At 43.0% G+C, this 57,091-nt stretch carries 65 protein-coding genes and 5 pseudogenes (1 of these 70 cut by a window edge); 42 read left to right on the plus strand and 28 right to left on the minus strand.

Annotated features, from left to right (window positions below):
* The 5 genes from rpsI to zapE all read right to left on the minus strand — a co-directional run.
* Positions 1-356, minus strand: the 5' portion of a protein-coding gene (gene rpsI, locus REG_RS01570) for a 30S ribosomal protein S9 (protein ID WP_039907078.1). Its footprint begins 37 nt before the window's first position; only the first 356 of its 393 coding nucleotides appear in the window; it begins with the start codon at positions 354-356; its stop codon lies beyond the left edge, outside the window.
* 17 nt (positions 357-373) lie between these two features.
* On the minus strand, positions 374-802 hold the full coding sequence (gene rplM / locus REG_RS01575; RefSeq protein ID WP_006707349.1) for a 50S ribosomal protein L13: 429 nt from the start codon (positions 800-802) through the stop codon (positions 374-376).
* Positions 803-893: 91 nt separating this feature from the next.
* Positions 894-1,037, minus strand: a complete 144-nt coding sequence (locus REG_RS12975; RefSeq protein ID WP_176603364.1) for a hypothetical protein — start codon at positions 1,035-1,037, stop codon at positions 894-896.
* Between the two features lie 74 nt (positions 1,038-1,111).
* Positions 1,112-1,246 carry a hypothetical protein gene (locus REG_RS13965; RefSeq protein WP_260200104.1) on the minus strand — a complete coding sequence of 45 codons (135 nt, stop codon included), beginning with the start codon at positions 1,244-1,246 and terminating at the stop codon, positions 1,112-1,114.
* A 74-nt stretch (positions 1,247-1,320) separates the two neighbouring features.
* Positions 1,321-2,463 carry a cell division protein ZapE gene (zapE, locus tag REG_RS01580; protein ID WP_039907080.1) on the minus strand — a complete coding sequence of 381 codons (1,143 nt, stop codon included), beginning with the start codon at positions 2,461-2,463 and terminating at the stop codon, positions 1,321-1,323.
* Between the two features lie 223 nt (positions 2,464-2,686).
* Between zapE and zapG the strand changes: the two genes are divergently transcribed.
* Together zapG and slyD are read left to right on the plus strand one after the other, a co-directional pair.
* A complete protein-coding gene (gene zapG, locus REG_RS01585) occupies positions 2,687-3,046 on the plus strand; it encodes a Z-ring associated protein ZapG (protein ID WP_006704204.1) in 360 nt (119 codons plus the stop codon).
* A 176-nt stretch (positions 3,047-3,222) separates the two neighbouring features.
* On the plus strand, positions 3,223-3,738 hold the full coding sequence (gene slyD / locus REG_RS01590) for a peptidylprolyl isomerase (protein WP_039906895.1): 516 nt from the start codon (positions 3,223-3,225) through the stop codon (positions 3,736-3,738).
* Between the two features lie 75 nt (positions 3,739-3,813).
* Here slyD and REG_RS11740 read toward each other — a convergent pair.
* Both REG_RS11740 and gshA read right to left on the minus strand, forming a co-directional pair.
* Positions 3,814-4,637 (minus strand): IS5-like element ISRein1 family transposase gene (locus tag REG_RS11740; protein ID WP_260200023.1). Its coding sequence is split into 2 segments (ribosomal slippage): positions 3,814-4,250 and positions 4,250-4,637, totalling 825 coding nucleotides; the frame shifts between segments, so codons are not numbered across the junction.
* A 183-nt stretch (positions 4,638-4,820) separates the two neighbouring features.
* Entirely contained in the window at positions 4,821-6,425 is a 1,605-nt protein-coding gene (gene gshA / locus REG_RS01605) for a glutamate--cysteine ligase (RefSeq protein ID WP_006704206.1), read from the minus strand.
* Between the two features lie 295 nt (positions 6,426-6,720).
* On the opposite strand from gshA, the gene REG_RS01610 reads away from it, so the two are divergent.
* Both REG_RS01610 and coaA read left to right on the plus strand, forming a co-directional pair.
* Complete coding sequence (locus REG_RS01610; protein ID WP_006704207.1) at positions 6,721-7,449, plus strand: hypothetical protein; 729 nt, start codon at positions 6,721-6,723, stop codon at positions 7,447-7,449.
* 146 nt (positions 7,450-7,595) lie between these two features.
* Positions 7,596-8,549, plus strand: a complete 954-nt coding sequence (coaA, locus tag REG_RS01615; protein WP_006704208.1) for a type I pantothenate kinase — start codon at positions 7,596-7,598, stop codon at positions 8,547-8,549.
* 29 nt (positions 8,550-8,578) lie between these two features.
* Here coaA and birA read toward each other — a convergent pair whose 3' ends face one another.
* Both birA and murB read right to left on the minus strand, forming a co-directional pair.
* Entirely contained in the window at positions 8,579-9,547 is a 969-nt protein-coding gene (gene birA / locus REG_RS01620; protein ID WP_006704209.1) for a bifunctional biotin--[acetyl-CoA-carboxylase] ligase/biotin operon repressor BirA, read from the minus strand.
* Positions 9,544-10,581, minus strand: a complete 1,038-nt coding sequence (gene murB, locus REG_RS01625; protein WP_006704210.1) for a UDP-N-acetylmuramate dehydrogenase — start codon at positions 10,579-10,581, stop codon at positions 9,544-9,546. Before murB ends, birA begins: the two co-directional genes overlap by 4 nt.
* Positions 10,582-11,325: 744 nt before the next feature.
* On the opposite strand from murB, the gene REG_RS01630 reads away from it, so the two are divergent.
* The 4 genes from REG_RS01630 to REG_RS10625 all read left to right on the plus strand — a co-directional run bounded on the left by REG_RS01630 (position 11,326) and on the right by REG_RS10625 (position 13,070).
* Positions 11,326-12,006: a DedA family protein gene (locus REG_RS01630; RefSeq protein WP_006704211.1), complete on the plus strand. Its 681-nt coding sequence runs from the start codon at positions 11,326-11,328 to the stop codon at positions 12,004-12,006.
* Complete coding sequence (locus REG_RS01635; RefSeq protein WP_006704212.1) at positions 12,003-12,299, plus strand: hypothetical protein; 297 nt, start codon at positions 12,003-12,005, stop codon at positions 12,297-12,299. Before REG_RS01630 ends, REG_RS01635 begins: the two co-directional genes overlap by 4 nt.
* A gap of 28 nt (positions 12,300-12,327) precedes the next feature.
* A complete protein-coding gene (locus REG_RS01640) occupies positions 12,328-12,621 on the plus strand; it encodes a hypothetical protein (protein WP_006704759.1) in 294 nt (97 codons plus the stop codon).
* Positions 12,622-12,824: 203 nt separating this feature from the next.
* Entirely contained in the window at positions 12,825-13,070 is a 246-nt protein-coding gene (locus REG_RS10625; protein ID WP_176603386.1) for a hypothetical protein, read from the plus strand.
* Between the two features lie 34 nt (positions 13,071-13,104).
* Here the strand turns inward: REG_RS10625 and REG_RS01650 are convergent, their stop codons facing one another.
* The 4 genes from REG_RS01650 to znuC form a co-directional block, all read right to left on the minus strand.
* The gene (locus REG_RS01650; protein WP_006704213.1) at positions 13,105-13,656 is read right to left on the minus strand and encodes a hypothetical protein; all 552 of its coding nucleotides are present in this window, start codon (positions 13,654-13,656) and stop codon (positions 13,105-13,107) included.
* Between the two features lie 279 nt (positions 13,657-13,935).
* Positions 13,936-15,150, minus strand: coding sequence for a C80 family cysteine peptidase (locus REG_RS01655; RefSeq protein ID WP_260200106.1), 1,215 nt, complete (start codon positions 15,148-15,150; stop codon positions 13,936-13,938).
* A gap of 11 nt (positions 15,151-15,161) precedes the next feature.
* Positions 15,162-15,947: a zinc ABC transporter permease subunit ZnuB gene (gene znuB, locus REG_RS01660; RefSeq protein ID WP_006704215.1), complete on the minus strand. Its 786-nt coding sequence runs from the start codon at positions 15,945-15,947 to the stop codon at positions 15,162-15,164.
* Positions 15,948-15,950: 3 nt separating this feature from the next.
* The gene (gene znuC / locus REG_RS01665; protein ID WP_039906900.1) at positions 15,951-16,667 is read right to left on the minus strand and encodes a zinc ABC transporter ATP-binding protein ZnuC; all 717 of its coding nucleotides are present in this window, start codon (positions 16,665-16,667) and stop codon (positions 15,951-15,953) included.
* Between the two features lie 77 nt (positions 16,668-16,744).
* Between znuC and znuA the strand changes: the two genes are divergently transcribed.
* The 6 genes from znuA (at position 16,745) to REG_RS01690 (ending at position 23,996) form a co-directional block, all read left to right on the plus strand.
* Positions 16,745-17,683: a zinc ABC transporter substrate-binding protein ZnuA gene (gene znuA / locus REG_RS01670; RefSeq protein ID WP_039907085.1), complete on the plus strand. Its 939-nt coding sequence runs from the start codon at positions 16,745-16,747 to the stop codon at positions 17,681-17,683.
* 237 nt (positions 17,684-17,920) lie between these two features.
* Entirely contained in the window at positions 17,921-19,240 is a 1,320-nt protein-coding gene (gene mepM, locus REG_RS01675) for a murein DD-endopeptidase MepM (protein ID WP_006704218.1), read from the plus strand.
* 15 nt (positions 19,241-19,255) lie between these two features.
* Positions 19,256-20,218 (plus strand): lauroyl-Kdo(2)-lipid IV(A) myristoyltransferase, encoded by a 963-nt coding sequence (gene lpxM / locus REG_RS01680; protein ID WP_006704219.1) that lies wholly within the window; start codon positions 19,256-19,258, stop codon positions 20,216-20,218.
* 126 nt (positions 20,219-20,344) lie between these two features.
* On the plus strand, positions 20,345-21,814 hold the full coding sequence (zwf, locus tag REG_RS01685; RefSeq protein ID WP_006704220.1) for a glucose-6-phosphate dehydrogenase: 1,470 nt from the start codon (positions 20,345-20,347) through the stop codon (positions 21,812-21,814).
* 22 nt (positions 21,815-21,836) lie between these two features.
* Positions 21,837-22,001, plus strand: coding sequence for a hypothetical protein (locus REG_RS12980; RefSeq protein ID WP_176603387.1), 165 nt, complete (start codon positions 21,837-21,839; stop codon positions 21,999-22,001).
* Between the two features lie 48 nt (positions 22,002-22,049).
* Positions 22,050-23,996: an ATP-dependent DNA helicase gene (locus tag REG_RS01690; protein WP_006704221.1), complete on the plus strand. Its 1,947-nt coding sequence runs from the start codon at positions 22,050-22,052 to the stop codon at positions 23,994-23,996.
* 466 nt (positions 23,997-24,462) lie between these two features.
* Here REG_RS01690 and REG_RS01695 read toward each other — a convergent pair.
* Positions 24,463-25,107, minus strand: a pseudogene (locus REG_RS01695) (type IV pilus twitching motility protein PilT); the annotation flags it as partial.
* Between the two features lie 66 nt (positions 25,108-25,173).
* On the opposite strand from REG_RS01695, the gene REG_RS11745 reads away from it, so the two are divergent.
* Positions 25,174-25,997 (plus strand): IS5-like element ISRein1 family transposase gene (locus REG_RS11745; protein WP_260200023.1). Its coding sequence is split into 2 segments (ribosomal slippage): positions 25,174-25,561 and positions 25,561-25,997, totalling 825 coding nucleotides; the frame shifts between segments, so codons are not numbered across the junction.
* Here REG_RS11745 and REG_RS01710 read toward each other — a convergent pair.
* Complete coding sequence (locus REG_RS01710; RefSeq protein ID WP_176603388.1) at positions 25,990-26,367, minus strand: hypothetical protein; 378 nt, start codon at positions 26,365-26,367, stop codon at positions 25,990-25,992. The genes REG_RS11745 and REG_RS01710 overlap by 8 nt on opposite strands.
* 368 nt (positions 26,368-26,735) lie before the next feature.
* Between REG_RS01710 and REG_RS01715 the strand changes: the two genes are divergently transcribed.
* The 9 genes from REG_RS01715 (at position 26,736) to REG_RS01750 (ending at position 33,004) form a co-directional block, all read left to right on the plus strand.
* On the plus strand, positions 26,736-27,428 hold the full coding sequence (locus REG_RS01715; RefSeq protein ID WP_006704222.1) for a YggS family pyridoxal phosphate-dependent enzyme: 693 nt from the start codon (positions 26,736-26,738) through the stop codon (positions 27,426-27,428).
* A gap of 22 nt (positions 27,429-27,450) precedes the next feature.
* Positions 27,451-28,272: a pyrroline-5-carboxylate reductase gene (gene proC, locus REG_RS01720; protein ID WP_006704223.1), complete on the plus strand. Its 822-nt coding sequence runs from the start codon at positions 27,451-27,453 to the stop codon at positions 28,270-28,272.
* A 10-nt stretch (positions 28,273-28,282) separates the two neighbouring features.
* The gene (locus REG_RS11020) at positions 28,283-28,477 is read left to right on the plus strand and encodes a hypothetical protein (protein ID WP_071985155.1); all 195 of its coding nucleotides are present in this window, start codon (positions 28,283-28,285) and stop codon (positions 28,475-28,477) included.
* 9 nt (positions 28,478-28,486) lie between these two features.
* On the plus strand, positions 28,487-29,041 hold the full coding sequence (locus tag REG_RS01725; protein ID WP_006704224.1) for a YggT family protein: 555 nt from the start codon (positions 28,487-28,489) through the stop codon (positions 29,039-29,041).
* A 255-nt stretch (positions 29,042-29,296) separates the two neighbouring features.
* Positions 29,297-29,539 carry a hypothetical protein gene (locus REG_RS01730; protein WP_006704225.1) on the plus strand — a complete coding sequence of 81 codons (243 nt, stop codon included), beginning with the start codon at positions 29,297-29,299 and terminating at the stop codon, positions 29,537-29,539.
* A 228-nt stretch (positions 29,540-29,767) separates the two neighbouring features.
* The gene (locus REG_RS01735) at positions 29,768-30,532 is read left to right on the plus strand and encodes a hypothetical protein (RefSeq protein ID WP_006704226.1); all 765 of its coding nucleotides are present in this window, start codon (positions 29,768-29,770) and stop codon (positions 30,530-30,532) included.
* A gap of 191 nt (positions 30,533-30,723) precedes the next feature.
* Positions 30,724-31,317, plus strand: a complete 594-nt coding sequence (locus REG_RS01740; protein ID WP_039906903.1) for an XTP/dITP diphosphatase — start codon at positions 30,724-30,726, stop codon at positions 31,315-31,317.
* Positions 31,310-32,440 (plus strand): radical SAM family heme chaperone HemW, encoded by a 1,131-nt coding sequence (hemW, locus tag REG_RS01745; protein ID WP_006704228.1) that lies wholly within the window; start codon positions 31,310-31,312, stop codon positions 32,438-32,440. Before REG_RS01740 ends, hemW begins: the two co-directional genes overlap by 8 nt.
* Positions 32,441-32,683: 243 nt before the next feature.
* Positions 32,684-33,004, plus strand: a complete 321-nt coding sequence (locus REG_RS01750) for a heavy metal-binding domain-containing protein (RefSeq protein ID WP_039907090.1) — start codon at positions 32,684-32,686, stop codon at positions 33,002-33,004.
* Here REG_RS01750 and REG_RS01755 read toward each other — a convergent pair.
* Positions 33,001-33,993, minus strand: a pseudogene (locus tag REG_RS01755) (lysozyme inhibitor LprI family protein). The gene REG_RS01750 and the pseudogene REG_RS01755 overlap by 4 nt on opposite strands.
* A 103-nt stretch (positions 33,994-34,096) precedes the next feature.
* Here REG_RS01755 and REG_RS13970 point away from each other — a divergent pair.
* Positions 34,097-34,231 (plus strand): hypothetical protein, encoded by a 135-nt coding sequence (locus REG_RS13970; protein ID WP_260200116.1) that lies wholly within the window; start codon positions 34,097-34,099, stop codon positions 34,229-34,231.
* 72 nt (positions 34,232-34,303) lie between these two features.
* Here the strand turns inward: REG_RS13970 and REG_RS01760 are convergent, their stop codons facing one another.
* The 3 genes from REG_RS01760 to REG_RS13980 are packed head-to-tail and all read right to left on the minus strand — an operon-like array spanning position 34,304 to position 35,624.
* Positions 34,304-34,825, minus strand: a complete 522-nt coding sequence (locus tag REG_RS01760; protein WP_039906905.1) for a CS1 type fimbrial major subunit — start codon at positions 34,823-34,825, stop codon at positions 34,304-34,306.
* 51 nt (positions 34,826-34,876) lie between these two features.
* Positions 34,877-35,311 (minus strand): hypothetical protein, encoded by a 435-nt coding sequence (locus REG_RS13975; protein ID WP_260200117.1) that lies wholly within the window; start codon positions 35,309-35,311, stop codon positions 34,877-34,879.
* Entirely contained in the window at positions 35,289-35,624 is a 336-nt protein-coding gene (locus REG_RS13980; protein ID WP_260200119.1) for a hypothetical protein, read from the minus strand. Before REG_RS13980 ends, REG_RS13975 begins: the two co-directional genes overlap by 23 nt.
* A gap of 263 nt (positions 35,625-35,887) precedes the next feature.
* Here REG_RS13980 and REG_RS11750 point away from each other — a divergent pair.
* Together REG_RS11750 and REG_RS11025 are read left to right on the plus strand one after the other, a co-directional pair.
* A protein-coding gene (locus REG_RS11750; protein WP_260200023.1) for an IS5-like element ISRein1 family transposase occupies positions 35,888-36,711 on the plus strand; the annotation gives its coding sequence in 2 pieces (ribosomal slippage) (positions 35,888-36,275 and positions 36,275-36,711; 825 coding nt in all).
* A 79-nt stretch (positions 36,712-36,790) separates the two neighbouring features.
* On the plus strand, positions 36,791-37,048 hold the full coding sequence (locus tag REG_RS11025; RefSeq protein WP_218015656.1) for a hypothetical protein: 258 nt from the start codon (positions 36,791-36,793) through the stop codon (positions 37,046-37,048).
* 16 nt (positions 37,049-37,064) lie between these two features.
* Here the strand turns inward: REG_RS11025 and REG_RS01790 are convergent, their stop codons facing one another.
* Positions 37,065-38,435, minus strand: coding sequence for a hypothetical protein (locus tag REG_RS01790; protein WP_006704232.1), 1,371 nt, complete (start codon positions 38,433-38,435; stop codon positions 37,065-37,067).
* 47 nt (positions 38,436-38,482) lie between these two features.
* Positions 38,483-39,259: a CS1-pili formation C-terminal domain-containing protein gene (locus REG_RS01795; RefSeq protein WP_006704233.1), complete on the minus strand. Its 777-nt coding sequence runs from the start codon at positions 39,257-39,259 to the stop codon at positions 38,483-38,485.
* Between the two features lie 115 nt (positions 39,260-39,374).
* Here REG_RS01795 and REG_RS11755 point away from each other — a divergent pair, with 115 nt between their 5' ends.
* The 4 genes and pseudogenes from REG_RS11755 to istA all read left to right on the plus strand — a co-directional run bounded on the left by REG_RS11755 (position 39,375) and on the right by istA (position 42,656).
* Positions 39,375-39,668 carry a hypothetical protein gene (locus REG_RS11755; RefSeq protein WP_006704759.1) on the plus strand — a complete coding sequence of 98 codons (294 nt, stop codon included), beginning with the start codon at positions 39,375-39,377 and terminating at the stop codon, positions 39,666-39,668.
* A complete protein-coding gene (locus tag REG_RS12500; protein ID WP_141553588.1) occupies positions 39,622-40,053 on the plus strand; it encodes a helix-turn-helix domain-containing protein in 432 nt (143 codons plus the stop codon). Before REG_RS11755 ends, REG_RS12500 begins: the two co-directional genes overlap by 47 nt.
* Before the next feature lie 14 nt (positions 40,054-40,067).
* Complete coding sequence (locus REG_RS12990) at positions 40,068-40,208, plus strand: hypothetical protein (protein ID WP_176603359.1); 141 nt, start codon at positions 40,068-40,070, stop codon at positions 40,206-40,208.
* 677 nt (positions 40,209-40,885) lie between these two features.
* Positions 40,886-42,656, plus strand: a pseudogene (gene istA / locus REG_RS13985) (IS21 family transposase).
* 47 nt (positions 42,657-42,703) lie between these two features.
* Here istA and REG_RS01815 read toward each other — a convergent pair.
* The 3 genes from REG_RS01815 to REG_RS01825 form a co-directional block, all read right to left on the minus strand.
* Positions 42,704-42,922: a transposase gene (locus REG_RS01815; protein WP_141553589.1), complete on the minus strand. Its 219-nt coding sequence runs from the start codon at positions 42,920-42,922 to the stop codon at positions 42,704-42,706.
* Between the two features lie 14 nt (positions 42,923-42,936).
* A complete protein-coding gene (locus REG_RS01820; protein WP_006704235.1) occupies positions 42,937-43,290 on the minus strand; it encodes an IS630 transposase-related protein in 354 nt (117 codons plus the stop codon).
* A 109-nt stretch (positions 43,291-43,399) separates the two neighbouring features.
* On the minus strand, positions 43,400-45,073 hold the full coding sequence (locus REG_RS01825) for a putative mucin/carbohydrate-binding domain-containing protein (protein ID WP_006704236.1): 1,674 nt from the start codon (positions 45,071-45,073) through the stop codon (positions 43,400-43,402).
* 386 nt (positions 45,074-45,459) lie between these two features.
* Between REG_RS01825 and ruvC the strand changes: the two genes are divergently transcribed.
* From ruvC to REG_RS01870, 9 genes are all read left to right on the plus strand, one after another.
* Positions 45,460-45,990 carry a crossover junction endodeoxyribonuclease RuvC gene (ruvC, locus tag REG_RS01830; protein WP_006704237.1) on the plus strand — a complete coding sequence of 177 codons (531 nt, stop codon included), beginning with the start codon at positions 45,460-45,462 and terminating at the stop codon, positions 45,988-45,990.
* Between the two features lies 1 nt (position 45,991).
* Positions 45,992-46,600, plus strand: a complete 609-nt coding sequence (gene ruvA, locus REG_RS01835) for a Holliday junction branch migration protein RuvA (RefSeq protein WP_006704238.1) — start codon at positions 45,992-45,994, stop codon at positions 46,598-46,600.
* A 23-nt stretch (positions 46,601-46,623) separates the two neighbouring features.
* On the plus strand, positions 46,624-47,628 hold the full coding sequence (ruvB, locus tag REG_RS01840) for a Holliday junction branch migration DNA helicase RuvB (protein WP_006704239.1): 1,005 nt from the start codon (positions 46,624-46,626) through the stop codon (positions 47,626-47,628).
* An 80-nt stretch (positions 47,629-47,708) separates the two neighbouring features.
* Entirely contained in the window at positions 47,709-48,443 is a 735-nt protein-coding gene (locus REG_RS01845; RefSeq protein WP_039906909.1) for a 1-acylglycerol-3-phosphate O-acyltransferase, read from the plus strand.
* 581 nt (positions 48,444-49,024) lie between these two features.
* Positions 49,025-50,653 carry a matrixin family metalloprotease gene (locus REG_RS10630; RefSeq protein ID WP_050749289.1) on the plus strand — a complete coding sequence of 543 codons (1,629 nt, stop codon included), beginning with the start codon at positions 49,025-49,027 and terminating at the stop codon, positions 50,651-50,653.
* Positions 50,610-51,878: a collagenase gene (locus REG_RS01855; protein ID WP_176603389.1), complete on the plus strand. Its 1,269-nt coding sequence runs from the start codon at positions 50,610-50,612 to the stop codon at positions 51,876-51,878. Before REG_RS10630 ends, REG_RS01855 begins: the two co-directional genes overlap by 44 nt.
* A gap of 301 nt (positions 51,879-52,179) precedes the next feature.
* Positions 52,180-52,719, plus strand: a complete 540-nt coding sequence (locus REG_RS01860; protein WP_006704241.1) for a CS1 type fimbrial major subunit — start codon at positions 52,180-52,182, stop codon at positions 52,717-52,719.
* 97 nt (positions 52,720-52,816) lie between these two features.
* Complete coding sequence (locus REG_RS01865; RefSeq protein ID WP_006704242.1) at positions 52,817-53,140, plus strand: hypothetical protein; 324 nt, start codon at positions 52,817-52,819, stop codon at positions 53,138-53,140.
* Complete coding sequence (locus tag REG_RS01870; protein ID WP_006704243.1) at positions 53,115-53,402, plus strand: hypothetical protein; 288 nt, start codon at positions 53,115-53,117, stop codon at positions 53,400-53,402. The genes REG_RS01865 and REG_RS01870 overlap by 26 nt, the downstream gene beginning before the upstream one ends.
* Here the strand turns inward: REG_RS01870 and REG_RS13660 are convergent.
* From REG_RS13660 to REG_RS11780, 4 genes and pseudogenes are all read right to left on the minus strand, one after another.
* Positions 53,399-53,644 (minus strand): hypothetical protein, encoded by a 246-nt coding sequence (locus REG_RS13660; RefSeq protein ID WP_176603386.1) that lies wholly within the window; start codon positions 53,642-53,644, stop codon positions 53,399-53,401. The genes REG_RS01870 and REG_RS13660 overlap by 4 nt on opposite strands.
* A gap of 6 nt (positions 53,645-53,650) precedes the next feature.
* Positions 53,651-53,758: pseudogene (locus REG_RS14540) on the minus strand (hypothetical protein); the annotation flags it as partial.
* A pseudogene (locus tag REG_RS11775) lies at positions 53,740-54,150 on the minus strand (transposase); the annotation flags it as partial. The pseudogenes REG_RS14540 and REG_RS11775, both read right to left, overlap by 19 nt.
* Positions 54,044-54,397, minus strand: coding sequence for a helix-turn-helix domain-containing protein (locus REG_RS11780; RefSeq protein WP_087943353.1), 354 nt, complete (start codon positions 54,395-54,397; stop codon positions 54,044-54,046). The pseudogene REG_RS11775 and the gene REG_RS11780, both read right to left, overlap by 107 nt.
* A gap of 180 nt (positions 54,398-54,577) precedes the next feature.
* Here REG_RS11780 and REG_RS01880 point away from each other — a divergent pair, with 180 nt between their 5' ends.
* Positions 54,578-55,705 carry a hypothetical protein gene (locus REG_RS01880; RefSeq protein ID WP_141553591.1) on the plus strand — a complete coding sequence of 376 codons (1,128 nt, stop codon included), beginning with the start codon at positions 54,578-54,580 and terminating at the stop codon, positions 55,703-55,705.
* A gap of 233 nt (positions 55,706-55,938) precedes the next feature.
* A complete protein-coding gene (gene rlmM, locus REG_RS01885; RefSeq protein ID WP_006704245.1) occupies positions 55,939-57,042 on the plus strand; it encodes a 23S rRNA (cytidine(2498)-2'-O)-methyltransferase RlmM in 1,104 nt (367 codons plus the stop codon).
* Positions 57,043-57,091 lie beyond the last annotated feature (49 nt).

The following is a 57,091-nucleotide window of genomic DNA, read 5'->3' on the forward strand; positions in this document are numbered from 1 at the left end:
CGTAAACCTACTTTCTTGCGTTCAACTTTGCGTGAATCACGTGTTACAAAGCCTGCTTTACGTAAGTTAGGACGTAGTGACTCGTCATATTGCATAAGTGCACGGGTCATACCGTGACGGATAGCACCGGCCTGACCCGAGATACCACCCCCTTTGACTGTAATGTATAAGTCAAATCTCTCGGTCATATCTAGTAGTTTTAACGGTTGCAGCACGACCATACGAGCCGTTTCGCGCCCGAAGTATTCTTCCAGACTGCGTTGATTAATTAATATTTTACCGCAGCCAGGCTTGATAAAGACGCGTGCGGCAGAGCTTTTGCGGCGCCCGGTGCCGTAGTATTGATTTTCAGCCATTGCCATAATAATCCCGATTAAATGTCAAGAACTTGCGGTTGCTGTGCCACATGGTTATGCTCATTGCCGGCGTAAACTTTAAGTTTACGGTACATTGCACGCCCCAAGGGACCCTTCGGCAGCATACCTTTAACCGCGTTTTCAATCACACGCTCAGGGTGGCGCGCAATCATTTCTTCAAAGGTGGTTTGTTTCAGTCCACCGATGTAGCCAGTGTAACGGTAATAAATTTTGTCTGTCCGCTTCTTACCTGTTACGGCAATTTTTTCTGCATTCAATACGATAATATAATCACCGGTATCAATATGCGGAGTATACTCCGCCTTATGCTTGCCGCGGAGGCGGTGAGCCAGTTCAGTTGCGAGACGCCCTAACGTTTTACCGCTTGCATCAACAACGTACCAGTCACGTTTTATAGATTCTGGTGTGGCTGTAAAAGTTTTCATTAAGCGCTTACCCAATTCAAAAGTTACATGTTAGTGAAGGCTCAAATTTACAAAAAATTTAAGATTCACAGGATCACTCAATCTAGCAAATCTATCCCTTCGAATAGCCCTGCCAGCATTTAATATACCCTTCGCCTTTGAAGCCGCCGCGTTGTTGGCTGCGGGTGTTCGCCGAATCACGTAGTATGTCTACGCTCATCGGTCTCACCCCCTGGCCGCCTAGCGGCAACTTCAAGGGCTGTGGGTATATATTATTTTTGGGAAAAATTTGCTGTAACCTGGGATGCGGTGATTATAGAGAAGTCTACCTTAAAGATCGAACTGTTTTTTAATATACCCTTCGCCTTTGAAGCCGCCGTGTTGTTGGCTGCGGGTGTTCGCCGAATCACTTAGTCTATCTACGCTCATCGGTCTCACGCCCTGGCCGCCTAGCTGCAACTTCAAAGGCGAAGGGTATATTGAGAACATAAATTAAACAGAGGCAAAAAATGGATAAATTTTGCTGGCATAGCGATTATTTAAGGTAAATGAAGTAATTGTAAATAGGTTTTACTTTGCATTTCTTGCAAACGTGATAAACAGCGTTGATATTCAAATTTAAGCTGTTCTCCTTGGTAAAGCTCGGCCATGGGTACTTGCGCGCTGATAATCAATTTGACTTTACGTTCATAAAATTCATCAATCAGTGCTAAAAAACGCCGTGCGGTGCTTTCATCGGCACCGGATGAATAATCAATGCCCATTGAGCGAACATTGTGTAACAGTACGGTATTATATTGTTTAGCAAGTACGATGTAATCTAAATGACTGCGGGCTTGTTCACATAAGACGTGAAAATCAACGGCCAGTATTTCTTTGGCTACTCGAATCGTGACTAGAGCTCGGCAATTGATTTTTAACACCGGTGCGATTTCCCCTTCTGTGCCTGCTAATTTGACAAACATCTGGGTTATGGTGTTTTCTGTTTGCTGATTGAGCGGTGTCAGATATAAGCCTGTTTGCGTTAGTGTACTCAGTCGATAATCAATACCCGCATCGATTTTTATTACATCACAATACTGTTTTATTAAGCTGATCGCAGGGAGAAAACGTGCTCTTTGCAAGCCATTATGATAGAGGTCATCGGGGGGGATATTGGATGTGGCAACCAAGGTGATCCCTCGTGTAAAGAGCGCTTCCAATGTGGTTGCGAGCAGCATAGCGTCAGTAATATCTGAAACAAAGAATTCATCAAAGCAAAGCACATCAGTTTGTATTTTAAATCTATCGGCGACGATCTCTAATGGATTTTCATTTCCTTGAAGTTCGGCAAGCTCTTGATGCACTCTTAACATAAAATGGTGAAAATGGAGCCGTAGCTTACGTTCACTCGGTAAGGCCTGAAAAAATAAGTCCAGCAGCCAGGTTTTTCCACGCCCGACACCGCCCCACATATATAGTCCTTTGACCGGGTTGGTCGGTAGCATCGGTTTTTTTTTACCCAAAAATTGGCGCCAATACTGACATAGAGTAATACTCTCTTGTGGTAAACTTCGAGGTTGACTCATTTCTTGATAAACCTCCTCCAGACGAGAGACAGCAGTGCGTTGTGCATCATCCGCTTGAAAGCCGTTTTCGTTCAAAGCACGTTGATAAAGTGATGTGAAGGTGTTCGGTTGTATTTTTCTCAAAGATCAGGATTCCTCTTAAGTAAGATTAGGAGTTATAGTAGTCGTTGTTTAATTAGACTCTTTGCAAAACTGTCGCGAGTGGGAGGCAGTCAAGGTGCACGTACATAATAAGTACATGAGGATTACGAGCACCGCGTAACACTGAATGTAACCCACGTAGTAGGTTATGCAAGAAGTCCATTGATGTTATACCGTTTTAACATAAGGAGTCACTATGGCTTGGGAATATGGGTTGATTGGATTAATTGTTGGTATGCTAATTGGTGCGCTAGCCATGCGTTTTGGTAACCGTGACTTACGTCAGCAACAAAAATTAAAAAATGAATTGGATAGAAAAAGCATAGATTTTGAAGAATATCGTCAAGAATTGGTTGGCCATTTTGTGCGTAATGCTGAATTGCTTGATAACATGGCGCGTGATTATCGTCAGCTGTATCAGCATATTGCGAAAAATTCGAATAATTTGTTACCAGATTTACCCTTGCAAGACAATTCATTGCATTCTCATAATCGTAATAATGAATCTGATGGCGATAAGCCTCAGGTAAAAGTGGCGCCCCTCGACTATTTTTAACAACATTTATTTATAAACACACGTATTTATAATCCCCCCGACTTTCTATTGTAAACGCCTGTTCTAAATCTTCTTGAGCTGCGCTTAATTGATGAAAAACGGGTGAAAAAGCGCAGTTGATTTTTTTATAGAAACGAACACAAGAGATTTCGAACAGGCTCTAAGGAAAAGTATTGATGAAAGTAGCAAAGCATAGGGTAGTTAGCTTGGTTTACCAAGTTCGTACAGAAGAAAATCGCTTGTTGGAGGAATACGATCTGGACTCGCCACTGCAGTATTTACATGGGCATGATACATTTATTCCTGCACTGGAAAAGGCATTAGAGAGCCGTGAGGTAGGGGAGCGTTTTGAGCTGCATCTTGACGCCGATGATGCTTATGGCTGTTGTCGTGATGAAAATCTGATTCAACGTGTCGAAAAAGCGCTCTTTGTCGATGATGATCCGACATTAGAAGTGGGCATGTGTTTTTTAGTGGACACCGATCAAGGCCAGATGCCAGTAACAATAACAGCAGTAGAAGATCAACATGTGGTGATCGATGGCAATCACCTATTATCGGGGCAAAATTTACACTTTAACATTGAGGTTGTCGCCATTCGCCAAGCAACCGAGCAGGAGTTACAGCACAGTGATGTTCATTGTGATCACCACCACCACCATCAACAGACTGATAATTGCTGCGTGCACTGAGTTAACATGAAACAAAAGAAAATTAATCACAAAATGTGTCTATTTTTTTCAATAGACCTCTTCGGAAACTATCATTTATCTAATTTCCATATTATAAATTGCAGCAATCAGATTAAATCTTAATCCAAAACGTTTTCGCCTGTTTCGATAACGGTCTGATACAATTTTAAATCTTTTAATCATACCAATGACATGTTCGTTTAATACACGCTGGCTTGATAACGCACGATTGTTGCGTTTATCTTCTTTTGTTAAGGGATTTTTCTTTGTCTTTTTCTTAGGCAACGCCGAGTTTGAATGAATCTTGCCAAGCCCTTGGTAACCTGTATCGGTAACTGTTTTGATGTCAGGATGTATTCGCACACCAGACTCCTTAAACAACCTAAAATCATGGCGCCTCCCATTCGTAAAGCTTGTACAGATGACTGCTTTACTTTTTTTATCAACGAGCACTTGTGTTTTTAAGGTGTGTCGTTTCTTTTTTCCTGAGTAAAACGGCTTTTGTTTTTTTGGGGACGTTCAATCGGCGTTTCTGTGGCATCAATAAGAACCAGCTCATACTCCCTATCCCTTTTTAATACAGCTTTGCGTCCAGGTAGGGCAAAATCAGGATGCTTTATTAGCGTATTCTCTATCCATTTAATCGTTTCATAGCATGTGCTCTCACTCACGCCATAGCTTTGGCTGACATGAAAATAAGTGCGATATTCTCGTATATACTCCAGTGCCATTAATAAGCGCTCTTCTAAACCCCGCTTGGGTTTCCGACCTCCTTTCCCTTGCTTACTCTTATCTGCTTCATTCAATATCTTTATCATCTTTTCAAATGTACTGCGTTTAACACCCGTTAAGCGACGAAATTTTTCCTCTTCCAGTACTTTTATTACTTCATATTTCATGGCGGCTCCTTGTTCAGGAGTGTTTTACCAAAATTCCTCATGAATGCTAGTTTCCGAAGAGGTCTAATCTAGGGAACTTCTTGCCCGCCGGCATATCTTAATATATGCAAGACGCGCATTTGTTATCATCCTTAGGTTATACAGATGTTTTTTTGGCCACATAATAGTGGCCTTTTTTTTATTTTAACGGCCTCCTCCATGCAGCGAAAGATACTGAGCAAATGAAAGTGTATCAGTACGCTCTAGTTCATATTGTCTTTGCCATGAGGCTTCCCTTTCATCAGATAGCTGTTTTTCACTCATCACTCGAAAAGATTCATTTTTTAATGTATGCCGATGACGCTCTGCTAACGATAAAGCGAATTCATTTATTCCTTTTTGTTGTATTTCTTGCAGCACACGAGCAGAAAAAGTCAATGTTGGATCATCGAAATAGCTAACCAATTCATCACAAACTTGTTGGTATTCTTGTCGTTGCTTGTGATCGAATAGGCTTGCTATTCGGCGCAGATCATTAAATAGCGCTTTACCGATTTCACTCAGTGGTGCTTCTTTAGTATCACTGTCCCATCCGACAAAAAGGGTTTGTCCTGGTTTACGTCCTGCTAGGATCACGCGCTGCCAATTTTTACCTGTATACACCAACTGATTATTGTTCATTGTCGGGGCATCGGCTAATGCGCACCAAATTAAAAATAAATCTAGAAAACGAACCTGTGTTGCGTCAATTCCTATGGGCGAAAAAGGATTAATATCTAGCGAACGTACTTCAATGTATTCAACCCCGCCACGCAATAAAGCATCAGAGGGGGCTTCACCGGCTTTGCTCACCCTTTTAGGTCGGATGGGCGCATATAACTCATTTTCTGTTTGCAATAGATTAGTATTGAGCTGTAAATAATCCTCTCCTTTTTTTAAACCGAGGGCGGAAAATTCTTTTGAAGGCAGGCAGACAGCCCATTTTATACTGTCAACATAGCTGGTTAGATCGTTAAAAGAAATGGCTAAATTATGTTGTGATTTATTGCTATAGCCTAAATCGCTTAAACGTAAAGAGGTGGCATAGGGTAAATAACAGCTGCCATTTTTACGTTCAAAAACCAATGAAGTTTTTTTATCGTTGAGGAATGAAGAGCAGATTGCTGGAGATGCGCCAAATAAATAGGGGATCAGCCAACCAAAACGATGGTAATTACGGATCAAACGAAAATATCCGGCGGAAATCTCTGCATTGCTGTTTTTTTCATCGATATAATCGGTTCGGTGTTGCCAAAATGCGGTGGGTAACGAAAAGTTATAGTGAACGCCAGAAATGATTTGCATTAATGCGCCGTAACGGTTTTTTAATCCTGCACGGTATATGTTTTTAAAGCGCCCAAGATTGGAAGCGCCATATTTAGCCGGTTCAATGTTGTGTTGTGTTTGAAGATCACTGGGCATGCTAAGAGGCCATAGTGTTTCCTCTCCCAGTTGCCGTGTGCTGTAACGGTGAAGATCACGTAAAAAATCGAGGAGATGATCGATACTTGTATTCACCGGAGTGATAAACTCCAACATCGCTTCGGCAAAGTCGGTGGTGATCCATTGATGTGTCAGTGCTGCCCCGAGTGATTTTGGATGATCGGTCATGGCTAAACCGCCATCAGCGGTGATCCTTAATGTTTCCCGCTCAATACCGCGGCGGATCCCTTGTAATACGTTTGGATTGGCTTCCAACCAGGAAAGCATTTGTGATACATCCGGGATCAAATTGACCTCCCGCTCTGAAAAACAATAATGCGTCAGCATACCGAAACTGTGCGACTGTGACTACTAAACTAGCAGGGGAGGGGAACTTATGTTGATATCAACGGCATGTTCTTTATAGAAAACAAGGTAAAATTACATAAATTATGATGATTTTCTGAAATAGCTTAACGTGATTTTAGTATTTAATACTCAACGACGTTATTAGATGATGGTTCTATGCTTTCGATTTGTAGAAATGCTTTAAATTAGAGTTGATTAATGCCACAGCTGAATTTTGTAGTAACAATGAATCGATGACCAATAATGTATAAAAATTTATAAGGAATAGCTGAATATGCCAGGTTCGTCGAGTATTGCACTAAATTCATCCTTTATTGCGGAGGTTAGTCCTCCGGTTACAGATAGTAAGTCAGGAAATTCTTTTTCTTTCTGCGATCAGTTGGTTGGAACTTCAAATGTATCGGTGTGTTGTGAATTCGTTTCTACTCTGTACGAAGAATGTAAAGAAACAAGTAGACGTCTGGCTGAATATTATCTAACCACAAAGATGGTTCAGAGTCTATTAGCAGGTGAACTCGGTTACCACTCTGTGATGGCTGTGATTCCAGATAGTATTGCTCAACTGGGAGCCCGATTCCATATAGCATGCTTGATTAAAGGAGCATTATTTACGTTCGCCACGGATGCATTTGGTCATGGGATAGATAAGGTGAAGAATGCTACTCTTTTTTCTAGCCTAGAAGAATATTTAAGTAAACCTTCATTGTACGAAGAATTTAGAGAAACAAGTAGACGTCTGGCTGAACATTATCTAACCACAAAGATGGTTCAGAGTCTGTTAGCAGGTGAACTCGGTTACCACGCTGTGATGGCTGTGATTCCAAATTGGCTTGCTCAACTGGGAGCCCGATTCCATATAGCATGCTTGATTAAAGGGGCATTCTTTACGTTCGCCACGGATGCATTTAATCATGGGATAGATAAGGTGAAGAATACTGCTCTCTTTTCTAACCTAGAAGAATATTTAAGTAAACCTTTATCAGAAAAAAAAGACGAATTATAAACCTACACCCTGCATCATTGCTCCTTGCTCTCATCCATCAAAAAATCTACAACAAAAACACAGCATCCTGTAATATGCCGCCTAGTTTTTATTTGGCGTTGGCGGCAGGCTCAATTTCGGTCTAACGCAACAAGCAAATCGGGTTTATGAAAAAAAAACATCGGCCATTGTCAACACCCTACTTAGCCTTTAATCGTCTGCAATGGGCTGCGCTGCGCGATTGTGTGCCAATGACGCTAACAGAAGAGGAAATTGTTAAGCTAAAAGGGATTAATGAAAGCTTATCAGTAGAAGAAGTGGCGCAGATTTATCTGCCCTTATCACGTTTGCTGAATTTCTATATTAGCTCTGATTTGCGTCGTCAAACGATACTTAAGCAATTTTTAGGTAACAACAATAGACAAAACATCCCTTATGTTATTGGTATAGCGGGAAGTGTGGCGGTGGGTAAAAGCACTACCGCACGGTTGTTACAAGCGTTATTGAGTCGCTGGCCAGAGCATCGGCAGGTTGAGCTCATCACTACCGACAGTTTTCTTTATCCTAATAGGGTACTTGAAGAACGAGGTTTGATGAAAAAAAAAGGATTCCCAGAATCCTACGACATGCGCAGTTTAGTGAATTTTATTGCGGAAATAAAATCAGGCGCTAGCCAAGTTTGTGCTCCGGTTTATTCACACCTGAAATACGATATTGTACCTAATGAAAAAAAAATCATAGAACAGCCGGATATTCTTATCTTAGAAGGATTAAATGTATTACAAAGTAGCATGGATTATTTGCATGATCCACGTCATGTATTTGTTTCTGATTTTGTTGATTTTTCAATCTATGTTGATGCCGCTGAAAATTTATTGCAAGAATGGTACATCGATCGATTCCTTAAATTTAGAGCGGGGGCATTTTCTAATCCTGATTCTTATTTTAGCCATTATGCTCAACTGCCAGAAACAGAAGCATGTATCACAGCCAGCCAATTATGGAATGAGATAAATGGTTTGAATTTGAAGCAAAATATCTTGCCAACACGTGAACGTGCTAGCCTCATTATGACCAAAAGTGCTAATCATGCTGTGCAGTCTGTTCGGCTGAGGAAGTAGCTAATGATTGGATTAGGTGTGTCAGATCCTTACCCACCCCGTAGTGATATTTCACCGCCGCTGTAAGCTTTGACAGTCCCGTTTTGCTCTAATAATAATGCCCCTTGCGAATCAATCCCGCGGGCGATACCCCTGATTTCTTTTTTCCCGACAATCAATTTTACTGGACAACCACAATAATTATCTAACTGACGCCAGCGATCAATAAAAGCGGTTAATCCTTCTTTTTCAAATTGCGTCATGTCACGCTTTAATGCGGCAAATACTTCTGCCGTTAATTTATTACGATCAATAGTAATCCCTGCTTCTTGTAATGTCGTCCAATCCTGGTTGATTGATTCTTTTTGTGCGGTTATTGGCATCAAAATATTAATACCTACTCCCATCACTAATTGCACCGCATCACCCATCTTTCCGGTTAATTCCACTAGGATCCCAGCCAATTTTTTACCATGTAGATAAAGATCATTCGGCCATTTTACTCGGATATCTTCCACACCCATTTGCTTGAGTACCTCCGCAATAGCGGTACCTATGACCAAGCTTAGCCCCGTAACAGATTCAGGTCCTTGCTCCAATCGCCAAAACATAGAGAAATAAATATTGCTACCAAAGGGGGATACCCATTGGCGACCACGTCTACCACGGCCAGAGTATTGATGCTCAGCAACACAAGCATCACCCGATTGGAGCTCGTTCATACGCTCTAATAAATATTGATTCGTTGAATCTATTACGGACAGAACCTCTATGTTTCCTGAATCAGACGGCATATAACTGCGTATTTTTTTCTCATCGAGCAGCTGGAGAGGGCAAGTTAAACAATAACCTCTGCCAGATAGACTAAATACATCCAGCCCCCAACTTTTTATTGTGCGAATGTGCTTATTAATTGCAGTACGGCTGATCCCCATGATTTCGCCTAATTGCTCACCAGAATGAAACATACCGTCAGCTAATATATTAATTAACCGTAGAGGGACTTTACTCTTTTTCACGAAAAATACTCCTTGGGATTAATTTCTCCATTTGCAGCAATGTAACGCACTTCCGGCTCCAACCAAACGGCAAATTTTGATGCTACTTGTTTGCGCACGTAATTAGCTAAAGCAAGTATATCCTGAGCCACTGCGCAATCAATATTAATCAATACTAAAGCTTGTTGTTGATGGACCGCGGCTCCGCCTATACGGTGGCCTTTTAAAGAACATTGATCGATCAACCAACCTGCTGCCAATTTCACACTATTATCTGATTGCTGGTAATAAGGCATATTGGGATAGTGTTTTAGGAGCTGTATTGCCCTTTTTTTACTTACTAGCGGGTTTTTAAAAAAACTCCCAGCATTACCATTCACTGTTGGATCGGGCAAGTTATTACGACGTAAAGTACAAACTAGATTAAAAATTTCTTTGGCAGTGACGGTGAGGGGATCCAAACGATTTAATTCACCATAGTTTAGTATTGGGCGCCATACTTTAGCCAATTTAATCCCCACGGCAACAACAGCAAAACCTTCTCTGTAACGATGTTTAAAAATGCTATCACGATAACCAAACCGACAATCTTTTGCCGTAATACGTTGGTTAATACCGGTATTGAGATCCAAAACATCGACATATTCACATACGTTTTCTAATTCAACTCCGTAAGCACCGATATTTTGAATAGGAGCTGCACCAACACAGCCAGGGATCAGTGCTAAATTTTCTAATCCTGCCATATTATTCTGTAATGAATAACACACCAATTGATGCCAATTTTCACCGGCGCCGACATGTAAATACCAAGTCGTACTGTCATCGGTATGACTGATGCCTTTAATCCGATTCAACAACACAGTCCCAGAAAAATCTTCGACAAATAATACATTACTGCCTGCGCCAAGCAGCAAAACAGGTTGATGTGCCTTTTTAGCCTCGTGCCACGCATTGGTGAGTGTTGAAATTGAATCAGCGTAGAGGACTTTAGTGGCATACATAGATAAAGCAAACGTATTGAGATTTTTTAGAGATGTCCCTTGATTTAACATAGCTTAAATGCCTATTTTAGAGTTTGCAGCTTCCTAATCGACAGCATTAGACTCCTTTTTGTTCGGAATGAGTAAAGAGGTATTTTTTAGCGCTGATTTGAAACCATTTTTTCGTTTCTATTCGTATTGAGTAAGAGTCTACGGCGGTTCTTGTTAAGAGATCAATAAAGATTGTGTAGAAATTTATCCAATGTGTCGTAAAATCTCGGCCTTTAGGCTGTGGGGATATAAGGAATGGTTTTCCAACTAACCTGTGTTAAAATGCCATGGCTAACAGCGAAAGCTTTGGCATAGCTATGACGGCAATCAGTACCGCAGGGCTTGCGGGATTTTAAGCCTGTAGAGAGAGTCGGTGCAGTTAGGCCGCTCGATGAAGCAGGAACCCACTGAGGCGAGTCAGTCTTCGGTCTGAACGCGGTAGGAATCCTCGCCATTTAGGGCGGGGAGCATGCCAAATTTCCCTGTTTCATATCCCATGACTTTGTTAAAACGAGCCGCCTTGCAGTTCTACACCTTAAAAAATACCGAGGCACATTATACCCTTCGCCTTTGAGCCGCCGCGTTTTTGGCTGCGGGTATTCGCCGAATCTAGTATGTCTACGCTCATCGGTCGGTCGCCCTGGCAGCCGAAGGCAGCTTCAAAGGCGAAGGGTATAACAATGTGTGAGTACTAGCTTGCTATCCAGCAGCTAAACTGCAAATAGTGGCAACGGAAGTCTAATTACATTTTGGGAACAGCGCCAGATGGATATTATGTTAAAAATTATTGACGCTCTATGGCAGCAAGATTATGAAACGCTGGCCAATCCATCTTTAGTTTGGGCGATATATATTTTATTATTTGTAATAATTTTTTTGGAAAATGGTTTACTTCCCGCCGCCTTTTTGCCCGGCGATAGCTTACTGCTGCTTGTTGGCGTGTTGATTTCAAAAGAAGCAATGAATTTTTCCATCACACTCATTGTATTAACAACGGCAGCTAGCCTAGGCTGTTGGTTAAGCTATCTTCAGGGACGATGGTTAGGTAATACTAAAATTGTGCAAAAATGGCTGGCTTATCTTCCGGCGCATTATCATCAACGTTCTCATCAACTATTTCACCGTCATGGCTTGTCCGCGCTGTTAGTCGGTCGATTTTTAGCTTTTATTCGTACCCTATTACCTACTATTGCTGGAATTACTGGCCTGAATAACGCCCGCTTTCAATTTTTTAATTGGATGAGCGGCTTGCTTTGGGTACTGATTCTCACTTCCCTAGGATTTTTTCTAGGCAGAACGCCTGTTTTTATCCGATACGAAGATGAACTCATGTTTGTCTTAATATTGCTACCATTAGCACTATTGGTCATTGGGCTATTCGGCTCCATATATTTTTTGTGGCGAAAAAAATATGTCAATCCGGTCAAAGAAGATAACCAATCGTGATCCACCGTAAAATAGGTTTTCGTCTGGCTACTAGGCAGCATTGGTGGTTAACGGCACCTGCTTTAGCCGCTCTCGTGGTATTTTTTATCTTCATCATGTTACCAACAAAAAATACGTTACAAATTATCGCTAATAAGCCAGGATTCAAAATACCTGATGGCTTTGCAGTGTACCAATACCTCGATGAGCAAAAAATCCGTATTAAAAGCATTACATACGAAAATGACGCTCTAGTGATAAGTTTTGAATCCCCCCCCAGTGTCAGTCTAGTTGTCGCCTCTAATTTTCGTTAATGGGAACTAATAAAGAGGCGATATAATCATGGAAAAACCGACGTATTCGGAAGAGTTTAAAGAGCAGGCGCTGTGTAAGGTTTATCATCGGAATGGGCGTACAATGAAAGCCATTGCGGATGAACTTAACGTGCCGCCGAGGAAGCTAAGAAGTTGTTTAGCAGAAAGTGAACTCGCCTCTTGGTGCAGGGGGCAGGGTATTTTTGTTCATCACCTGAAGCAATGGCGCGCGGATTTTTGTGACCCGAAGCGAACACAACGCAGTAAGAGGAAAAATGATTATTCCCGAACAGCGCCAGTCTATTATGATGTGGATTACTGAAGCAACGCAGGCCGAACGCGCCGAACAGCGCCGCCGCCCCACAAACTCTCACCCTGTGAGCGGGCTAAGCTACTGGAAATAACCTCTTCGGCCAAATTTGCTCATTTACCCCCGAGTCAAATTGTGCCGATGTTGGCTGATGAAGGGCTCTATTTCGCCTCCGAATCCACTTTCAAGACGCCCGCGCATGGGTCGAACACGTGGTGCACTGGTATAATCAAGAGCATCGCCACAGTGCCATTGAATTTGTCACACCTGCACAAAGACATGCAGGCCTTGATAAAGCCCTATTAGCTCAGCGTAACACAGTGTATGAAAAGGCACGCGCTGCAAACCCTACACGCTGGGCAGGTCAAATCCGTCAGTGGCCGTATGTGAAAGAAGTCCATTTAAATCCACAAAAATCCAGAGAAAAAAAGGTGAAACCAGACGCCAAAAAAGCAGCCTAGGATTTTACATCCTGGGCGACAACTACATTGACAATTACCGGTAACGACAGAGTTGCTCAGGATTAAACTGTAGTGTGGAAATTAAGGTTGCGTCAGCAAGCTGCTTGGCCGAAACCGGTTTACCTGCCAGCGTTGCCCCCATCCGGCTCAGGGTACGAGCGGGTAGCGTTGCCCCATTTAAGGTAATATTCGATGCTTCTGCTAGCCGCTGCCGCTCACTCTTAAAATCTTTTAATGACGCCTGAAATACCTCCAAAGTAGGGTAGTATTTTCTTGCCTCAGCAATATTCACCTGATAGGTGGCTTCGAAACCGTATTGCCCCTCTTGAAATAGCATTCCGTAGTATTCGCCCCGGGTTTGGCTACTCTGTGGGTGATAAGGCTCTGCCAGATAGGTTTGCAGTGTTGCATTCAAGGTATCTCCGTTTTTCGTAGCATCCGAGCCTGTCACGCTAATTTCACCCACATAAGAGTCGTACAAAGCATAGCGGTGTTGCCTACCTTGATAACGGCTGGACAGCATCAATACATGATTGCCGGCTTTTAATAGATACTCCCCCTCATTGCTAATTTCTATCTGCTGCACAGGGGTAAAAATGGCCTGATTAAGGATATTAATTGATTTTAATTTACCAAATTGCTGACCGAACTCATGAAGTTGCTTGACGTCCGCATCGGGTAGCGCGCGCCCTCTGTTTTTTGTTCGTTAATCATAGCGTGCGTCACTATGGCATTAAGAAAATTCTGTGTTTGGCTTTCTCCCGCTGCACGCGCATTCAGCCAAGCCATGCCCATCCCCAGGGCGGGATCTAACTCATTAATTAATCAATTTTAGATTACAAAACACACAATTTGTGTATATTAATTAAACATATGAGAAAATTTCGTCTGCGAAATGCTTAAATATTGATCTTATTGATGACAAAAAATACAAAGTGGAATACCGCCCTGTGCCCATCCCGGTGGCGGTAACAAAAGCGTAAGTGCTGCTATCGCCGATAAACAGCCCTTGTGGCGCAATACGGATATCAATTTCTACCCCCTGGGTTCTATTTTCCATGCCCGCACGCCGCCAGCTCACAATACTATTTGATTGGCAGGCGCTCCAATAATTACTGTATTGCCGTGCTGTTTGCCCCGTCATCCCACGTAATTGAGCGTAGGAATCCTGCAATTGCAACAACTGATGCATGTCATTACGCCACGCCTGATAATACCTGTGCTCAAAAGCGGTCAGAATTAATTTTTCTACGTCCAGAATGCCCTCAGCCCGATGAAAAGAATCTGCCAGGTCACGCCGTTGTTGCACATCCAATGCAGAATATTTCACTTCACCTGATGACAACTGATCAACCAAGGTGATAGCACGTACCAAGCGCATCGTTAGATCGCTGGCCGAGACTAATTGACCTTGTATATTCCAGGTCAACACTAACTTGTCTTCACTGATTTTATGGTACAAGAAACCGTCATCGCTCAAGGTGATTTTATGACCCAGTTCATTGACCGCCATCTGCGTACGGCGGGCGGCAATATCCGCTCTGATCCCTTGTTTATCCAGCGCTATGCCAAACTGGTAGGCATAACCACCGGTTTGCAGGTCATAGTCGGTCAGTGAACAGCCTACTAGGCTGACGTAATGAGGGGTGCTGTTAACTTGATAGGTTGAGTAAAGGATCGTACTCAATTGTTTAATTTTTTCTGCCAGCTTGGTAGGGCTATATCCACCCAGTGTTTGGTGGTTGATCTCATTTTCACCCCCGCTGCCATGGCCGACTACCTGCCAGCGTAGCTGGCCGCTCAGTACATTGCCATAAACTAAATGAAGGCGACCTTCTGAATCGAATTTAAACTGGACGGAACGATCAGGGTGCTTACTGGTTAATTTTTCTGCAGCAATCACGACTGCAAGGTCATCCTCAAGCTGAAGAATAAGTTGACTGTCAAAGCGAGTATTGGCGCTGTAGTTGGCACCACTGACCGCTAATTTATTTGATTGAGATATAGGTGGGCTGGTAACCCTATCATCTAGCAGGTTTGTCGCGTAACGAATAGTCTGTTTAGTGTCTTCCCTGGTCATTTCGCTAAAAATTAACTCCTCGCTTTTCGTGACAAACTGAGTATAAACATAACAGCGGCACAAAGAACGACAGACGGGCCAGCGGGTGTATCATAACAAGCTGACAAAATGAGTCCTCCACTTACCGCTAGCATGCCAATAACCACCGCTATCCCTGCCATTTGCTCCGGAGTGCGGGCAAATCGACGAGCAGCAGCAGCAGGAATGATCAACAGCGAAGTAATAATTAGCGCTCCGACAAATTTCATCGACAAACCGATGGTAATGGCAGTAATCAGCATGAGTAGCATCCTGGATCGTTGCAAATTAACACCGTCCACGTGAGCCAGTTCAGGGCTGATGGTCATCAACAAAAATGGTCGCCATTGCCAACAAAGTATCAGTAATACCAAAGCGGCTCCACTGGCAATAAGCCAAATATCACTTAATCTAACCGACAGTAAATCACCAAATAAATAAGCCATTAAATCAACCCGCACATTATGCATTAGGCTGACGACCACTAAACCAAGAGACAAAGCACTGTGCGCTAAAATGCCAAGTAAAGTATCAACAGCAAGCTGTGGTTTTCGCTCCATCAACACTAATATTAATGCCAACATTAACGTAATGGCTATCACCGTATAAAATGGATCAATATGTAGTAGCAAGCCACAAGCCACACCGAGTAAAGAAGCATGCGCCAGCGTATCACCAAAATAAGACATTCTACGCCATACGATAAAAGAGCCTAATGGACCTGCTAGCGTAGCTAATAACATGCCAGCTAACCAACCGGGAAGAAGCAGTTCAATCATCGATCATCGCTCCACTTCATAACGATGGTTATGACGATAAATCGCCAGTTGTTCAGCGCCACTTTTACCGAACATCGCGATAAATTCAGGATGCATAGAAACCGCTTCAGGCGTACCTGAACAGCAAATATGCTGATTGAGGCAAAGTACTTCATCCGTTTTAGCCATAACTAAATGTAAATCATGTGAAACCATCAACAGAGCGCAACCTAATTCCATGCGTAATTGCTCAATTAAATCATAAAGTGCCAGTTGCCCATTAATATCTACCCCTTGTGTCGGCTCATCCAATACCAATAGTTGGGGTTTATTCAGTAATGCTCTAGCCAGCAATACACGCTGACTTTCACCACCAGACAATTTCTGCATCGGGCTTTCTAACAAATGAAGGGCTTGAACCCGGTTAAGTGCTGACAAAATATCTGCTGATTGGCTTTTTGCCTGTAAGCCCATGAAACGGTTTACTGTCAAAGGTAAGCTCGCCTCTAAATAGAGTTTTTGTGGCACATAGCCGATACGTAGAGCCGGTTTTCGTATCAATGTACCGCTCGTGGGTGCGAGAAGCCCCAGAACTACCCGAACTAGCGTTGATTTACCCGCCCCATTGGGACCCAGTAAAGTCAGTAACTGCCTCGGCTGTAAGCAAAGAGAAATATCATTGAGTACTCGTCTTTCACCTAAGGTAACCGAGATGCTATTAAGCATTATTAGCGTGGACATAATGATCACATTTGCAAAATCAATTTAATGTTATAATATTACATTTGATTGATTCACACGACGAGAAAATTTACTTTATGTTCAAGAAAAAGAGATGGCGGCAGTACGCGGCTCTCACTGTTGTATGCCTCACCTTTAACACCTTTAATCTTGCTTTTGCCACTGTAGTTACTTCAATACGCCCATTGGGATTTATTGCTGCCGCTATCACAGAAGGTGTCACACCAACAAAAGTCTTATTGCCTAATGGTGCTTCGCCCCATGACTATGCTTTACGTCCATCGGATCTAACACTGCTACGCGATGCGGATTTAGTTATTTGGATTGGACCTGACATGGAGATTTTTCTTAGTAAACCATTAACCCGGTTTGCTACTAATAAACAGATCGCCATTGCACAATTACCTAAAGTTGAAGCGTTATTAATCAGAGACACTGAACATGATCATCCGGTTTCTGAACAGGTAACAACAGAAAAAGATGATCATCACCATCATCATGGCGATTATAATATGCATCTTTGGTTATCACCTTCAATAGCCAAACTAGCCGCAATCGCGATTCATGATAAATTGTTGGAACTTATGCCGCAAAATAGAGACAAACTAGATGAAAATCTGCGTCAATTTAAAGATCAACTAGCGCAACGCGAGGAAAAAATTGCTAAGATGCTTAAGCCTATACAAAACAAAGGATATTTTGTTTTTCATGATGCTTACGGCTACTTTGAAGAACGGTTTGGCTTAACGCCATTGGGTCATTTTACCTTCAATCCCGCAATACAGCCTGGGGTACAACGTTTAGATCAAATAAAAACCCAGTTGCTTGATAAAAAAGCAACCTGTATTTTTGCTGAGCCACAATTCAGGCCAGCCGTGATCAATGCTATTGCCGAGGGTACAGATGTACATATAGGTATGTTAGATCCACTGGGGGGAAGCATCGAGTTGCACAAGGACAGCTATGTAGAGTTTTTATCTCAGTTGTCCGATCAATATCTAAGCTGCCTGAAATAGATCGCTACCCAATGAATTTTGAGTTACGGCAAGGTGGCAATCAATCGAATCCCAGGAGTGTATCCCCTTCGTCTTTGAAATTGCCTTCGGCTGCCAGGGCGACCGACCGATGAGGCAAGCACCCGCAGCCAGGCTTCAAAGACGAAGGGGATGGTACATGACAGAGTGATGAGAGCAAGCAGCCAACGCCGTCGTAACTCGAAAGACGAAAGGTATACATTGTAAGGATAAAAACAATTGCAGCAGGTAGTCCGAACTATCACTTTAACGTATAACAGCCTATCACGCCCACACCGTATAATGCTGGGGTCTTTGATTCTAGTGACATTGGCTGTGTTTATTTGGCAACCTGCTGTTCATCTTCCAGAAAATGATCCTATCAGCAAAGACATAACACTGAACCTCACTCAGCCAAGATCATTACCCCTTGATGTCAACGAACCGCTTGAGCAAACAATACCCGAACCTGATGAAATTCTCCAAGATGAACTGGATACCAAGTCTCCTAATGGCTCCAGCACCAATGAATATGTGATTTCGTCAGGGGACACCTTAGGCAATATTCTGACTCAATATGGCATCGATAAGGCGGATATTGCCTTGCTGGCTTCACAACATCGAGCATTGCGTCATCTAAAAGTAGGTCAACAGATTTCCTGGTCCATCAATGCAAATGGGGATTTACAACGCTTGCTTTGGGAGGTCTCAGCTCGCGAAAGCCGCATTTATGATCGCATTGGCAATCACTTTAAAGAAAAAAAAATATTGCAACAAGGTGAATGGCATGACAGTGTGCTAAAAGGACGTTTCGGAGGAAATTTTATCAAAAGTGCAAAAAATGCTGGATTAAATACCACCGAAATACGCGCTGTTACTAAAGCACTACAATGGCAATTAAACGTCAATAAACTGCAAAGCGGCGATCAGTTTTCAGTATTGATGTCACGAGAAAAATTTGAAGGCCGTCATGAGCAGAGCCGACTACTTGGGGTTCATATACTTTCAAACGGCAAAGATTATTACGCGATTCGCGCCAGCGACGGAAAATTTTATGATCGCCATGGTTCTGGTTTAGCGCGGGGTTTTATGCGTTTTCCGACGATGAGACACTTCCGTATCTCTTCTGGATTCAATCTGCGCCGTGTTAATCCGGTCAGTGGAAGGATTACCCCACATAAAGGAGTGGATTTTGCGATGCCAATAGGAACACCCGTACTCAGCATCGGGGATGGTGAAGTGTTGATAGCCAAACGAAGCGGAGCCGCAGGTAATTATGTTGTTATCCGCCACGGGCGCCAATACATCACGCGCTATATGCATCTAAAAAAACTATTGGTTGAGCCAGGGCAAAAAGTAAAACGGGGAGATCGCATCGCTTTATCCGGTAATACGGGGCGCTCTACCGGACCACATTTGCATTATGAATTATGGATTAACCAGCAAGCGGTTAATCCTGTCACCGCAAAGTTGCCACGTTCTGAAGGGTTAACAGGCCAAAGTCGCCGGAAATATATGGCAACAGCCAAACAAGTTGTATCGCAGCTGCGTTTTAATTAATCGACAGAGTGTGTTATGCATCAAGAAAAAAATAAAAACGAAGGGTTTATTCCACGCTTTCAAAAATCATTTCTTTATCCGCGTTATTGGCTAATTTGGTTTAGCATTATGCTTCTTATTGTCTCAGCTTATATCCCTGCTAGAATACGGGATCCGTTTTGGGCCAGCCTCGGACGCCTCGTCGGAAAATTTGCTAAAGGTGCACGGCGGCGTGCACGTATCAATCTTTGCTATTGTATGCCGCAATTAGATGAAAAAAAACGCGAAAAACTGATTGATGACATGTTTGCGGCCGCAGCACAGCCCATGGTGATGCTGGCTGAATTATATTTACGTGGCACTAAATCACTGTGTTCGCGTGTACATTGGCATGGCAGAGAAATATGGGACGATGTACAAAAGCAGGAACGTAATATCATTTTGCTGGTTCCTCACGGTTGGATGATAGATATCCCTTTCATGTTGCTGGCAGCAGAAGGAAAACCCGTAGCCGGCATGTTCCATCATCAACGTAATTCACTCATCGATTATTTGTGGAATCGTACCCGATTACGCTTTGGTGGCCGTATTCATTCACGCGAGGAAGGCATAAAACCCTTTATTAGCTCGGTACGTCAAGGATTTTGGGGTGGTTATTTACCTGATGAAGACTACGGAACTGATCAAAGCGAATTTGTGGATTTTTTTGCCACTTATAAAGCAACGTTACCAACGCTTGGACGCTTAATGAAAATATGCAACGCTGCGATTGTGCCCATGTTCTCTGTCTATGATTACAATAAACACCGTTTTGATATTTATATTCGCCCACCAATGGATGACTTAACCGGTGCAGATGATGCTTATGTCGCACGGAGAGTCAACGAAGAAATAGAAACATTGATCACCCCAAATCCAGAACATTACGCTTGGATATTGAAATTCATTAAAACCCGAAAACACGGTGAGATACAACCTTATTTGCGTAAGGATCTTTAATCCCACCGTCCACTAAGAGCCTATTCGAAATCTTCTTTGAGCTACGCTCCGGCGAGGAAAAAAGGGATGAAAAAGATTTTGAATAAGCTCTAATACACAACCATAGGATAATCAAGGAGCATCGATATGGCAGCAAGCGATCCTACACCCGCCTGTGATCTCGTTATTTTTGGCGCTAGAGGTGATCTAGCACGCCGAAAACTACTGCCTTCACTTTACCAGCTAGAAAAAGCCGGTCATCTCCATCCGGATACACGAATTATTGGTATGGCTCGTGCCGATTGGAATAAAGAGCAGTATAGCAAGCAAGTGAAAGAATCCCTTAACAAATTTATAAAAGAAAAGTTAGATAATTTACTCTGGTCTAAACTCCAAGCGAGATTAAATTTTTGTAAGCTAGATGTCGAAGACAATGAACATTTTAAAAAATTAAAAGAATTGCTTGATCAAAAAGATCATCCCGCGATCCATTATTTCGCTATGCCGCCAAGTACCTTTGGCTCGATTTGTAAAGGATTAGCGCAAGCAAAATTAAATAGCCCCCCCAATCGAGTCGTGATGGAAAAACCATTAGGCAAAGATTTTGCCTCATCACAGGTGATTAACAATCAAGTCGCTAAATATTTCAACGAATCTCAGGTTTATCGTATCGATCACTATTTAGGCAAAGAAACCGTGCTCAATTTGCTGGCCTTGCGTTTTGCTAATAACCTGTTTATCTCTAACTGGGATAATCGTACTATCGATCACATACAAATTACCGTTGCTGAAGAAGTTGGCATTGAAGGGCGCTGGGGATATTTTGATGAAGCAGGTCAAATGCGAGATATGGTGCAAAGCCATTTATTGCAGATTCTCACTATGATTGCTATGGCGCCTCCTGCCAAACTTAATGCCGATGATATCCGTGATGAAAAAGTGAAAATATTACGATCTTTACGCCGTATCGATCATCGTAACGTGCGTAATACTACCGTTCGTGGCCAATATATCGCTGGAAAGCTGCAAGGCCATCAGGTACCCGGTTATCTGGAAGAAGACGGGGCAAATAAAAATAGCATTACCGAAACCTTTGTCTCAATCCGACTGGATATCGATGATTGGCGTTGGGCAGGGGTACCCTTCTACCTACGCACTGGTAAACGGCTGACAACTAAATGCTCTGAAGTCGTGGTGTACTTCAAAAATCAAGTACTCAATTTATTTACGGGATCTTATCTAGAACTACCACAAAATAAATTAACCATTCGTTTACAACCTGATGAAGGGATCGAAATACAAATTCTCAATAAAGTACCCGGCTTAGAGCATAAACACCGATTGCAAACAACTAAACTTGATTTAAGCTTTTCGGAAACTTTTCATCAAGAACATCTTGCCGATGCTTATGAACGTCTACTATTGGAAGTCATGCGGGGCATCCAAGCATTATTTGTCCGTCGTGATGAAGTGGAAGAAGCCTGGAAATGGGTTGATTCCATTATGGCAGCTTGGAAAACTGAAAATCAGGCACCAGAACCCTATGAATCAGGTAGCTGGGGGCCAAAAGCTTCCGCTGATATGCTCACCAATGATAGTCGTTCATGGAACGAATAGTAGACTGATTCGGCTATACCCAATGAATTTCGAGTTACAGCAAGGCGGCAAGGGCGACCGACCGATGAGCGTAGACATACTACGTGATTCGGCGAGCATCCGCAGCCAACGCCGCCGTAACTTGAAAGGCAAAGGGTATATATTAAAAAATCGACTATACCCAAAGCCAACAACGCGGCGGCTTTAAAGGCAAAGGGTATAATCACTTTAACGGTGATTTTTATCGAGGCATCGCGTGACGAATGATTTTGCAATAGAGGGGGTGTTAGCACGCGCCATCACGGGATTTAATCCCCGCGAATCACAGCAAAAAATGGCGCAGGCAGTCCGCGAAGCTATAAAAGCCAAACAACAGTTAGTGGTGGAAGCCGGTACGGGAACTGGCAAGACCTTCGCCTATTTAGTTCCAGCATTACGGGCAAAATGTAAAATTATCATTTCTACCGGCTCCAAGGCGTTGCAAGATCAGCTCTATGGGCGAGATCTACCCACCATCGTGCAGGCAATAGATTTTAAAGGCCAGTTGGCTTTATTAAAAGGACGGTCAAATTATCTTTGTCTCGAGCGTTTAGCTCAACAATTGCTCGTTGGCAATCAACAGACAGATAACATACTAAAGGAGTTTACCTACTTACGCCGTTGGTCATCAACAACAGAGGACGGCGACATCAATACCTGCGTTAAAATAGCAGAAGACAGTCTTATCTGGCCATTGGTAACCAGTACCCATGATAATTGTCTAGGGGCTGATTGCCCAAAATATCAAGATTGTTTTGTCGTGAAGGCTCGGCGCCGAGCTATGGATGCGGATATCGTTGTCGTCAATCATCACCTTTTTATGGCCGATAGGGTAGTGAAAGAAAGTGGTTTTGCTGAACTCATTCCCTATGCTGATGCAGTGATATTCGACGAGGCTCACCAAATTCCTGATATTGCCAGCCAGTATTTCGGGCAACAATTGACCAGCCGTCAGTTAATGAATTTAGCCAAAGATATTATCGTTATCTATCGAACGGAACTACAGGACACATCTCAATTACAAACCAGTGCTGATCAATTGATTAAATGTATACAAGATCTCCGCTTAGCTTTTGGCTCCCTCACGCCTCAATCTCACTTTTTGGGTAATTTTCGAGGAGATTTGGCTGATCTATTACAAAAGAACTTACGACGAACCGCACCGTTGCAACAAGCACTGGTATTATTGAAAGAGGCATTGGAATTTTGTCATGACACCGTCAAGTCATCCCTTGGGCGTTCCGCTACACTTGATACCCTTTACGAACGAGTGATGATGTACCTTAATCGATTTAAAAGACTCAAAGAAGTTACGATCCCTGGTTTTAGCTACTGGTATGAATGTAATCCCCGCCACTTTATACTGGCGTTAACCCCTCTTTCTATTGCTGAGCGTTTTCATGAATTAATGATCGAAAAACCCAGTAGTTGGATTTTTACTTCAGCAACGCTTTCCGTTAATGAGGGATTTGAGCATTTTACTCAACGTCTCGGATTGACAGAAAGCAAAACCTTGCTGTTACCTAGCCCATTCGATTATGCCAACCAAGCATTACTTTGCGTACCACGCCATTTACCCTCACCTAATCAATTCGATGTAGCGCAAAAACTAGCGGATATGCTTAAACCTGTGATCGAAGCCAATCATGGACGGTGCTTTTTTTTATGTACCTCCAATCAAATGATGCGTGAACTGGCAGAAGCTTTTCGCGCCAGTATGACATTGCCTGTTTTAGTACAAGGAGAAACCAGTAAAGAGGCGTTATTAAATCAATTTATTACCGCTGGCAACGCCTTGTTGGTGGCAACCAATAGTTTCTGGGAAGGCGTCGATGTGCGAGGAAACACATTGTCCTGTGTCATTATTGATAAATTGCCCTTCACTACTCCCGATGATCCTTTGTTGAAAGCGAGAATGGAAGACTGCCGTTTACGGGGTGGAAATCCTTTTAATGACGTTCAGTTACCTGACGCAATTATTATGCTAAAACAAGGCGTTGGGCGTTTAATTCGTGATATTAGCGATAGAGGGCTATTGGTTATCTGTGATCACCGATTAGTAACACGTCCTTACGGCGCTACTTTTCTTAACAGTCTGCCACCAACACCACGCACACGTGATTTAATCACCGCTATTGAATTCGTTAAACCACAAAGACTTTAAACACAAGCGATAACAAATAAAAAGAACTTTTTTAGGCATTTTTTGGCGTCGTTTTTGTATTACTTATAGCCCGAATCAGTCTAATTTGATTCAGGCGGGGGAGTGCAGACAGTACAAATAGTACGGCAAGCGACGACAACCCAGAATTGGGTAGACACTCCTAGGATTCGATTAATTGCCGCCTTGCCGTAATTCGAAATTCATTAGGTTTACGCGCTCATCGTTCTCACGCCCTGGCCGCGCCTAGTGGCAACTTGAAGGGCTGTGGGTATATTAGACCTCTTTGGAAACCGTAGTTCGTTATGCGGAGTCAAGGCACCCGGCGCACAGCAACCTTCGTTAACATAAAGTACATGAGGATTGCGCGCACCGGACAACGCAGGATCCGTATCACGCAGTAGGTTTCCGAAGAGGGCTATTATTAGGCAACAAGTCGAATGCTGTTTTAGTATCCAAAATCGGCAGGCTATGCCAATAGTCCTTGTCGTTGTTGCATTCCTTGCGTAAAAGTTTGCATACCCAGCTGCCCATTAGTTTGCATTACACCTTCTAGTTGATGTGTTTTACCTTCTCTGATCAGGTTACTGACCGCAGTACTGCGCGTTAAAATTTCAAATAAAGCGATACGTCCCCCTCCTTGCTTATTGACAAGCTTTTGGGCGATGACCGCAACCAGCCCAGCGGCTAATTGTCCGCGAACAGCAATTTTCTCTGCTGCTGGAAAAACATCAATGAGCCGATCAATCGCTTGTGCTGCCGTCCGAGTGTGTAAAGTCGCTAATACAAGATGCCCGGTTTCGGCGGCTGTCAATGCCAGGCGAATACTTTCGGTATCACGTAATTCACCCAGCAAAATAATATCAGGATCCTGACGCAGTGTTGCATTTAAGGCCGCACTGGCAGAATGCGTATGACACCCCAAATCTCTTTGTTGAATCAGACCTGCACCTTGCTCATGAATATATTCAATAGGATCTTCCAACGTAATAATATGCCGTCCTCCTTGCTGATGAATCGCCCCAATAATCGCATTCAATGTGGTTGACTTACCGCTACCCGTAGCGCCAGTGATCAAAATTAATCCATCTTTCTGTTGCATTAATGGTTCAATAGACCTCTTCGGAAACTAGCATTCATATAAGAATTTTGGTAAAATACTCCTAAACAAGGAGCCGCCATGAAATATGAAGTAATAAAAGTACTGGAAGAGGAAAAATTTCGTCGCTTAACGGGTGTTAAACGCAGTACATTTGAAAAGATGATAAAGATATTGAATGAAGCAGATAAGAGTAAGCAAGGGAAAGGAGGTCGGAAACCCAAGCGGGGTTTAGAAGAGCGCTTATTAATGGCACTGGAGTATATACGAGAATATCGCACTTATTTTCATGTCAGCCAAAGCTATGGCGTGAGTGAGAGCACATGCTATGAAACGATTAAATGGATAGAGAATACACTAATAAAGCATCCTGATTTTGCCCTACCTGGACGCAAAGCTGTATTAAAAAGGGATAGGGAGTATGAGCTGGTTCTTATTGATGCCACAGAAACGCCGATTGAACGTCCCCAAAAAAACAAAAGCCGTTTTACTCAGGAAAAAAGAAACGACACACCTTAAAAACACAAGTGCTCGTTGATAAAAAAAGTAAAGCAGTCATCTGTACAAGCTTTACGAATGGGAGGCGCCATGATTTTAGGTTGTTTAAGGAGTCTGGTGTGCGAATACATCCTGACATCAAAACAGTTACCGATACAGGTTACCAAGGGCTTGGCAAGATTCATTCAAACTCGGCGTTGCCTAAGAAAAAGACAAAGAAAAATCCCTTAACAAAAGAAGATAAACGCAACAATCGTGCGTTATCAAGCCAGCGTGTATTAAACGAACATGTCATTGGTATGATTAAAAGATTTAAAATTGTATCAGACCGTTATCGAAACAGGCGAAAACGTTTTGGATTAAGATTTAATCTGATTGCTGCAATTTATAATATGGAAATTAGATAAATGATAGTTTCCGAAGAGGTCTAATGATGTCCGGCACCGCGAGGGCAGTCAGCTGAGGGCAGTGGCTGGATATCAACCGGAAGGCCACTGATAAACCGTGCTGTTGCTGAAAAAAATTTCCCCGAAGCCTTTGTTTATTTTTTGTCGTGTAGGCGAAATCCAGTTGCCCGGCTTGTCGTAATTTTAAGCGTTGCGCCTCGTTTAATAGCTGTTGGCATAATGCTTGTAGCTCACTATTATTTACTGGTGAATATTCCGGGAAAGGACATAGTAGGCCATCAATACGTAACCGAGGGTAATGGCCACTACAAAGATGCAGATCAGATGCATTATGTTTCATACTCAGCACAATTAATTGTTCAAAATCCATGGCAATCCCTCAGAGCTTATTCGAAATCTCTTGTGCTCGCTGATATCCCCTTCGCCTTTGAAGTTTTAGATTACTCGGTACTCGCAATCCTCATGTACTTGTGTACACAGCGGTTGCTGTGCGCCACATTAAGTATGGCTCAGAGAAAATTTCGCATATATAGCCAAACCAGTTTAATTTGATTCTGTGTTGTCGTCGCTTGCCTTACTATTTGTACTGTCTGCGCTCCTCCGCCTTGAATCAAATTAAACTGATTCGGCTATATCCTTCGCCTTTGAAGCCGCCGCGTTGTTGGCTGCGGGTGTTCGTCGGCTAGCGACAACTTCAAAGGCGAAGGATATAAGCTCTTCAATTCATGTGAGCATGACATGATCACTATCCAACAAAATATACATGATGTTAAAAAACAAATCGCATCAGCAGCAGAGCATTGCGGACGCTCTCCCAAAGAAGTGTCTCTGCTTGCAGTGAGTAAAACTCAATCTGTGAGTGCGATCAAAAAAGCGATCAACGCTGGACAATACGCTTTTGGCGAAAACTATGTGCAAGAAGCGATAGATAAAATTGCTTATTTTGCGCACCACTCGAAACTGGAATGGCACTTTATTGGCTTATTGCAATCCAATAAAAGTCGTTTAGTTGCCGAATATTTTACTTGGTGCCATACGGTAGATAGCCTGAAGATAGCCCAGCGACTAAGTCATCAGCGGCCGGGTAATATGCCCGCGTTAAATATTCTTATCCAAATTAATATTAGTGGTGAAAAAAGCAAATCAGGCATTTCATTAAATGAACTACCACAATTGGCTGAGAACATTTATACCTTGCCCAATCTGCAATTACGTGGATTAATGGCGATTCCGGCGGCAGATAATGATTATCCGCGCCAACTGGCGATTTTTCAGCAGATGCATCAGGCTTTTCTGTTACTCAAAGAAAATTATCCGCAAGTAGATACCTTATCTTTGGGAATGACCCATGATATGACAGCAGCTATTCATGCTGGCAGTACTTTAGTGCGTATTGGGACGGCTATTTTTGGTAGTCGAGGTAAAACATAATCAATTTTAAGAGAAAAATTTTATGGAACATCGCAGTATTGCTTTCATCGGCGCGGGCAATATGGCTCGTGCAATTATTGCTGGATTGTGTCATCAGGGCTATCCCGGCGAAAAGATAAGTGTTTATGCCCCTTCTGGGCAGAATCGTGACACTTTGGCGAGAGAATTTGGCGTTATTAGTAGCGCTGATAATATCGTTTCAGCTCAGCAAGCAGAAGTTATCGTGCTCGCTGTTAAACCACAAATCATGGCTACAGTGTGTGAGTCACTGAAAGAGAAGATTGATTTCTCTAAAAAATTAGTATTATCTATCACGGCTGGAATAAGCATTGCACGTTTTTATGCGCTATTGGGCGATAAACTGAATATAATTCGGATCATGCCTAATCTTCCTGTATCGGTCGGAAAGGGGATGTGTGGGTTATTCGCACCAAAAAACACAGATCAATCTGACCTTAATTTTGCTGAAGATTTTATGCGTTCAGTCGGTGAGGTTTGCTGGTTAAATGCTGAAAGCGATATTAATACCGTGATCGCAGCGGCGGGCAGTTCGCCAGCTTATTTTTTTCTATTAATGGATGCCATGCAGCAAGAAGCGATAAAACAGGGCTTTGATGCTGAAAAAGCAAGATTGCTGATACAACAAGCGGCATCTGGTGCGGCAGCATTAGTGGAAGCCAAACCACAATGCTCTTTATCAGAATTATGTCATCAAGTCACTTCGAAGGGAGGCACTACCGCGGCGGCATTAAAGATATTTGAAGAAAATAATATGGCAAATATTGTCTCCCAAGCGATGCAAGCCGCGATCACCCGGGCAGAGGAAATGGAAAAGTCGTTTTGAAAAATACCAAATGAATGAAAAACTAGACCTCTTTCGATATATACCCTTCGCCTTTGAAGTTGCCTTCGGCTGCCAGGGGGTGAGACCGATGAGCGTAGATAGACTACGTGATTCGGCGAGCACCCGCAGACAACAAAGCCGTAACTTGAAAGGCGAAGGGTATATCTACTGTAAATGCTATCTGAAACATAATATCAAGGATTAAAATTTATCCATGTTAACGCTGATTTTTTTGACTAAAACCGTTATCGACCTTTACGTGATGCTACTGTTACTGCGCATTTGGATGCGGTGGGTTAATAGTGATTTTTACAACCCCTTTACACAATCTGTTGCCAAATTGACTCAACCAATCATCGGCTCTCTGGGCAGAATACTGCCTTCATTAGGCCCTATTGAGAGTGCATCCTTATTTTTTGCATTTTTATTAATGACGATAAAATATCCGCTGTTATTATTAATTCAAGGCGGGGGCTTGGTATTAAGCCCTTATAATCTTCTTTTTGGTGTTATCTCTTTACTTAAAGCCGCCGGGTATCTTATTTTTTGGGTAATGATTATTAGGGCATTAATGAGTTGGATTAGCCAAGGAAGCAGTCCAATGGATTATTTGTTATACCAATTGTCTGATCCACTGATAACAAAAATTCGCCGTGTGGTTCCATCAATGGGCGGTATTGATTTTTCTCCGATGATAGTAATACTCCTTTTATATTTAATTAATTATTTGGGGATGGATCTGTTAGGAGAGCTTTGGTTCGTACTCTAAACGCCTATTCCAAATCTTTTTCTTCCTCTCCTCAAAAGCAAAATAAAGAATTGAGGAGGAAAATAATTTTTCTGTTGACTATGCTGAATATATATAGAGATAAAAACTCAGTACATATTCAGTATACCCTTCGCCTTTCAAGTTACGGCGACGTTGACAGCGATCACTCATCCTCTGTCATGTACTGCTTGCACACTTCGGGGATTCGATTGATTGCCGCCTTGCCGTAACTCGAAATTCATTGGGTATATGTATATGAGAAAGATAAAAACGCTCTTAAAACTGTTAGCCATTTTTCTATTGTCACCGCCCGCTTTCGCCTATTCTTTAGATGAACATAAAATGTGTGAGCTGCTATTAATGCCTATAAAAAGTTGTGCTCAATCCGCTCCCCCTGCACAGCAAAAAATAGCAGCCAAGATAGAAAGCCCATTTTCTTCGCAAAAAGAAGCGGAAGAATTCAACGCAACAATGCAGAGAATTTGGCCATGGTGGTAATATATTTCCCGCAAAATATGATTTATCTCATTATTACCGATGCCGACTAAACTGGCTGATGAAAGGGATTTAATCAAGTCTGTTTGTATTGATACATAAAAATTGCATTACTAATACGTAAAAAATCTCAACCCATTATTCTTATCCGATACCTTTAATCGTTAAGCTTCATTTTAATCACCAGAACCTTTTCTTACCTGTTTTCATTAATTAGAGAAGGAAATTAAAATGCCAAATGATCTTCTATTATCCGGCGATTGGCCAACAATAATACAAACCACCGATACGACAGAAAATGATCCTGCATTCATTAATCCAGTGTGTTCAAATTTGATAGATGTCTACTCTTCTTCGGAAAAACCAAATTTTGGTTATTTTGATGAAGAAGAAAAAGAAGAAGAAGATTTAAAGCTTGGTTGTGTCAACCCTAACGATATTTTGTCCATAGCTTCTGTAAAAACAATCCAATATTCTGATCCTACCAGTACCCACCCGCCACCTGTCTCACAACAAAGCAGTTCAGTAAACATATTGACTAATCACAAAGCCAAAGTGGATATAAACCCAAAGCCGAAATTAAAGAAAATTTTAGCGGATCCTAACGATAAAATAACCGCTGACTTCAAAGATACCGTTAAAGAAACCGATCAAGATATTTTAATCAAAGCTCTTATTTGGTTTCGTAAACGGCGCGAGGTATTAAGAGGCCCCTACCCTGAAAAATGTCATTACATTGCCTGTTATATGATGAGCGATAACGGGTTTGCTATGCGTGAAGGGAAGCTAGGCGCATTGACCGGCATAAAACAGTCCACCCTGAAAGGTTGGCCCACACAATTAAAAATTCCGATATCTTTTTGGGCTGAACTAAAACGTGCCGCAAATGAAAACACTGAGACAGAAAGTCACAAACGACAGAAGCTCAACACGTTACCGTTAACAGCTGAAGCTGAGATAGAAAGCCCCACCAAGCAAAATAAAGATAATCTTTAAGTTCTTGAGCCAGCCTGTTAGCATTCACCTTATCAAACAGCCTCTGCTGTGAGGCTGTCGCCGTTGCCGATTTTTATCATATAGCCAAATCAGTCTGATTCGGGCGAACACCCGCAACCACAACACGACAGCTTCAAAGACAAAGGGTATATAAAAAATTCTCTCTATTCGTTGCTTTAGGATCCCCATTGATGAAAAAAATTGTTTTAGCGACCAGTAATCCCGGTAAAGTGCGTGAGTTAGCCAGTTTACTGGCCGCTTGGGATCTCAATGTCGTGGCACAAAACGAATTAGGCGTCACTTCGGTTGAAGAAACGGGTCTTACTTTCGTTGAAAATGCTATTTTAAAAGCGCGTCATGCAGCACAAATGACAGGGCTTCCTGCCATTGCTGATGATTCTGGCTTAGTGGTTGATGCACTGGGCGGAGCACCTGGTCTCTATTCGGCTCGCTATGCAGGCTGTAATGCCACCGATCAACAAAATGTAGCAAAATTATTGGCGGAGATGGCAGAGGTTCCTGATCAGCAACGAGGGGCAGCATACCATTGCGTATTGGTTTATTTTCATTGCGCCACTGATCCTACCCCCTTGGTGTTTCACGGCAGCTGGCGGGGAAAAATTACTGATAAGCCTATTGGCCAGGATGGGTTTGGTTATGATCCTATTTTTTATCTTCCCGCACTAAAACGCACTGCGGCACAATTAAGCACGGTAGAAAAACAAAAGATTTCTCATCGTGGCCAAGCGTTAAAACTGCTGTTGGATGCCTTAAAAAATGCTTAAATTGCCACCAATGAGCCTCTATATTCATATTCCTTGGTGCATCCAAAAATGTCCTTACTGTGATTTTAATTCTCATGCGTTAAAAGGTGATATTCCTCATCAAAAATATGTTGAGCATTTACTTGCCGATCTCGATGCCGATTTGCCATTGATCGATGGGCGAAAAATTAACAGTATTTTTATCGGAGGAGGAACGCCCAGTTTGCTGAGTGCTGAGGCTATGTCGCAATTATTGGAGGGGGTTAACGCACGGCTTAAATTGGCAGAGCACGCTGAAATTACTATGGAGGCGAATCCAGGGGCTGTCGAAGCGGAACGTTTCCGCCACTATCAGCAAGCAGGCGTCAATCGTATTTCTATCGGCGTACAGAGTTTTAGTGCCAGTAAGCTAAAAAAATTAGGGCGGGTACACGGTTCTGACGAAGCAAAACAGGCGGCAATATTGGCAAATTTGCTGCAATTTCGTAGCGTGAATCTGGATCTGATGCACGGCTTGCCCGATCAATCACATCGAGAGGCACTCGATGATCTGCACCAGGCTATCGCATTAGCTCCTGCGCATATTTCTTGGTATCAACTCACTATCGAGCCCAATACCGCTTTTAGTTCTCGCCCCCACACACTGCCTGATGAAGATGTGTTATGGGCTATTTTTCAACAAGGCCAGCAGATTTTGCAAAGTGCTGGGTATCAGCAATATGAAACCTCGGCTTATGCGAAGCCTGGTTATCAATGTCAGCATAATTTAAATTATTGGCGTTTTGGTGATTATATTGGTATCGGCTGTGGGGCGCATGGCAAAATCACCCGCAGTAACGGTGAAATATTACGTACAGTAAAAACAAAGCATCCGCGTGGTTTTATGCAAGGTAAGTACCTTGATCAACAATATAATGTTGTGGTTGCTGATCGTCCATTTGAGTTTTTTATGAATCGCTTTCGACTATTCGAAGCGGCTCCGCGTGCCGATTTTTACCACTTGACTGGATTGGCAGAAAGTAGCATTCGTTCGCCATTGGATCAGGCGTTAGCTAAAGGCTATTTGTTAGAAACAAAGCAACACTGGCAGATCACCGAAAAAGGCAAGTTGTTTCTCAATTCGCTGTTAGAACTGTTTTTGTAAAAATAAAACGCTTCGAAAACAGTAATTCGTTATGCGCTCTATATACCCAATGAATTTCGAGTTACGGCAAGGCGGCCAAGGTGTGAGACCGATGAGCGTAGATAGACTACGTGATTCGGCGAGCACCCGCCGCGCCAACGCCGCCGTAATTTGAAAGGCGAAGGGTATAGAATACAAAAATACTTTTGTGATGCCCCGCGTCACAATTTAAAATTATTATTATTTTCTGATGAGTGTCCCCTTATGCAATTATCGACGACTCCAACCTTGCAAGGCGCTACCATTGCGCAATATTGCGGCATTGTCAGTAGCGAAGCGATGCTCAGTGTCAATATTTTCCATGGTTTCTTTGCTAATATACGCCACCTTATTGGAAAGCGTCTGTGTGGTTACGAAGTAGAGTTACACAAAGCACGCCAAATCGCTTTTACTAAACTGCAAGCACAGGCTGAAAAGTTAGCAGCAGACGCCGTCGTTGGTATAACGATTGATTATCATGTAGTAGGTAAAAACGGCAGTATGCTGATGTTGAGTCTTAGCGGAACCGCGGTCAAATTAGGCTAATCCATCAAATCTCGTTGCCACATTTTTAATGTTTTTGGCATTTTATCGCTATCAGGAGAAACATTACTCCAATAACCCATCACTGGCTGCCCTAAATGATCTGGCTCGACATGGGCGGCCCATATTTTTCCACTGGGCGTATACATGATGATCGCCGCTTGTTTATTTGCCATCCCTCTCACCCACAGTGAAATCACTTTCGCACCGATATTATCTAAATCATCACGATAAACATAAACATTAGCGGTTTTAATAAAGCGGCTATAGTGATCACCGACCAATTCTTTAAATGCTTTTTCTAAATAGGCTTCAGTAAATATACCGATAGAAAGCAATGTTGCTTCAGGTCGCGGATCTTTATCTGCCCGAATATAACAACCATCAATAAACACATCTTTAGGCATAGATATTTGACATTCTTTGCTGCCATTACTGTATACTTTAATCGCCGCGGTTTTTAATGGAATCAATAGCAATTTACAGTTACTGGTATCAGCAATATTATTGACGATGCCTAATCCGATGTTTTTACATATTTCGCCTGATAGTCACCACGATTAACACCAGACCAGATCTTACTATCTAGATGAGCGCTCCAATTTTTCACATCATTAATCAATATATTACCACCACTGCCATTGCTTGCTGTTAAATTCCACCAACTCCCAGCCCAATTAAATTGAGGGTCAATATCAGAAAATAAAGCAATTCCATGATAATAAGCCTGTTCAATACATTTATCGTCAGTACAACCGTTACGTCGTTCCAGCCAATCTAACCATTGTTGATCCACTTTTTTTTCTATCTTTATTAACACGATTTTTCCAATAAATATCACGTAATATATCGTCTAGCCAACGTAAATCATTATTATTACAGATGCTATATTCCACCGGTGTTTTCGGATGTTGGCAACAGATGGCAGCAACAGAACATGAAATACAGCTAAAAAATAACCACAACCCTAAACGAAAATAAACAATATTCATACTTTTATAAACCGAGTGAAAATATTAAAGTAGTTATTAATTTAAATAATATTATATTCTACGTTATATTTTTTAATAAAAACACTCTAAGAGTTTATACCCAATGAATTTCGAGTTACGGCAAGGCGGCAAGGGCGACCGACCGATGAGCGTAGACATACTACGTGATTCGGCGAGCACCCGCAGACAACAAAGCCGTAACTTGAAAGGCGAAGGGTATATTCTAAATTTTCTTTGAGCTGCGCGCAGGAGAGGAAAAAATGAGCGAAAAAGCGCAAATCAGATTAATGAAACGCAGCCAGCCTATTTACTAAGGATCAATAGTCGATTCAAAAATAAGACTGACTGTGCCCTGGTAGGTACCGGCTGGGGGCAATGAACTCGGTTCAATAACCGAAATAATAATATCCTCTACTTTTGACTGCTTCATTGCTCTGGTACCTCGAATGGTAGTTGCTGTATTCGTCGTGATATCACCGAGAGCATTAGATATTTTTACTGCCAATTGAATTTCACCTTTCATTTTTTCATTGGTAAGTTTTGCCTCTTCCTTCAACTTAACGCCAATACTAAATCCTGCGCTGTTATTGAAAAATCGATACGGTATTCGCAAGGGAAGAAATTTTTTGCGGATCGGATCATAGCGGATCTGCTGCACATCCTGTCGACCATCGAGAGGAATGATATAAAAATTAGGGCCTGAAACATTGATCTCCAATGCTACGGTATATTTAGATATCCCCTTCTCATCTTCTGCGGCATCAAGATTAACAGCCCATAAGCTGCTGAGCATACACAGAGCGCTGGCAAATAAAGCACACTTTTTTTTCATGGTGTTCCTCAAATTGCTATGGGCATGGGCAGGAAGAAAAGGGGGGTTAAATTAAAACGACTTCGCCTGTTCTTTTTTACCTTCCACTAACATGTATTTAATCGTTTCTTGCTCACTGTTTTTCTTTAATTGATGACTGCCACCAGGCAAGACAAATGAGCGGCCTTCTTCATCACATTTGTTGCCGGGCTGCTGACAGGTTTGGATTTTTTCTAACACGATAGTGGCATTGCCGTTATTTTTTATTGTCATTGTCTGCTTATCTTGCGTGATTTGGCTGTCAAAACGGGGGGCATCAGGCGCTACAAATAAAATACTGCCATAACCGGTTAACACATTTACCCCAGCTTTCACTTGATCGGCCTCATATTCTTTTAATTGCTCAGCAGTGGCGTTAAAACCTTCATTGCTTTTCGGTAAAACGGGCGTAAAACGCACGCGGTAGTAATATTCCTTATCGCGTTTACTCGGCCAAATTAAACGCACATTTTGAAAGCCGCCGGGGGGGAATAATCAGCCGCTGCGGTGTGGCAACCAGCATTTCTTTATTCAATTGGCCATCATTAACCTGCTTAATCGGCGTGTCCAAACTGCCCTTAGCATCGACAACCATTTGTAAGATATCAATGCGTACAAAAGCCGTGGTATCCCCGCCGTTATACACCCGTTTACTGAAGGTTTTTTCGCCAGACATCATCATGTCGTACATGCTACCAATGTTAATCATCGGGCCTGCGTAGGCGGCGCCAGTAAACAAAAAGGCGGTTAATAAAACAAAGAGCATAAGGTATTTATTCATGGCCTGATCCGTCAAATAAGCTGATGATATTTTGTGTGAAAGCGCTGCTTTCACGCCTTTTCCGCGGATAATCTTTACGGTGATACTTTATTTTAGTCGCTGCTTGGCATACCGGGCAGATTTTTTTAATCGATAAGTGAGCCAAAAAACCATTAATAAAGTCAGGTACTGGTTTCTCATCGTCTAGAAATCTATAATAGACCTCTTCGGAAACTAGCATTCATGAGGAATTTTGGTAAAACACTCCTGAACAAGGAGCCGCCATGAAATATGAAGTAATAAAAGTACTGGAAGAGGAAAAATTTCGTCGCTTAACGGGTGTTAAACGCAGTACATTTGAAAAGATGATAAAGATATTGAATGAAGCAGATAAGAGTAAGCAAGGGAAAGGAGGTCGGAAACCCAAGCGGGGTTTAGAAGAGCGCTTATTAATGGCACTGGAGTATATACGAGAATATCGCACTTATTTTCATGTCAGCCAAAGCTATGGCGTGAGTGAGAGCACATGCTATGAAACGATTAAATGGATAGAGAATACGCTAATAAAGCATCCTGATTTTGCCCTACCTGGACGCAAAGCTGTATTAAAAAGGGATAGGGAGTATGAGCTGGTTCTTATTGATGCCACAGAAACGCCGATTGAACGTCCCCAAAAAAACAAAAGCCGTTTTACTCAGGAAAAAAGAAACGACACACCTTAAAAACACAAGTGCTCGTTGATAAAAAAAGTAAAGCAGTCATCTGTACAAGCTTTACGAATGGGAGGCGCCATGATTTTAGGTTGTTTAAGGAGTCTGGTGTGCGAATACATCCTGACATCAAAACAGTTACCGATACAGGTTACCAAGGGCTTGGCAAGATTCATTCAAACTCGGCGTTGCCTAAGAAAAAGACAAAGAAAAATCCCTTAACAAAAGAAGATAAACGCAACAATCGTGCGTTATCAAGCCAGCGTGTATTAAACGAACATGTCATTGGTATGATTAAAAGATTTAAAATTGTATCAGACCGTTATCGAAACAGGCGAAAACGTTTTGGATTAAGATTTAATCTGATTGCTGCAATTTATAACATGGAAATTAGATAAATGATAGTTTCCGAAGAGGTCTAATGATTAAACAGAAATATGGAAATTCATTAACACAAAATTTTTTAGGAGACAGTCAATGAACAGCAAGACATGGGACTATCACGAATCAGAAAAAATACATGCAGAAATAGCAAGGCTTATGGCGGAAACGTCCAAGCTCAGTGCTGAAACATCAAGGATAAATGCTGAGCTTGTGCTAAACTACCCTTGGATAGTAAGAAAACAGAAGCAGAAACCACTAAATTATATCGTGAAATATTTTGGTATCCCGTCGCCATTGCCTCTGGTTTTGTCGGTACGATTGTGGCTATCACCGCCATTATTATCAAATTAATAAGCTAACTGTGAGACTAAGCATGAATATTAGCATCAAATATCACGGTGACAGTGTCTTTGTAGGTATCCGGCGCTTTTGCTAATAAAGTTTTAATGGATTGTTCACCACTGACTTCAAAATCAATATGGCCGGGATAATTTTGCGCCGGATTATTGGTGTGAAAGACATTACGCGGGAGATCTTTTTTAGTACGAAGCGGTTGCCGGGTGACGGACTTTTGACTGCTGTCTTTAACCACAATATTGCTTGCCAGGGTGAGAAAAGCACGCACCGGAACGGTACGTTTAGTATCTTCACTGGTTAAAGCGCATTCAGTATCCGAAAAAGGGGTGCCACATTGCAAATAAACAGTAAATTCCCCCGAAGAAGACAACCTGAATTTACTGCGACCGGTAAGCTTAGTCGGTTTGCTACCGCCACTAAGATAGCGATCCCAGCCGCGCTGACTGCCGTCTTGTGGCACTAAAATGACCTTTTCGGCACCGAATTCTGGTGTGATTTTGAGATCATGAGCCACCTCGAGGATAAACTTTAAGGTGACATTAGGATCACCTTGCCAGATAAAATTATTGCCAAAATCAATATCGACACCTTCATCATTACCGATCCTGAAGGAGGTCAAGGTATCAGCATTTGTATAGGTGCCGCTGGCCATGGATAAGGGGTCTGGCAGCTTTAATTTATAGGTAAAGCTAATATCTTTTATTTTTGCAGGTTCTCGGCTTTCCGGATTGCCGCTATAAACATGACGACTATTACTACTGTCATAGGGCTCTGCTACGGGGCGTATCAATCTCGATTTTTTGTAACAAATACCTGAATCAGGTGGGATGTCCCACATAAACATAACAGGTTGGTATGATCCTGACACAGTGATACCGAGTCCTTTATAGGTTGCTTTACAAGGCGCTGTAGAGTTTTCGGGGTCACCATTTTCCCAAGCCCTCCACCACTCTGTTGTATAATTTGTATTGAAATGACTATTATAATTATTACTAGGGAGTCCGGTAAACCGTTCTAAATATGTAGCGCTCATGTTTGTTATTGTGAAGTTAGCCGTTTTTTTTTCGGTACCTACTTGTTGATTCTGCAACAGTATATTTTCTTTTCGCGGCCATTTAAAATAAAGCGCCTTTCTCGCATCACCTCTTTCTGGTATATCTTCCTGCTGAATTGCCTCGCCTTGTAAGGCAATACTAAATAAACCTTGTGTTTTACATATTTCTTGAAAATTTCTGCTGTTAACATCAGTCTTTGCACATATCCCCGTACTCTCGGTTTTATTCTGAAAACCATCCTGTCCCCTGTTTAACAATGATGGTCGGAATTCCGCTTTAATTTCGATCTCTTGCGCCCTGCTCTCACTCACCAGCCCCCATAACAATGCTCACCGCCAATAGGCGGTGAGCATTGTTATGGGGGAGCGGATCATCATGATAAAGGCGATGCTGAAGGGGTTAATACATCGACAAAGCGCACCTCATCGCGTTCACCCTCTGGGCTCGGCGGCAGTGAATAGACTAAACGTGGTTTGCCATCGTCGCCAGTCACTGTGATCTGCGGTTTGGCGGCACTGACCTCGAGTGTGAACACCCCCTCGCTATTAATGCGCGCTTTACCGACATCACTGGCCACTTCTTGATTATGCAGCAAATTACCTTGTTCATCTTTAAGCATACCGACCACCGTTTGCGTTTTGACTGCCCGTAATTTTAAGTAATTGACGCTGCCGCGATTCATGCGTAATGAATAATCTTCCGGATAGATCCTAACGCCATCCTCGCCCTGCCCATGAAACTGCAAGCGTTGCTGCTTCCAGGTTGAGACCCCGACAATATTTTTGCCGGGCTGTAAACGGGGAGCACTGCCCTCGCCGCCCGAGACTTCCAGTTTTATATCGGGTTGATCACTTTCTACATCGATGATCACCGCTGCTTGGCTGCTGCGCAATTGCTGACCGGTGGCGATGCTGCCGCCGCCGAGTACCAAGCTGTTGCGTAAATTCGCGCCGCCGTAAAAATTCTCTGATTTAGATCCGCGTTGCAAATAAACATCACCATTCAACCAACGGTTATCGAGCCCGGCGTTACCACTGAAGGCTAAACCGTCTGGATTGGCGGTAACGGTCGCACCGGCGTACTCTATGGTGCCACGCTCTTCAGGACGCCAATTGTAATTGAGATTAGTGTAGGGTTTGCGATCCTGCAAGCCAAACTGCGCCGAAACACTGTGCGTTTTACGTTTCCGCTCTAAACCCCCAGTGTCAGTCTAGTTGTCGCCTCTAATTTTCGTTAATGGGAACTAATAAAGAGGCGATATAATCATGGAAAAACCGACGTATTCGGAAGAGTTTAAAGAGCAGGCGCTGTGTAAGGTTTATCATCGGAATGGGCGTACAATGAAAGCCATTGCGGATGAACTTAACGTGCCGCCGAGGAAGCTAAGAAGTTGTTTAGCAGAAAGTGAACTCGCCTCTTGGTGCAGGGGGCAGGGTATTTTTGTTCATCACCTGAAGCAATGGCGCGCGGATTTTTGTGACCCGAAGCGAACACAACGCAGTAAGAGGAAAAATGATTATTCCCGAACAGCGCCAGTCTATTATGATGTGGATTACTGAATCAACGCAGGCCGGAGCGCGGCAACAACAGGCTTGTCTCCTGATTGGGCTAAGCACGCGAACCCTACAGCGCTGGCAGAAAGCTATCGAGCAAGTGGATGGCCGAACGCGCCGAACAGCGCCGCCGCCCCACAAACTCTCACCCTGTGAGCGGGCTAAGCTACTGGAAATAACCTCTTCGGCCAAATTTGCTCATTTACCCCCGAGTCAAATTGTGCCGATGTTGGCTGATGAAGGGCTCTATTTCGCCTCCGAATCCACTTTCAAGACGCCCGCGCATGGGTCGAACACGTGGTGCACTGGTATAATCAAGAGCATCGCCACAGTGCCATTGAATTTGTCACACCTGCACAAAGACATGCAGGCCTTGATAAAGCCCTATTAGCTCAGCGTAACACAGTGTATGAAAAGGCACGCGCTGCAAACCCTACACGCTGGGCAGGTCAAATCCGTCAGTGGCCGTATGTGAAAGAAGTCCATTTAAATCCACAAAAATCCAGAGAAAAAAAGGTGAAACCAGACGCCAAAAAAGCAGCCTAGGATTTTACATCCTGGGCGACAACTACATTGACAATTACCGCCTCGGCGGCACGTTAAGTTCATCCGCAATGGCTTTCATTGTACGCCCATTCCGATGATAAACCTTACACAGCGCCTGCTCTTTAAACTCTTCCGAATACGTCGGTTTTTCCATGATTATATCGCCTCTTTATTAGTTCCCATTAACGAAAATTAGAGGCGACAACTAGACTGACACTGGGGGCCCCATGAAAAACGGGTTAATAGACCATTCACCGAATGATTTGAGGCTTTGACATTCTCCATTACAGCTGTTTATCAACATAATTTATCGCCTGCTGCCACCATGCTGAATCGAGGGCAGGCACATGACCGTGTGATCTTGCGCCATCCTCAAGCAATCCAACAGAGTCTCCAGGTGAAGCGCAAAGGTATCCTGTCCATTATTGAGAATAAACACCGCCGGGCTGTCACAACTGCTATAGTCCACATTTGCATATTATCATCAAGAAGATCACCGAATAACATTGATGGAGATCGCTCAATAACATTCAAGGCGATCACTGAATAACATTGAAGGAGATCACTTTTTCGGCAAAATGTTATTGAGCGATCTCCATGAATATTATTAGTTCAGCTTGTCCTCTGTAGGTGTGTTTTTACCGTTATCCTGCCGTTTTATTGACGAGCAGATAACCATGTCGGCATTCCGTATATCGATGAGAAAACTAAAAGAAATACTCAGGCTAAAATACCGTTGTCAACTGAGCCATCGTCAGATTGCAAAGAGTTTATCCGTCTCCCCCTCAGTGGTGTCTCGTTACCTCAATCAGGCTGCACAACTTGGTATCAGGGATTATCCGCTTTCTCCGGAGTGGAATGAGCTAAATTTACGGGCAGCGTTCAAACAAACCCCGGTAAAAAAGAAAAAAAGCTCGCTGCCTGACTGGAGCCTGATTTGTCAGGAACTGAAGCATAAAATCATGACGCTACAGCTGTTATACGAGGAATATCAGCAGCAAAATCCAGCCAATCATTACAGGTATGCCCATTTTGCCGCCTCTACAAAAGCTGGCAGCAAGTGCAATCCCCGTCGATGCGACAAACCCACAAAGCGGGAGAAAAGCTGTTCGTCGATTATTGTGGCCCCACCCTCAACGTCACTCACCCCAAAACGGGTGAACAGCGCACAGCTCAGGTGTTTGTGGCGGTTCTCGGGGCGTCAAATTACACCTATGCCGAAGCTACCTGGAGTCAATGCTTAGAAAATTGGGTGATGAGCCATGCGCGTTGTTTTGACTTTTTCGGGGGGGTGCCTGAGTTATAGTGCCGGATAATTTAAAAAGTGGCATCGATAAAGCGTGTCGTTACGAGCCTGATTTAAATCCGACCTATCAACAACTTGCCTACCATTACGATACCGTCGTGGTAGCGGCGCGCCCTTACAAACCCAAAGATAAAGCCAAGGTTGAAGTGGCGGTACAAATTGTTGAACGTTGGATAATGGCTAAACTGAGGCGAGAGACGTTCTACAGCTTGAAGGCGTTAAATCAGCGGATACAGGAGTTGCTGATAGAACTCAATAACAAGCCGATGAAAAAGCGACCGGGCAGCCGCTTAAGCCAGTTTCAACAGATAGATAAACCGGTGTTAAAACCCTTGCCACGCTTACCCTATCGCTATACGCAGGTGACACAAGTCCGCGTCCAGATGGACTACCACGTTGAAGTGGATAAGCATTATTACTCCGTCCCGCATACGTTACTGAAACAAAAATTAGAAGCGCATGTCAGTGGAGAACTTGTCAACCTGTTTCATCGGGGTGAGCTAGTCGCGGTACATCCACGCTCACACGACGTGGGCGGTCACTCCACGCTAGAAAATCATATGCCTGAAGCCCATAAACAACAGGGTCGCTGGACAGCGTCCCGTGTTGACTACTCAGCGTCACGCCAACTCGATAAAGCCACTATCCGCTCACTGACACAAGGGGAATGGTTGAAACACCATCAAAATATACTGATTACCGGCGCTACCGGTTGCGGCAAGACTTGGTTAGCCTGTGCACTCGGTCACCATTATTGCCAGCAAGGGATGAGCGTCTTTTACTTCAGGCTCAAGCAACTGCTAGCACAAATGTACCTGGCACAAGCCCAGGGCAGTTATCGAAAATTACTGGATACATTAGCCAATTGCTCGCTTTTGCTACTCGACGATTGGGGATTAGAGCCACTTAACTCTCAGCAGCGGGGAGATTTATTGGAGCTAATCGATGCCAGATACGATCGTACTTCCACACTCATCACCAGCCAGCTCCCTGTTGCTAATTGGTACCAGATGATCGGCGAATCCACTCATGCCGATGCCATTTTAGACCGATTGCTGCACAATGCTATCAAACTAGAACTAAAGGGCGAATCAATGAGAAAATCAATGAATAAATTGACTCAAGGAGATCACTCAGGCTAACTTAAATCTCGTTCTACAGAGACGCTGAATAAGTGATCTCCTTCATTTTATTGAGTGATCTTCTTGATGATAATATGCACATAAAAAATATCGCTGTTGATATGGCAGTCGAAGGTACAAACCGTAGTTAATTTTCCGTTAAGCTGTGCACCAATGACATTAGTACGTGCTTTGGCATGGCAATCGTGTTGGCCGTAACAGCGCTTCCCTTTCACTGAATAACCATAAAGACGCGGCATATCATGAGCAAAACCGCTTTCATCCACGTTAGCCCTGGAGCTTAGTCTGAAAATCTTTTCGAGCTTGGACGTCGGCTTTGGGGGGATAAAATGTTTTTTTTATAGCTAAAACCCGCCCGCTTTAAGGCATCACAGATACCCCTGGCACTCACACCCATCCGTTGCGCCCGCTCGTGCTGAGACGCGTCAGGGTAGGTTTCCACATCCAGAATCAACGCCGCTCTGTTTATTTTGGTAGCGGGTTTATTACGCGTCAAACAAGGCTCCAGGCGTTTCGCCCATCGCATCAAACTGGCACTTCCTACACCAAAACGGTCGGCGGTTTCAGCATAAGTGAGGGCTTCTTTCTTTTTGAAAGCCAATACATGTTGACGAAATTTTAAGGGATAAGTCATTTTGGTATTTATAGGTCAATAAATCATTTCGATATTGTACGTCAATTTATAACACCTAAGCCATATGTCCACGCTCATCGGTCGGTCGCCCTGGCAGCCGAAGGCAACTTCAAAGACGAAGGGTATATGACCCTGCGCTGACCAAAGCACTGAAAAATTCGGATGGCGTTAGCCTGTTATCTTGCTGACATGAAACGGCGTCTAAAAGGGGAGGGGTAAAACCAGACATTGCCTGAGCCATCTTGTCTGCTGTATCGCCCTGTGTTGGCTGAGGTGAAAACAGACATTTTTCCAGACCTCTCGATGTCATGATAAAGGTCATGGTTTTTGCATCCACGGCAAAATCAGCCTTGACGCCAGAAGACAGTATTTTTAAGCGTTCTTCTGCCTGCGCATGATATATCTCCAGTTTATCGCCCTCAGAAAACAAAATCCGGGTACGTAACATGCCGGTATCACTGCCTTTGATCTCTTTTTTAAAAACCACCCGGCCTTTTTTATTGATCACTTTAATGCTTGTGTAAACTGAATCCTGAGCATCCTCATCAGCCGGGGGTCTACTGATATCAATCTCCAGCTGTCTGGCGACGCTATCCACAGAAAGAGAAGCAAATGCATAATTATTTCTGTCCAGCAGGGTCATCTGATGAGTCGGTATTAGCCTTTTCAGCCCGGTTTTTGTCATGATGAAACGGTTTGTTTTGGCATCGGGCACTGGCTCACGCTGGATGTTCGGGTTTGAAAATAGACGGGTTTCTGCCTCAGCATGATAAATTTCCAGTTGATAGCCCTCAGTAAAAGGGATCTCTTCACGTGAAGACAGCATACCTGTGCCTTTTATTTCTTTTTCAAAAATAACCTTGCCTGTATGATTTCTCATCCTGATCTCCGCATAGGTTTTATCCCTGAAATAACCCTCTGCCTGTGCTCCTTTCCTGAAAACATCAACACGTAGCATACTGTGTGTTTTATCAACAGAAACGAAAGCACACCAGCGATCACCCGCACGCAGGAGGAATTTTTTCCAGTAGTTTTTTGGCGGCATGTCTTTTTTTATCCTTAGCCACATTTGCGCTCTGGCCTGTTCCCCTGCTTTTATTCGTTCCTCTGATTGCGGATGACTGTCACGCCCATGCAGGGTCCATAAAGCTAAAAAATCAGCAACCTGTAATCCCGTTGAACTCCAGCTATACGACATTATCGTGCAAGGATCCTCCAAGTTAAAGCTGTGATCCAGCCCAAGCGCATGCCCAATTTCATGAACAAGAGTAGCTTTAAAACGCTCTGGATTTCGGCGTGCCTTCAGCTTGGTATTCACCCAGATTTCGTCGCGTTTAGAAGGGACAGTGGTGGTGGAATCAACAAAACCGACAAGGCTAATCGTTGGAGAGTGGAAATTACCAAAGACCAGATCAGCGGGTTCATCACCTTCAACTTGGCGGAACTCCAGACCGGTTTTCTCTGCAATTTCATTAAGAACAGACTGGTTTATCTCTCGTTGTAGCGCGGTAAAGGTGGTCAAACCCGATACCGACGGCTGTTTGTTTTGCCGTATGACAACATCATGATAACGGGGGGTGAGATAGCGAAAGGTCAGTTCTTTTTCTTTATCCACGAGTTTATCTGGCTGTAATCCAGAGATGACTTGTGCTGCTATCAGGTAATGTATGAGTTGTGTTGCTAGCGCTTCATCAACAACAGACTGCGGTATCGTCTGTTTTTGCTCTGTAGACGTTGTTAAACCTACATCGGATACCCTGTCCGGCTCTTCCATAGTATTCATGATGACTCTCCTTTTATGACATAGCTCCCGTTATAGCCGAATCAGTTTAATTTGATTCAAGGCGGAGGAGCGCAGACAGTACAAATAGTACGGCAAGCGACGACAACACTTAAATCAAATTAAACTGGTTTGGCTATATGTAACCTATTTTTATTACGAGCAGAAAGAGAGCCCATTATATTCACTATAGCCAAATCAGCGATCACTGTTGGGTGGAAATGAAAACAAAGGATAATATTGATGTACAATGACACAAATAACAGCTCAAAATGAAGAGGCAAGGTATTGATAAATAATGAATGAAAAGTTGTCTTTTGTTGCCTGTTATTTAATCTAAAATAATACCTCTACTTGTTTTAAATGATTTATTTTATTTTTGGACAGCTATGATAATCATAGGTATTGATCCGGGATCTCGTATTACCGGTTATGGAGTGATTGCGCTGAAAGGGCGGCAATTAAGTTATCTGGCTAGCGGTTGCATTCGTACAGGAGGAGGGCCTTTACCTACGCGCTTAAAATTGATTTACGCCGGTGTCAGCGAGATTATTACCCAATTTCAGCCTGATTTTTTTGCTATCGAACAAGTATTTATGGCAAAAAATGCCGATTCTGCTTTGAAACTCGGTCAAGCCCGTGGTGTGGCGATAGTTGCCGCGGTCAATCAGCACTTAACGGTGTTTGAATACGCCGCCAGGTTGGTTAAACAAAGCGTCGTGGGGAGTGGGGCGGCAGAAAAAAAACAAGTACAGCATATGGTTCGTTGTTTATTAAACCTTTCGGCCGCGCCACCTTCGGATGCAGCAGATGCGTTAGCTATCGCTATTACGCATTGTCACTTGCAGCAAAAACGCATCGCTACCTGTAGAAAAACGGGACGCGGCCACGTAAATTACGGCTTTAAAAAGAGGAACTAAAGTGATTGGGCGTCTGCGCGGTATTATTTTAGAAAAGCAGCCCCCTCAGGTTTTGTTAGAAACCCATGGGGTAGGTTATGAAATTCAGTTACCCATCAGCTGTTTCTATCAGTTGCCGGAGGCAGGACAAGAAGCGATTATTTTTACGCAATTTGTGGTGCGTGAAGAGGCGCAACTATTATACGGATTTAACGATAAACAAGAGCGGGCGCTGTTTCGTGAATTAATTAAAGTCAATGGTGTTGGTCCTAAATTGGCGTTGGCTATTTTATCTGGGATGTCGGCACCGCAATTTGTTCATGCTGTTGAACAAGAAGAGATCAGCACATTAATAAAATTGCCAGGAGTAGGTAAAAAGACGGCTGAACGTTTAGTGGTTGAGATGAAAGATCGCATTAAAGGTTTAAATGGCGATCTCTTCACTAATAGCACTGCGGCGCCATTATCTGCTTCATTGCTAACCACGGTTAACAATGAGGCTGAAGCTGTCTCAGCACTGATCACGTTAGGTTATAAACCACAAGAAGCCAGTCGACTGATCAATAAAATTGCCACTGCTGAGATGGATTGCGAAACTTTGATTCGGGAGGCTTTGCGTGCCGCTCTGTAATAACGCAAAAATAAAGGTAAAAAATGATTGAAGCCGATCGCCTCATTTCAGCACAGATTATCAATGATGAAGTGATCATTGATCGCGCCATTCGACCCAAGTTATTGGCTGAATATATCGGGCAATTGCCTGTGCGAGAACAAATGGAAATTTTTATCCAGGCGGCTAAGCAGCGCGGTGAGGCGTTAGATCATCTGCTGATATTTGGCCCGCCTGGGCTTGGAAAAACCACCTTAGCTAATATCATTGCCAATGAAATGGGCGTTAATTTGCGCACTACCTCAGGGCCAGTATTAGAAAAAGCCGGTGATTTGGCCGCGTTATTAACCAACCTTGAGTCTCATGATGTTTTATTTATCGACGAAATTCATCGCTTATCACCGGTAATTGAAGAAATTCTTTACCCTGCGATGGAAGATTATCAGCTGGATATTATGATTGGCGAAGGGCCTGCTGCGCGATCGATTAAACTTGATTTACCGCCCTTTACGCTGATAGGGGCTACCACACGTGCCGGTTCGCTCACTTCGCCGTTACGTGATCGATTTGGCATTGTCCAACGGCTAGAATTTTATCAAATCGCTGATTTAGAACAGATTGTAGCCCGAAGTGCCCGTTGTTTAGGGTTAACCTTAACCCTAGAAGGGGCGCATCATTTAGCACGCTGCTCGAGAGGAACGCCGCGTATTACCAATCGTTTATTACGCCGCGTGCGCGATTTTGCTGAAGTGAAAGCGCAAGGCGTCATTGATGGTCCGATAGCGATAAAAGCCCTAGAGATGTTAAATATCGATGGAGAAGGCTTTGATTATATGGATCGAAAATTACTGCTGGCCATTATCGATAAATTTAACGGTGGGCCAGTGGGTTTAGATAATATCGCCGCTGCTATTGGTGAAGAGCGTGAAACCATTGAAGATGTTTTAGAGCCTTATCTCATTCAGCAAGGCTTTATCCAGCGCACCCCGCGTGGCAGAATAGCCACCCAGCATGCCTATCAACATTGTGGCATCAGCTGGAAAGAATAGACAAAACCTTAGTTCGTTATGTAAATTTCTGCGTTACCGGTGCTCGCAATCTTCGTCCTTGTCAACTGAAAGAAGTTATTATGTTACTAGTGCTACGTGTGATCTTAGCCGTTTTATATTGTCTCTTGGTGTGTATTTTCGGCGGAATGTATTGTTTATTTAACCCGCGTGATCCGCAACATGTTGCTCGTTTTGGTCGTTTATTTGGACGTCTGTCAACCTTATTTGGTCTAAAGGTTGAACAACGGATGCCAACGGGATATCAACACTATGGCAATTGTATTTATATTGCCAATCATCAAAATAATTACGATATGGTCACCACAGCAAAAATAACGCCCCCGGGGGCGGTGACCGTGGGCAAAAAAAGTTTATTATGGATCCCGTTATTTGGTCCTCTCTATTGGTTAACCGGTAATTTATTAATTGATCGTGACAATAAAACCAAAGCCCATAGCACCATCACACGGTTAGTTGAGCAAATTAAAAAAAGAAAACTTTCTGTTTTAATGTTTCCTGAAGGCACTCGCAGTCGTGGCCGGGGTTTACTGCCTTTTAAAAGCGGTGCTTTTCGTGCCGCTATGGCAGCAGGCGTCCCTATTGTGCCGATCTGTGTTTCTACCACGCATGGCAAGATTAATTTAAATCGTTTTTCGAATGGTTGGGTGATTATTGAAATGTTGCCGCCTATTGATACCCGCGCTTATAACAAAGAGCAGCTTCATCAATTAACGCAACATTGTCATCATTTAATGTTAGAAAAAGTAAAACGATTGGATCAAGAGGTAGCAGAACGGGTATCACTTGTGAAATGAAGATATCCCCTTCGCCTTTCAAGTTACGGCTTTGTTGTCTGCGGGTGCTCGCCGAATCACGTAGTAGGTCTACGCTCATCGGTCGGTCGCCCTTGCCGCCTTGCCGTAACTCGAAATTCATTGGGTATATTAGTGCCTATTTCAAATATTCTTAAGCGACGCTGATACCTTAGCGTCGCTTCATTCTTATAAAAATCTTTAATTAAAAATAAAATATCATAATTTATATTATTTTATTTTTGGCTAGACATCTTCTTAAACTAATCTATAGCCGAATCAGTTTAATTTTATTCTGTGCTCCTCCTTAAATCAAATTAAACTGATTCGCTATCTCTATTCAGTAAAATTTCTGACTGTGTTTATGTAAAAATTATTAGGTCAGAATACTTAATGTTTTTACATTGCTTTTTTAAATAGCGTTGACATTTAATAAATTTATAAAAATATTTATTTTATTAAATCCTGTTTGTGTTTTAAATGTATTTAATTAATGAATTATACGATTGAATACTTTTATTTTTAGGATTTCTCGCATCATAAATAAACGATGAATTAAAGATAAAATAAAAAACGAGGTCATTATGAATCATGTCGATTCCTTAGCAAAAGAGCTACTAAAAGAGAGCGTTCAATGGAAGAAATCTTTTGGTCAAGAACGTGAACTCACATTTAAATACCTGACACCGGATTATCATGACAGTGCATATTATGATAATGGTCAATACTATACTAATTTAAGCCCATTTACCGTTCAACAACGAGAGATCACTCAATCTATTCTCGATGAAATTGCAGATCTAACGGGTTTAAAATTCCGCATGGTTGGCAGCGATGAAGCAAGTAATTTAACCTTTGGTAATTACAATTCTACAACCAGTACTATTGCTGGCTATGCTTATTATCCTAATTCTTCTGAATCTAGTGCCATATGGATAAATACGCATTTTTTACCTAATTTCAAAAAAATAGTTACTCATGAAATCGGGCATGCTCTTGGATTGAGACACACCGAGGATTTGGCAAATCCTAACAGTGTTATGTCGTATGACGATAATATAGATGAGTTACAAGCTGCTGATATTTTAGCTTTACGCCAGTTATACGAGCGTGATAGCGATCCGATAGCAGAGGAACGGATACAAAGACGTTTGCAGGAAAAGGAACAAATAAGAATACGAGAGCAGCAAGCACAAGAATTGCGACAGGCAAAAGAAATAGAACAGCGGCAGCAAACGATAGAGCGGAGCAGACAAGAATTTATGCGGGAGTCGCAGGCTCGAGAACAGGCATGGAAGCAGCAACAAGAACGAGAAGTGCAACAAATACAGCAAATAGAACGGAAGCAAAAAGAAGAATTACAGAAAAGAGAAGAACTCGCCCAGAAACAAGAGCAGGAACGAATACACAGACGCAGACAAGAAGAAGAAAGGATCCGGGCACTCGACAAGGCACGAGAAGAAGAAGATGCACGAATGGAACGAGAGCATCATGAAGAATCGGTAAGGAGACAAAAACAACAACAACAGATAGAACAAGAATATGCAGAAGAATTGGCAAGGAGACAAAAACAGGATGAACAGAGCAGGCTACAAGAGGTGGAGCAAGTTGAGAAAGAACAATTCAGTGAAACAGATCAAATTCAACGTCGGAATGAATCTGTTTTGGCGGTAAAAATCACCAATGATCATGCTTTTTATAAATTGATTTGTGAGAAGGCGTCTCATTATGACTATTCAGTCAAACAATTTAATTTACTCTATTTTAATATTTCTGAAGTTATGATCAAAAAACCGTTTACCATAAAAGAAATTAATGATTTTTGTCAGCAAAATGATATTCCGCTTTTTTCTAGCTATGAGCTATTAAGTTTAGTGCCTAAAAAAGAACGCCCTGTTTATGTAGAATATGCTGCTAACAGGGGAGGGGCTCCACAGCATGATTATTTATCCGCTAGCGTCGATATTAACGCCTCCTATATAGAAAAAAATGCAATGCCGCAAGAGAGCCAGCAAGATTATATTATCGACGCTGATGTGTTTTATAAATTTATTTATAAAAAATTGTGTAATAGTGAATATACCTATAGCCAATACAATATTTTATATGAGCACATTTCTGAAGAATTGATCCATACCCGCCTTAGTATTGATGAAATTATGGAAAAATATGCTGAATGTGGTATCTCCCCCCCCCATGCAAGAAGAAATTGAAGAGTTAATCACTAAACAAAAACAAACGCGCTCCACGGATAATTTTTATGAAAACACGGGGTTGAATTTTCAAGGTCGCATCAAGATTAACATGCAGGATAAACAACCGGCGCCTTCGGCAGAGGGGGATGGTTTTGAGTTAAATGTTGATTTATTTCAAGCGCGCTCTTTTGAAGATGCGCAAGACAAAAATAACGACGGCATTGCCAATAATCAAGATATTCTGCGTTCATTAGAAAGCACCTTAGCCACCTTTAACCACGTGTTTGGTATCAAAAAAGACAATAATCCACTAAAAGCCAATGGCAATACAGCGAGCTTCCGTCTCTTTCTTTTTGACGATGTTGCCAGTTACCAAAAATATTTATCGCAGAGCCACGGTAAAAATATACCCAATGGCGGGGCGGCAGAAAATTCAGATAACAATTATATTAGCAATATGTATTCGTATTATGACAATACGCAGTCTGATGCGCCCAGTCACTTAAACCATAAAAGTTACAACTATGTTATCCGCCATGAATTTGTCCAGGCGTTAACCTTTTATCTCACCTCAAAATTGGATCTGGGCAAAGTACTCATGGAAGGCTTAGCCGAATACGTAGTGTACTTAACCGATGGTGACAGCGTGACTGATTTTGCCAAGCGGGTGGGTGATGAGTATAAAGACTATTCTTTAGAACAAATCATTAAAGGAAAGATCGACCCTTACCGAACTGGGGCGGCGGTGGTGGCTTATCTTGAAGAAAGCTATCCTAATTTTATGGATAATTTGCTGTATGCGGCGACAGAAGATAGAAAAACAGACCAAGGCCGCGTTTATTTTAAACAGATGATGGAAGATATCTACGCCAGTGAAGCGAATAAAATACAGCAGGGCGATGGTTTTTCGCAGTGGGTGCAGCGCAATGCGGCTGAAGGGAGGCCTGATCGCCTGGCCGATACTCACCAGACGCCGGCCGATGGCGGATCCCTGATAAACGCGGCGTCAGCCGAGGCGCCGGAGAGTGCGGGAGCAAGTGATCACGCGCCACAGCGCGATCAATCACCGTTATCGCCTCAAGCGTATCGCTCACAGCCAGGGCAGGGGATGGCGAACTTAATCGGCTCGATGCACAATTTTGTTGATAACCACCCTCAGGTGTTATCAAGCGGTTCAGCACCGTCTCATCCGGCATTACAATCCGATGCATTAGTGCCTTCAGGATTTGTTCGGCATCAATAATCGCCGCGCGCCGCGTTAAAATTATAAAAAAAACGTCAGTGATTAACACTGACGTCGATTTTTCTTTTCTTCCCTTCATCATAAATCATTATGATTTCATCAGGATCATACCTATTCCCTCAGGCATGATAGCCACCAGTTCAGCAAGGCAGCAAAAATAAATTCAACGCTAGGATAACAACAGAACAAGGATAACAACATACAAAAAACGCTCATTTGAGTATGAGCGATTGAGTAATAAACAAATAACCTTTCCCGCACGGGAATAATACTAATCTAAATAAATTAAAGAAGAGAAAACATGAAAAAGATCATCACTAAAAATGCACCCCTATTTGCTACTGCGGTATTAGCTCTGAGTACTTTATTTACGGCGAGTCATGCGAATTCGGTTGAAAATATACAGAAACAGAATCTTGATATACCTTTAGAATTAAAAGTCCCTTCGGATGATTTTAGTGTCGCAGCTAGAAACGGGTTTAGTCTAGGTCAAAGCCAAGAGATGGCATATGATCCTATACAAAAAAAATTAAATCCACTGACAATTCCATTGCTATTGAAAAGTAAAAGTGGAGAGATTAAAGCATCATTGAATGGAGACATAAAATTAATTAATGATTTAGATCCTACGAAAAGTATTGAAATGAAAGCATCTATTGGTAACGTAGAACTTAAATCAACTAAATCACAAGACATAGGTGAAAAAGAAAGAAACAAAATAGGATCTGCTGTTAATCTAGTTATTTCAGCTAAAGTTCCTGGTGAGGTAGCTAAGTTGACGTCAGGGTACTATCAAGGAACGGTCAGTATTATGTTTGAGGGAGATATTGCAAAAGCCTAAGTTGCGGAGAGTTATTAAAATCAATCTCCACCCCACACAGCATCACCCCCTTTCACTCGGCCCAATTATTATTGGGCCTTAATAAAAAATAAAAACTATGCGTTTAACGACACTCTTTATATTACTTTTACCCCTATTTGCTGGGGCCAGTAATCATACTGACAGCCCATTAGCATTAATGACTGATTCACAGGCAATGCCGGATGATTTTAAAAATTACTTTTATCATTCCGAAATTCCGGTGCTGGTTTATTTAAATGACAAGTTATTATTTGAAGGGGATATCACCATGACCGAACAAGGTCAGGTGACCTTAATGCGGGTAACTAATTTCGATACCACTCATTATCAAAAAGAAGAAATACGCCGTTGGGAAAAACAATTAACTCAAGGTATTGTTTTGGGCAAAAAAACAAAATAATCATCCGTTGGGTTTAATGGCGGCAGAATACAGTTTGGATGCCTCGGCATTAAAACTTTATAGCAATAACTATGACAAAGAAAAAATAAAAAGCCGTTATTTTGATGTTCCCACCGATACTGCGGCGGGGCTGATCATTAATAATGACATTAATTATTCCGGCGGACAAAACAGCTCACACAGCTCAAGGTTCAATTCCTCCTGGACGTCTTCCTTGTCGGTAATTGTCAATGTAGTTGTCGCCCAGGATGTAAAATCCTAGGCTGCTTTTTTGGCGTCTGGTTTCACCTTTTTTTCTCTGGATTTTTGTGGATTTAAATGGACTTCTTTCACATACGGCCACTGACGGATTTGACCTGCCCAGCGTGTAGGGTTTGCAGCGCGTGCCTTTTCATACACTGTGTTACGCTGAGCTAATAGGGCTTTATCAAGGCCTGCATGTCTTTGTGCAGGTGTGACAAATTCAATGGCACTGTGGCGATGCTCTTGATTATACCAGTGCACCACGTGTTCGACCCATGCGCGGGCGTCTTGAAGGTTGTCAAAAGGGTTAACCGGGTACTCAGGGCGATATCGTTGCTCAGGGAGGGTCGACTCAACGAAGTCGCTATTCCCAATGTTTCGAGCGTAAACAACAGGATAGCGCCTTTCATCGGGCTGCCGTTGTCGGAGTGTAGGGTGACTTGACCGGGCAAAATCCCCTCACGCTGACAAATATCTTTGATCATATCACTGGCATGTTGGGCACTTTCTTCAGCATATACCTGCCAACCGACAATCTTACGGCTAAAAATATCGAGGAAAAGGTAGAGGTAAAAATACTGGCCTTTAATACGGCTGGGGAGATAAGTGATATCCCAACTGTAGAGCTGGTTGGGCGCGGTGGCACAGAGTGCCCGAGGCTTAAAACGTGGTTTTGCCTGGCGTTCTGCTCGTCGATGCTTCAGTTGCCTGGCCGTCCCGCAATACGCGATAAAAAGTGGATTCGGAGGCGAAATAGAGCCCTTCATCAGCCAACATCGGCACAATTTGACTCGGGGGTAAATGAGCAAATTTGGCCGAAGAGGTTATTTCCAGTAGCTTAGCCCGCTCACAGGGTGAGAGTTTGTGGGGCGGCGGCGCTGTTCGGCGCGTTCGGCCATCCACTTGCTCGATAGCTTTCTGCCAGCGCTGTAGGGTTCGCGTGCTTAGCCCAATCAGGAGACAAGCCTGTTGTTGCCGCGCTCCGGCCTGCGTTGATTCAGTAATCCACATCATAATAGACTGACACTGGGGGACGGACAGACTGAAGTTAATGTGGTATTGAGCGGCGATGAAGGTAACAACACCCTCGGCTTAGGGCGCGGGTATGCCGCTGGCGGGAAAGGCACAGACACCTATAACATTCTGCGCAATCAGAGCGCTGTCGCGGCAAAAATAGTGTTAAAGGAGCACGCGGTGCCGCAAGAATACAGTAAAGTGCTACTGGATTATGACGCCATCGATATCGCCAGTGTGCAGCTGTCAGGCGAAGATGTGTATCTAGAACTGCGCGGCGATAACGGGGCACGTACAGAGCTGAGGTTAGAAAACATGTACCGTCTGCATGCCGACGGTCAGAAAAAAAGTCTGCAACACTCTTATGTGCTCTATACCCGGGATGGCTTACGCATCACCGGGTGGCCGCAAACGGTAAATCGAGCGGTCGACGGGCAGTGGCCATCCCTGACCCCGTTAGTGGCGCACTATCTGCCCGACAGTGACCAAAGCCGGCGAGCGTTTCTGAGCACGGCACGACCCGAAGATATCCAGGTTAAATTCATTACCCCCAGTCGTGACGGTGAAAAACAAGTTAAGGTCACCATCAAAGGGAAACCGGTCAGTCGTCATGAAAACAATAACCCGACCTTGGTACCTCACTTTTTACAACTGGCGCAGGTCGGAACGAAATTTAGCACCCAGATGCAAGGCGATAAAAGAAATAACACCTTGTCAACCACGCTACTGCCGGGGGATGAGGAGAATAATCGCTTATGGCACCGCCATAGTAAGGATAGCCTAAAAGGAAAAGGCGGCGCTGATCGCTATCAAGTGCATGCAGGCGCCCGTGAGGTCGAGATTGATAACCAAGATGATGGCAGTGAAAACGATGGAGAGATCGCCCAAGATATCCTGATGCTGCCTTGGGATTTCGAAGATATGCGGATAGCACAACAGGGGCTGGATGTAGTGCTGACTCACGCCAGTGACCCTCACTCGCATCCGACGGTTCGTATCAAGCGATTTATGCAACATAAAAACAACCGCCATCTTTGGTTACAGGATAAAAACGGCGTCATTGATGAACTGCAAGTCACAGCAAAACATCAGCTCTTGTTCTATGGACTGGGGGAAGAGGCTAAACCCGTTCATCAGGAGGCGGCTCGGGCTTCCAGTCTATTGCTTGAAGCGATGTCAGGGTTTACATCCTCAAGGCATTCATCTCCTGACCCCGCTATTCCCGCGTTATTAGTAAGGATTGACCCTTCCGCGGCTAGCCTCGGCGGTATACCTGCTAAGAGCATCAGAATACAAATGCAAAATTAATAGATATGCATTTCTTTCCCGTTAGGGCAATCGGCAGAGCACCTATTTTAAGGTGACATTGCGCGATTGCCCTAACGGGTCAAGCTTAACCTTCCCGCTTTTTCTCAGTCAAAATCTTACGCTTTGTTAACAGTGCCATAGTCAGAAAGGGCAGCCAGAGTAGGCATATACAGCGCTCTACTATATACTCTGCGTCCAATCCACCCGATGCTGGGACTAAACAGTTAAACACGATGAATAAAATTGCTCTATATTGCCGCGCAGGTTTTGAAAAAGAATGTGCGGCAGAAATAAGCGCTAAAGCGGCTGAGTACGATGTATTTGGTTTTGCGCGAGTAAAAGAAAAAAGTGGTTATGTATTATTTGAATGTTACCAGCCTGATGATGCAGATCGCTTGATTAAGGAGTTACCTTTTTGCGAGCTTATTTTTGCTCGCCAGATGATGGTTGTTGGAGAATTACTACGTCATTTACCGTCACATGATCGAATATCATCGATTGTTGGTATGCTAATCGGTGTCATCGAAAATGGCGGCGAATTAAGGGTAGAGGTCGCTGATACGAATAAGAGCAAAGAGTTGCTGAAATTTTGTCGTAAACTGACCGTACCATTGCGTAAATGTTTGCGTGAACACAAAATATTGTTGACGAACTATGCGCCTTCTCAACCTGTCATCCATGTGTTTTTTATTGCTCCAGGTTGTTGTTATGTCGGTTACTCTTACAGCAATAATAATTCACCTTTTTATATGGGGATCCCTCGCCTCAAATTGCCTGCTGATGCTCCTAGCCGCTCAACATTAAAATTGGAAGAGGCTTTTCATGTTTTTATCCCCATTGATGAGTGGGAAGACCGCCTGGCTAGCGGTATGCATGCGGTTGATCTCGGCGCTTGTCCTGGCGGCTGGACTTATCAGTTAGTACAGCGGAGTATGAGGGTACAAGCTATTGACAATGGCATGATAGATCAGCGGTTAATCGATGGAGGCCAGGTGGCTCATGTTCGTGCTGATGGTTTTAAATATGAACCGACCAGTAACAAAATTTATTGGTTGGTCTGTGATATGGTGGAAAAACCGGCGAAAGTGACGCAATTGATTAGCAAATGGCTAATCAAAGGGTGGTGCCGTGAAGCGATTTTCAATCTTAAATTACCAATGAAAAAACGTTACGAAGAAGTGTGCAAAAATTTAGCGCGGTTAGAAGGGCAGCTCGGCATACAGGGAACTAATGCTACGATTCGAGCGAAGCAACTTTATCATGATCGTGAGGAGGTTACGATCCACGTCCGTCGTATCTGGCCTGAAATGCCGGGGCGTCGTAACGAAAGAGACTAATGCAGGGAAGAACGCGCCGCACTATTCCGGGGCGCTGTAGTTTCAGTAG

The organism is Candidatus Regiella insecticola LSR1 (assembly GCF_000143625.1).
Lineage (GTDB): Bacteria > Pseudomonadota > Gammaproteobacteria > Enterobacterales > Enterobacteriaceae > Regiella > Regiella insecticola.

Bases quoted from the DNA above. Each gene is read 5' to 3' on its own strand.
- rplM (WP_006707349.1), bottom strand. From the start codon at position 802: ATGAAAACTTTTACAGCCACACCAGAATCTATAAAACGTGACTGGTAC.
- zapG (WP_006704204.1), top strand. From the start codon at position 2,687: ATGGCTTGGGAATATGGGTTGATTGGATTAATTGTTGGTATGCTAATT.
- slyD (WP_039906895.1), top strand. From the start codon at position 3,223: ATGAAAGTAGCAAAGCATAGGGTAGTTAGCTTGGTTTACCAAGTTCGT.
- gshA (WP_006704206.1), bottom strand. From the start codon at position 6,425: ATGCTGACGCATTATTGTTTTTCAGAGCGGGAGGTCAATTTGATCCCG.
- REG_RS01610 (WP_006704207.1), top strand. From the start codon at position 6,721: ATGCCAGGTTCGTCGAGTATTGCACTAAATTCATCCTTTATTGCGGAG.
- coaA (WP_006704208.1), top strand. From the start codon at position 7,596: ATGAAAAAAAAACATCGGCCATTGTCAACACCCTACTTAGCCTTTAAT.
- murB (WP_006704210.1), bottom strand. From the start codon at position 10,581: ATGTTAAATCAAGGGACATCTCTAAAAAATCTCAATACGTTTGCTTTA.
- REG_RS01630 (WP_006704211.1), top strand. From the start codon at position 11,326: ATGGATATTATGTTAAAAATTATTGACGCTCTATGGCAGCAAGATTAT.
- REG_RS01640 (WP_006704759.1), top strand. From the start codon at position 12,328: ATGGAAAAACCGACGTATTCGGAAGAGTTTAAAGAGCAGGCGCTGTGT.
- REG_RS01655 (WP_260200106.1), bottom strand. From the start codon at position 15,150: ATGACCAGGGAAGACACTAAACAGACTATTCGTTACGCGACAAACCTG.
- znuB (WP_006704215.1), bottom strand. From the start codon at position 15,947: ATGATTGAACTGCTTCTTCCCGGTTGGTTAGCTGGCATGTTATTAGCT.
- znuC (WP_039906900.1), bottom strand. From the start codon at position 16,667: ATGTCCACGCTAATAATGCTTAATAGCATCTCGGTTACCTTAGGTGAA.
- znuA (WP_039907085.1), top strand. From the start codon at position 16,745: ATGTTCAAGAAAAAGAGATGGCGGCAGTACGCGGCTCTCACTGTTGTA.
- lpxM (WP_006704219.1), top strand. From the start codon at position 19,256: ATGCATCAAGAAAAAAATAAAAACGAAGGGTTTATTCCACGCTTTCAA.
- zwf (WP_006704220.1), top strand. From the start codon at position 20,345: ATGGCAGCAAGCGATCCTACACCCGCCTGTGATCTCGTTATTTTTGGC.
- REG_RS12980 (WP_176603387.1), top strand. From the start codon at position 21,837: ATGAATTTCGAGTTACAGCAAGGCGGCAAGGGCGACCGACCGATGAGC.
- REG_RS01710 (WP_176603388.1), bottom strand. From the start codon at position 26,367: ATGGATTTTGAACAATTAATTGTGCTGAGTATGAAACATAATGCATCT.
- REG_RS01715 (WP_006704222.1), top strand. From the start codon at position 26,736: ATGATCACTATCCAACAAAATATACATGATGTTAAAAAACAAATCGCA.
- proC (WP_006704223.1), top strand. From the start codon at position 27,451: ATGGAACATCGCAGTATTGCTTTCATCGGCGCGGGCAATATGGCTCGT.
- REG_RS11020 (WP_071985155.1), top strand. From the start codon at position 28,283: ATGAATGAAAAACTAGACCTCTTTCGATATATACCCTTCGCCTTTGAA.
- REG_RS01725 (WP_006704224.1), top strand. From the start codon at position 28,487: ATGTTAACGCTGATTTTTTTGACTAAAACCGTTATCGACCTTTACGTG.
- REG_RS01730 (WP_006704225.1), top strand. From the start codon at position 29,297: ATGAGAAAGATAAAAACGCTCTTAAAACTGTTAGCCATTTTTCTATTG.
- REG_RS01735 (WP_006704226.1), top strand. From the start codon at position 29,768: ATGCCAAATGATCTTCTATTATCCGGCGATTGGCCAACAATAATACAA.
- REG_RS01740 (WP_039906903.1), top strand. From the start codon at position 30,724: ATGAAAAAAATTGTTTTAGCGACCAGTAATCCCGGTAAAGTGCGTGAG.
- hemW (WP_006704228.1), top strand. From the start codon at position 31,310: ATGCTTAAATTGCCACCAATGAGCCTCTATATTCATATTCCTTGGTGC.
- REG_RS01750 (WP_039907090.1), top strand. From the start codon at position 32,684: ATGCAATTATCGACGACTCCAACCTTGCAAGGCGCTACCATTGCGCAA.
- REG_RS13970 (WP_260200116.1), top strand. From the start codon at position 34,097: ATGAATTTCGAGTTACGGCAAGGCGGCAAGGGCGACCGACCGATGAGC.
- REG_RS01760 (WP_039906905.1), bottom strand. From the start codon at position 34,825: ATGAAAAAAAAGTGTGCTTTATTTGCCAGCGCTCTGTGTATGCTCAGC.
- REG_RS13980 (WP_260200119.1), bottom strand. From the start codon at position 35,624: ATGAATAAATACCTTATGCTCTTTGTTTTATTAACCGCCTTTTTGTTT.
- REG_RS11025 (WP_218015656.1), top strand. From the start codon at position 36,791: ATGAACAGCAAGACATGGGACTATCACGAATCAGAAAAAATACATGCA.
- REG_RS11755 (WP_006704759.1), top strand. From the start codon at position 39,375: ATGGAAAAACCGACGTATTCGGAAGAGTTTAAAGAGCAGGCGCTGTGT.
- REG_RS12500 (WP_141553588.1), top strand. From the start codon at position 39,622: ATGATTATTCCCGAACAGCGCCAGTCTATTATGATGTGGATTACTGAA.
- REG_RS01820 (WP_006704235.1), bottom strand. From the start codon at position 43,290: ATGACTTATCCCTTAAAATTTCGTCAACATGTATTGGCTTTCAAAAAG.
- REG_RS01825 (WP_006704236.1), bottom strand. From the start codon at position 45,073: ATGAATACTATGGAAGAGCCGGACAGGGTATCCGATGTAGGTTTAACA.
- ruvC (WP_006704237.1), top strand. From the start codon at position 45,460: ATGATAATCATAGGTATTGATCCGGGATCTCGTATTACCGGTTATGGA.
- ruvB (WP_006704239.1), top strand. From the start codon at position 46,624: ATGATTGAAGCCGATCGCCTCATTTCAGCACAGATTATCAATGATGAA.
- REG_RS01845 (WP_039906909.1), top strand. From the start codon at position 47,709: ATGTTACTAGTGCTACGTGTGATCTTAGCCGTTTTATATTGTCTCTTG.
- REG_RS10630 (WP_050749289.1), top strand. From the start codon at position 49,025: ATGAATCATGTCGATTCCTTAGCAAAAGAGCTACTAAAAGAGAGCGTT.
- REG_RS01855 (WP_176603389.1), top strand. From the start codon at position 50,610: ATGCTGAATGTGGTATCTCCCCCCCCCATGCAAGAAGAAATTGAAGAG.
- REG_RS01860 (WP_006704241.1), top strand. From the start codon at position 52,180: ATGAAAAAGATCATCACTAAAAATGCACCCCTATTTGCTACTGCGGTA.
- REG_RS01865 (WP_006704242.1), top strand. From the start codon at position 52,817: ATGCGTTTAACGACACTCTTTATATTACTTTTACCCCTATTTGCTGGG.
- REG_RS11780 (WP_087943353.1), bottom strand. From the start codon at position 54,397: ATGATGTGGATTACTGAATCAACGCAGGCCGGAGCGCGGCAACAACAG.
- rlmM (WP_006704245.1), top strand. From the start codon at position 55,939: ATGAATAAAATTGCTCTATATTGCCGCGCAGGTTTTGAAAAAGAATGT.